35 protein-coding genes (1 of these 35 only partly in view) are annotated in these 52,659 nt (G+C 70.9%); 19 read left to right on the forward strand and 16 right to left on the reverse strand.

Annotated elements, in window-relative coordinates:
• On the forward strand, positions 1-48 hold the 3' end of the coding sequence (locus KJS59_RS16105; protein ID WP_213453709.1) for an SDR family oxidoreductase. It extends 816 nt beyond the left edge of the window; 48 of the gene's 864 nt are visible here — the last part of the coding sequence; its start codon lies off the left edge, out of view; its stop codon occupies positions 46-48.
• 19 nt (positions 49-67) lie between these two features.
• Entirely contained in the window at positions 68-736 is a 669-nt protein-coding gene (locus KJS59_RS16110) for an SDR family NAD(P)-dependent oxidoreductase (RefSeq protein WP_213453710.1), read from the forward strand.
• 135 nt (positions 737-871) lie between these two features.
• Here the strand turns inward: KJS59_RS16110 and KJS59_RS16115 are convergent, their stop codons facing one another.
• The 12 genes from KJS59_RS16115 to KJS59_RS16170 all read right to left on the reverse strand — a co-directional run bounded on the left by KJS59_RS16115 (position 872) and on the right by KJS59_RS16170 (position 21,309).
• Positions 872-1,270, reverse strand: a complete 399-nt coding sequence (locus tag KJS59_RS16115) for a carboxymuconolactone decarboxylase family protein (RefSeq protein ID WP_213453711.1) — start codon at positions 1,268-1,270, stop codon at positions 872-874.
• Positions 1,271-1,381: 111 nt separating this feature from the next.
• On the reverse strand, positions 1,382-1,924 hold the full coding sequence (locus KJS59_RS16120) for a nuclear transport factor 2 family protein (RefSeq protein ID WP_213453712.1): 543 nt from the start codon (positions 1,922-1,924) through the stop codon (positions 1,382-1,384).
• A 62-nt stretch (positions 1,925-1,986) separates the two neighbouring features.
• Positions 1,987-2,682 (reverse strand): ABC transporter ATP-binding protein, encoded by a 696-nt coding sequence (locus tag KJS59_RS16125; protein WP_213453713.1) that lies wholly within the window; start codon positions 2,680-2,682, stop codon positions 1,987-1,989.
• Positions 2,679-3,374 (reverse strand): ABC transporter ATP-binding protein, encoded by a 696-nt coding sequence (locus KJS59_RS16130; protein WP_213453714.1) that lies wholly within the window; start codon positions 3,372-3,374, stop codon positions 2,679-2,681. The genes KJS59_RS16125 and KJS59_RS16130 overlap by 4 nt, the downstream gene beginning before the upstream one ends.
• Positions 3,375-3,394: 20 nt before the next feature.
• Positions 3,395-4,366 (reverse strand): branched-chain amino acid ABC transporter permease, encoded by a 972-nt coding sequence (locus KJS59_RS16135; protein WP_213453715.1) that lies wholly within the window; start codon positions 4,364-4,366, stop codon positions 3,395-3,397.
• Positions 4,367-4,464: 98 nt separating this feature from the next.
• Positions 4,465-5,316, reverse strand: a complete 852-nt coding sequence (locus tag KJS59_RS16140) for a branched-chain amino acid ABC transporter permease (protein WP_213453716.1) — start codon at positions 5,314-5,316, stop codon at positions 4,465-4,467.
• Between the two features lie 27 nt (positions 5,317-5,343).
• A complete protein-coding gene (locus tag KJS59_RS16145) occupies positions 5,344-6,603 on the reverse strand; it encodes an ABC transporter substrate-binding protein (RefSeq protein ID WP_213453717.1) in 1,260 nt (419 codons plus the stop codon).
• Between the two features lie 157 nt (positions 6,604-6,760).
• Positions 6,761-8,245, reverse strand: a complete 1,485-nt coding sequence (locus tag KJS59_RS16150; RefSeq protein WP_213453718.1) for a flavin-containing monooxygenase — start codon at positions 8,243-8,245, stop codon at positions 6,761-6,763.
• 229 nt (positions 8,246-8,474) lie between these two features.
• Positions 8,475-9,377, reverse strand: a complete 903-nt coding sequence (locus tag KJS59_RS16155; RefSeq protein WP_213453719.1) for a GlcNAc-transferase family protein — start codon at positions 9,375-9,377, stop codon at positions 8,475-8,477.
• A 201-nt stretch (positions 9,378-9,578) separates the two neighbouring features.
• On the reverse strand, positions 9,579-19,982 hold the full coding sequence (locus KJS59_RS16160) for a DUF6531 domain-containing protein (RefSeq protein WP_213453720.1): 10,404 nt from the start codon (positions 19,980-19,982) through the stop codon (positions 9,579-9,581).
• Between the two features lie 14 nt (positions 19,983-19,996).
• Positions 19,997-20,896, reverse strand: coding sequence for a hypothetical protein (locus tag KJS59_RS16165; protein WP_213453721.1), 900 nt, complete (start codon positions 20,894-20,896; stop codon positions 19,997-19,999).
• Positions 20,893-21,309 (reverse strand): YbaB/EbfC family nucleoid-associated protein, encoded by a 417-nt coding sequence (locus KJS59_RS16170; RefSeq protein WP_213453722.1) that lies wholly within the window; start codon positions 21,307-21,309, stop codon positions 20,893-20,895. The genes KJS59_RS16165 and KJS59_RS16170 overlap by 4 nt, the downstream gene beginning before the upstream one ends.
• A gap of 294 nt (positions 21,310-21,603) precedes the next feature.
• Here KJS59_RS16170 and KJS59_RS16175 point away from each other — a divergent pair, with 294 nt between their 5' ends.
• The 11 genes from KJS59_RS16175 to KJS59_RS16225 all read left to right on the forward strand — a co-directional run bounded on the left by KJS59_RS16175 (position 21,604) and on the right by KJS59_RS16225 (position 38,609).
• Positions 21,604-21,924, forward strand: coding sequence for a WXG100 family type VII secretion target (locus tag KJS59_RS16175; protein ID WP_213453723.1), 321 nt, complete (start codon positions 21,604-21,606; stop codon positions 21,922-21,924).
• Positions 21,925-21,964: 40 nt separating this feature from the next.
• Entirely contained in the window at positions 21,965-22,267 is a 303-nt protein-coding gene (locus tag KJS59_RS16180) for a WXG100 family type VII secretion target (protein WP_213453724.1), read from the forward strand.
• 79 nt (positions 22,268-22,346) lie between these two features.
• Positions 22,347-22,931, forward strand: coding sequence for a hypothetical protein (locus tag KJS59_RS16185; RefSeq protein ID WP_213453725.1), 585 nt, complete (start codon positions 22,347-22,349; stop codon positions 22,929-22,931).
• Positions 22,932-22,988: 57 nt separating this feature from the next.
• Positions 22,989-25,244, forward strand: a complete 2,256-nt coding sequence (locus KJS59_RS16190; protein WP_213453726.1) for a hypothetical protein — start codon at positions 22,989-22,991, stop codon at positions 25,242-25,244.
• Positions 25,237-25,608, forward strand: a complete 372-nt coding sequence (locus tag KJS59_RS16195; RefSeq protein WP_213453746.1) for a hypothetical protein — start codon at positions 25,237-25,239, stop codon at positions 25,606-25,608. The genes KJS59_RS16190 and KJS59_RS16195 overlap by 8 nt, the downstream gene beginning before the upstream one ends.
• A complete protein-coding gene (eccCa, locus tag KJS59_RS16200; RefSeq protein ID WP_213453727.1) occupies positions 25,605-29,612 on the forward strand; it encodes a type VII secretion protein EccCa in 4,008 nt (1,335 codons plus the stop codon). Before KJS59_RS16195 ends, eccCa begins: the two co-directional genes overlap by 4 nt.
• Positions 29,609-31,018, forward strand: a complete 1,410-nt coding sequence (gene eccD, locus KJS59_RS16205; RefSeq protein WP_213453728.1) for a type VII secretion integral membrane protein EccD — start codon at positions 29,609-29,611, stop codon at positions 31,016-31,018. Before eccCa ends, eccD begins: the two co-directional genes overlap by 4 nt.
• 6 nt (positions 31,019-31,024) lie before the next feature.
• Positions 31,025-32,401, forward strand: coding sequence for a type VII secretion protein EccB (eccB, locus tag KJS59_RS16210; protein WP_213453729.1), 1,377 nt, complete (start codon positions 31,025-31,027; stop codon positions 32,399-32,401).
• 7 nt (positions 32,402-32,408) lie between these two features.
• Positions 32,409-34,901, forward strand: a complete 2,493-nt coding sequence (locus KJS59_RS16215) for a hypothetical protein (RefSeq protein ID WP_213453730.1) — start codon at positions 32,409-32,411, stop codon at positions 34,899-34,901.
• Between the two features lie 7 nt (positions 34,902-34,908).
• A complete protein-coding gene (locus KJS59_RS16220) occupies positions 34,909-38,265 on the forward strand; it encodes a right-handed parallel beta-helix repeat-containing protein (RefSeq protein WP_213453731.1) in 3,357 nt (1,118 codons plus the stop codon).
• 26 nt (positions 38,266-38,291) lie between these two features.
• The gene (locus tag KJS59_RS16225) at positions 38,292-38,609 is read left to right on the forward strand and encodes a YbaB/EbfC family nucleoid-associated protein (RefSeq protein ID WP_213453732.1); all 318 of its coding nucleotides are present in this window, start codon (positions 38,292-38,294) and stop codon (positions 38,607-38,609) included.
• Between the two features lie 20 nt (positions 38,610-38,629).
• On the opposite strand, the gene KJS59_RS16230 is transcribed toward KJS59_RS16225, so the two are convergent.
• Together KJS59_RS16230 and KJS59_RS16235 are read right to left on the reverse strand one after the other, a co-directional pair.
• The gene (locus KJS59_RS16230) at positions 38,630-42,106 is read right to left on the reverse strand and encodes a BTAD domain-containing putative transcriptional regulator (RefSeq protein WP_213453733.1); all 3,477 of its coding nucleotides are present in this window, start codon (positions 42,104-42,106) and stop codon (positions 38,630-38,632) included.
• A 26-nt stretch (positions 42,107-42,132) separates the two neighbouring features.
• A complete protein-coding gene (locus tag KJS59_RS16235) occupies positions 42,133-44,340 on the reverse strand; it encodes a BTAD domain-containing putative transcriptional regulator (protein WP_213453734.1) in 2,208 nt (735 codons plus the stop codon).
• A 125-nt stretch (positions 44,341-44,465) separates the two neighbouring features.
• Between KJS59_RS16235 and KJS59_RS16240 the strand changes: the two genes are divergently transcribed.
• Both KJS59_RS16240 and KJS59_RS16245 read left to right on the forward strand, forming a co-directional pair.
• Positions 44,466-46,904, forward strand: coding sequence for an ATP-binding protein (locus tag KJS59_RS16240; RefSeq protein ID WP_213453735.1), 2,439 nt, complete (start codon positions 44,466-44,468; stop codon positions 46,902-46,904).
• Positions 46,905-47,032: 128 nt separating this feature from the next.
• Positions 47,033-47,656 (forward strand): helix-turn-helix transcriptional regulator, encoded by a 624-nt coding sequence (locus KJS59_RS16245; protein ID WP_213453736.1) that lies wholly within the window; start codon positions 47,033-47,035, stop codon positions 47,654-47,656.
• Between the two features lie 128 nt (positions 47,657-47,784).
• Here KJS59_RS16245 and KJS59_RS16250 read toward each other — a convergent pair whose 3' ends face one another.
• Positions 47,785-48,264 carry a hypothetical protein gene (locus KJS59_RS16250; protein ID WP_213453737.1) on the reverse strand — a complete coding sequence of 160 codons (480 nt, stop codon included), beginning with the start codon at positions 48,262-48,264 and terminating at the stop codon, positions 47,785-47,787.
• A gap of 255 nt (positions 48,265-48,519) precedes the next feature.
• On the opposite strand from KJS59_RS16250, the gene KJS59_RS16255 reads away from it, so the two are divergent.
• Entirely contained in the window at positions 48,520-50,151 is a 1,632-nt protein-coding gene (locus tag KJS59_RS16255) for a sensor histidine kinase (RefSeq protein ID WP_213453738.1), read from the forward strand.
• Positions 50,148-50,819 (forward strand): response regulator, encoded by a 672-nt coding sequence (locus KJS59_RS16260; RefSeq protein ID WP_213453739.1) that lies wholly within the window; start codon positions 50,148-50,150, stop codon positions 50,817-50,819. The genes KJS59_RS16255 and KJS59_RS16260 overlap by 4 nt, the downstream gene beginning before the upstream one ends.
• A 121-nt stretch (positions 50,820-50,940) precedes the next feature.
• Here the strand turns inward: KJS59_RS16260 and KJS59_RS16265 are convergent, their stop codons facing one another.
• Positions 50,941-51,369: an organic hydroperoxide resistance protein gene (locus KJS59_RS16265; RefSeq protein ID WP_283775788.1), complete on the reverse strand. Its 429-nt coding sequence runs from the start codon at positions 51,367-51,369 to the stop codon at positions 50,941-50,943.
• A 133-nt stretch (positions 51,370-51,502) separates the two neighbouring features.
• On the opposite strand from KJS59_RS16265, the gene KJS59_RS16270 reads away from it, so the two are divergent.
• Together KJS59_RS16270 and KJS59_RS16275 are read left to right on the forward strand one after the other, a co-directional pair.
• Complete coding sequence (locus tag KJS59_RS16270; protein WP_213453741.1) at positions 51,503-51,796, forward strand: hypothetical protein; 294 nt, start codon at positions 51,503-51,505, stop codon at positions 51,794-51,796.
• Positions 51,797-51,805: 9 nt separating this feature from the next.
• Positions 51,806-52,477: a winged helix-turn-helix transcriptional regulator gene (locus KJS59_RS16275; protein WP_213453742.1), complete on the forward strand. Its 672-nt coding sequence runs from the start codon at positions 51,806-51,808 to the stop codon at positions 52,475-52,477.
• Positions 52,478-52,659 lie beyond the last annotated feature (182 nt).

A 52,659-nucleotide genomic window follows, 5' to 3' on the forward strand; every position in this document is an offset into this window, starting at 1 on the left:
TTCGCCGCCGACCACGCCGGGCTCTTCGCCGCCCGCGCCAACGCGTGACCGAGGAGAAGACGAGCACATGGAAATCAAGGATCAGACTGTCCTGGTGACCGGGGCGAACCGCGGGCTCGGCCGGCACTTTGTCACCGAGCTGCTGGACCGGGGAGCGGCGAAGGTGTACGCGACCGCCCGGAACCCTGAGCCGGTCGACGTGCCGGAGGCGGTGCCGCTGCGCCTGGACGTGACCGACGACGCGTCGGTACAGGCGGCCGCAGCGGCGGCGGGCGACGTGACCCTGCTGATCAACAACGCCGGGGTCGCGACGCTCAGCTCGTTCATCGGCAGCGACCTCGCGAACGCGCGGCACGAGATGGAGGTGAACTTCTGGGGCAGCCTGCGCACGGTGCGGGCCTTCGCGCCCATCCTCAACCGCAACCGTGGCGGAGCCATCCTCAATGTCCTCTCGCAGAGCGCGTTTCGGGCGTTCGGGTTCGCCGATACCTACGGGGCGGCGAAGGCGGCCGCGTGGCAGCTGACCAACGGCGTCCGGCTGGAGCTGGCCGGGCAGGGCACGCAGGTCACCGCCCTGGCCATGGCGCTGGTGGACACGGACATGTCCGCCTGGGCGAAGCGCGAGCAGGGGTGGTCGCTGGCCGATCCGGCCGACGTGGTCCGGGCTGCGCTTGACACCAGACCGTCCGCGTGCTGCTGGACGTCGCGTTGCTCGGCCGGGAGCCGACCGGCGTGACGGTGCTGGAGAACCTCCGGGTCTGCTTGACGCGGTCTTTGCCGCCGAACTCGCCGCCTTCGGTGGCCAGAGCCCTGAACTGGCATCGCGCTACCACCGGTCCTGATCCCCAGCGTTGTTCCTGACGGAACGGCGTCACTCGTCGAGGACCTCGATCTCCCTGAGGACGCGCTCGGCGATCCTGAAGGACTCAAGTGCGGCCGGCGCGCCGCAATACGCCGCGGTCTGCAACAGCGCGCCCTTGATCTCGTCGACCGTGCAGCCGTTCGCCACCGCACCGCGAACGTGGACCCCGAACTCATGCATCCTGTTGAGCGCGGTCAGCATGACCAGGTTCAGCAGACTGCGCGTCCGACGGTCGATGTCGCCGCGGGACCAGATGTCACCCCAGCAGGTCTCGGTCACGTACGTCTGCACGGGGCTGGAGAACTCGCTGACGTTCTTCAGAGATCGATCGACGTGATCCGTGCCCAGTACCTGTCGTCGGATCTGAAGACCTGCGGCGAACCTCTCGCTGGTGCTGTCAATAGCCATGCTGAGCTCCCTCGGTTGCTTCAGGCTGGTACTCCGCCGCGGTGACTGGCGCATCCCAGCGGCGCACGACGTCAACGGGCGACCGCCCCCGATTTTCATCCGGCACGGGCATCACGACTGAGTCATCGGGGACTCCTGGACGCGGCGGTCGACATAGCGCTCATCCTGGTACGGCCAGGGCCCGGACATGTCGGCGGCGGTGGGGTACCAGCCGTGGAAGACCTCCTTGGATTCGGCGAAGAAGGAGGTGATCCGGCGCTCGATGAGCCACCCGGCGCCGGCCCTGACGTAGGCCACGTCGTAGGCACCCGAACTGTTGCGGATCGAGACGCTCCCGTCCACGATCCCGATGGCCCGGTACTGGAAGTGGACGCGGCACGACGCCGTATCTCCGTCGATGTCAAACCGGGGCGTCATCATGTAGTGGATCCCGTGCCATGGCTGCTCGTTGCAGAACTTTGCGAGGTTGTCACGACCCGCGATGAAGTTGCCCGCCTGGCCGTCCATTACACGCGCTTGGTAGATGCCTTCCTCGGTGAAGAGGTTCGCCCACTCCTCCCCGTGCCGTCCGTCGTAGGTGGGCGCGTAAGAGCCTTCGATCCGCATTAATGCCAGCGTGTCGACCGTGAGATCAGATACCGCTTCTTGCGTCACCTCTGCGTTCCTTCCTGATAGACGATGTTGGTGATTGCGTGCGCGCGATTCGGCAACCGTGGTCAGACACCCACGGTGCTCCTGAGTTCTTCCATCGACTCGCCCGTCACCGCTCCCGCCCGCACGACCTCACCCTTGACCAAGGCCACGTAGCGGCTCGCCAGACGCGAAACGAGCCTCAGGTTCTGCTCGATCAGGAAGAGCGCCGTCCCTGTCTCACCGATCGAGGCCAGCGCGTCGATGACCTCGTCGATCGCCACCGGGGACAGGCCCTCCGTCGGCTCGTCCAGCACAAGCACCCGGGGGTTGGACATCAATGCCCGGCCGATGGCGAGCATCTGCTGCTGTCCGCCGCTGAGCGCATGACCGTTGTAGCGCGCCCGCTCGGCGAGGATGGGGAAGAGCGCGTAGACGGACCGCAGGTTCCACGAGCCCGGCCGCGCGTGTGCGGCGCCGAGGAGGAGGTTCTCCTCGACCGTCAGGTTGGAGAGAATGCGCCGACCCTGGGGACAGAGCGCGATGCCGGCACGGGACGCGTGGTAGGCACGCGTGAGCTTGAGCGGCTCACCGCCGACGAAAATCGACCCCTCGACGCGAGGGATCCCGTACAACGCCATCGCGAGCGTCGACTTGCCGGCCCCGTTCCGTCCCACGAGGGCAACCGCTTCGCCGCTCTCGATGGACAAGGAGACGTCTCGGAGGACCTGGGCCGGCCCGTAGAAGGCTGATACCGCGTCAAGGGTGAGGACCGCGCTCATCCTTCCCTCCCCAGATAGGCGTCTCGCACACCGTTGTCCTGCCGCACCTCTGCGGGGGACCCGGACATCAGGACCCGGCCCAGGTTGAGAACCGTGATGTCATCGCAGACTTCGAACACCGCGTCCACGTCGTGCTCGATGTAGAGCACCGCCATGTCACGCTCCCGGGCCAGCTGCCGGATGAAGCGTGCCAGCTCCAGGCTCTGCGAGCGGGACAGTCCCGCCCCCGGCTCGTCCGCCAGGAGCACCGCCGGCCCGCCTACGAGCGCCATGCCGATGTCGACCCGCCGTTGGTCGCCGTACGAGACCTGTCCGCACTTGCGGTCAAGCAGCGGCCCCAGCCCCAGGGCGTCGATGAGTTCGTCGACGCTCTCGTCGCGCAGCGTGCGGGCGACCAGCTCGAAGTGAGCGCGGACGGTGAGGTCGGGAAAGACGCTGGTGCGCTGGAAGGACCGCGCGATGCCGTGGCGGCGGCGCCAGGTGACCGAACGGCCGGCCACGTTTTCTCCGTCGAATACAATCGATGCCTTGCCGCCGCGCCGGCGGCCGGAGACCACGTCGACGAACGTCGACTTGCCGGCACCGTTCGGCCCGATCACCCCGTGGACGCGACCGCGTTGGAGGTCCAGCCCTACGTCTTCGAGCGCCGTCACACCCTTGAACCGGACCGTGACGTCGCGAACCGTGAGCACCAACTGCTTCCCCTCCGCCCTCAGCTCGTCCTGACTAGGTCCACCGGTGGTTGACGGCGTTCTCGGCGTCTAACCCACTGCGCCTGCAACGATCCGACCACTCCCGCCTTGGCGAAGACCATGACGACGATGACCGCGACGCCGACGTACAGCTGCCACTCGTTCCGGCCACCGGAAACCAGCATCGCGTTGCCGACGGTGTAGATGAGCGCACCCCACAGCGGCCCGGTCGCCGTCCAGCAGCCACCGATGAAGGACACAATCAAGGCATTGCCCGATGTGGTCCAGGCAAGGACATCGAGGGACAGGAAGGAGTTGTAGAGCGCGAAGAGCACACCCGCGATGCCGGCGACCAGCGCTGAGACGACGTACGCGACCAAGACGGGAAGGTAGGTGTTGGAGCCGTTGAACCGAACCCGCTCCTCGTTCTCGCGGATCGCCTCCAGGAGCTTCCCGAAGCGGGAGCGTCCGATGAGACCCAGGGCGAGCAGGACCACCGTCACCACCGCCCAACAGATGGTCCACATGGTGGTCGGGTTGGAGAAGTCCCGGACGGTGAGGCCGAGCAGCGTGCCGTTCATGCGCACCGGCAACCCGTCGTCGCCGCCGGTCACCGAGCGGGTCTGAGTGAGCCCGGCGAGCGTGAAGACGAACTGTCCAAAGGCGAGAGTGAGCATGGTGAAGGCGATGCCGCGGGACCGCACGAGGAGGCTCCCCACGGCGAGCGCGACGGCAACCACCCCGCCGAGGGCCAGCAACAGCGCGGGAACGATGTCGAGACCCCCATGCGTGCTGAACGCTCCGAAGGCGTACGCCGCGCCACCGAAATAGAGCGCGTGCCCCAGGCTGACCATGCCGAGACGCCGGATCAGGAATGCCACGCCCAAGCCGAAGATGCCCAGGATGGCGGCGTTCACGACAAGATGACGCTGGTATGGACCGGTCACGACCAGCGGAACGAGAAAGCCGATCGCGACCAGACCGACCTTCACCACCCACATCGGCCGAAGGCGCGGCCCACCCGGCCGGCGGTTACCGCTCCCCACGTCCGCCTTGATACGCCGCTCCATCGAGTCCTCCGACGTCAAGGTCATGTCTCGATCCTTCCTGCGATGCCACGCGGATGGACGATCAACACGACGATCATCACCACGTACGGGGTGAGCGCGGACCAGCCGGGGAGATTCACGTCGCCGGTCACCTGGATGAGGCCGAGCGCGATGGCCGCGATCGCCGCTCCGCCGATGCTGCCCAGGCCGCCGACGGTCGTGACGATCAGCGCGATGACCAGGATCCTCGCGCCCATGTCGATGCTCACCGTGGCATAGGGAGCGACCAGTACCCCGGCCACGCCCGCCAGGCCGAAGCTCACCGCCGCGACGACGGCGTTGAGCCGGTCGGTGTCGACTCCGGCGACCGCGGTCATCCGCAGGTCGCGGCTCGCCGCCCGGACATGGAGGCCCATCTTCGAATAGCGCAGCCAGGAGGCGATACCGATCGCCACGGCAAGACTGAAGACGATGACGAACAGCCGGTACGACGGGTAGGGGTCACCCAGCACGCTGACGGACCCGTTGAAGGGTGCCGGTGCGTCCAGCGCCCTGGGCTGCGTCCCCCACACCATGACGACGATGTTCTCGACAACCAGCGCACCGCCGTAGGTGATGATGGCCAACTCGATCGGATCTCGGCTCCGCAGGAACCTGAACGCGCCCCTGTCCACCAGGTAGCCGACCAGCGCCAGCACGGCCGGGACCGTCACCAACGCGAGCCAGAATGAGACCGCCGAGCTCAGCGAGTAGGCGGTGTAGGCGCTGAACATGTAGAGCGCACCGTGACCGAAGTTGAAAACGCCACCGAGCCCGAAGATCATCGCAAGGCCGAGTGCGAGGATAAGCAGCAGCGAGCCATAGGCGAGCGCGTTCAGGAGCTGAATTGCCATTGAGTGACCCTCGCTTGCTAGAAGCCGCTACATCTTGCACTCGGCTGACACGGGCGTGGCGACGTTGTCCTTGTTGACCGCGGTGGTGTTGCCCCACTTGATCCCGCCGGTGGCCTCGTCGCGAACGATCTGACCGAACCAGTTCTCGCGCTGGATCTGGTGGTCCTCCGCCCGCAGCTCGACGTTGCCCATGATCGTGTCGGTGCGGAAACCGGTCAGCTGCTTCGCCAGCGCCGCCGGTTTGGTGGAGTCCGTCTCGGCGACGGCGGCCAGCAGCATCTCCAGCGCGACGAACGTGTTCGCCTCGATGTAGAACGGCTCGCGCCCGAACTCCTTCGTGAACGCCTCGACGAACTTCTTGTTGCGCTCGTTGTCGAGGGCGGGATCGTAGCCCGGCACGCCGTAGAGCCCGAGGCCGGCGTCACCGATGGCGTCGAAGACCAGCACGTCGAAACTGTTGACGCCCACGATAGCGTCGAATCGGTCGAGGACCCCATACTGGCTCGCCTGCTTGAAGAAGGTGATGGCGTCGGCGCCGGCGACCCCGGTGAACAGTCCCTTGGTCCCCTCGCCGAGCAGCTTTGAAATGTAGGAGCCGTAGTCGGCATGGGTGAGCGGCGGGAAGTGTCCCGGCGCGACCGTGGTGCCGGGCTGGCCCTCGACGAGCCGTTTGAACGCGTCATACGCGTCGTGACCGAACGCGTAGTCCGAGCACAACGCGCTCCAGCTCGTGATGCCCAGGCCCCGCACGCCGTCGGCGAGCGTGTTCAGGTTCATGCTCACGCTGGGCACCGTGCGGAAGTAGAGCGGATTGCAGGTGGCACCGGTGAGACCGTCGGCCTGCGCGTCCGGATCGATGAACAGCAGCCCCAGGCGGTCGAGCGACTGCTGAATGGCCGCGGACTGGGCCGACGAGAAGTAGCCGGTCAGAATCTCGAACCCGTCCTGGCGCACCGCGCTCTCGACCGCGCGGATGGCGTCGGCCGTCTCCCCGTTGTTCGGATAGATCTTGAGCTCGATCTTGCGCCCGTTGGCGCCGCCGGCGTCGTTGAGGTACTTGGCGGCGAAGGGCGCCAGATCCAGGACCGCACGCCCGTAGATCGCCAGCGCACCGGACGTCGCCGAGGTGACCGCGATCCGGATCGGGTCTCCGTCGGAGCCTGACCCGCCGTCGTCGCTGCCGCACGCGGACAGCAGGCCGGGAAGAGCCATCATCCCGAGTACGCCCGCGGATCCCTTGATAATCTGCCGGCGCGAGAGCTGCGGACGGGGTAATTGAGGGTTCATTGCTACTCCTGGTTCCCCTCGACGCCGCCGTCGAGGGCACTACTGGGCATGATTGGTTTCTTCGGTTCCGCGGGTGCGACTCGTGGACCGCCGCCTTTTCCCCTTGGCGGCGCTGCCCGTCACTCGCGGTTCGCGACCCGAGGCCGCCAGCTCACGGCTACCGTCGGCCAGCCGGAAGCGAGAAGGTGATTCCTCGGCTGCGCCACAGCTTCGTCATGACGAAGTACCGCAGATGGGTGCCGGGCCACTGGGTCGCGTTCGCGCCCGATCCCGAGTGGTAGTAGTTGGTGCAACCGGCCTCCATCGCGCTGGCGTCGGTCGCGAGTTTCTGGTCGACCCACCGGATCCACCGGTCCAGCGCCTCGGCACTCGTGTCGACGCTCGTGGCGCCCCGCTGCACGAGCTTCTTCAGGGCCCAGACCATGACCTCGGCCTGCCGCTCCTGCTGCGCGAGGATCGATCCCCCGCCGTTCGTGTTCGGGCCGTAGATGAGGAACAGGTTGGGAAATCTCGGCACCGTCACGCCCAGGTAGGCGCGCGGGCGGTCTCCCCAGTAGTCGTGCAGTTTCACGCCGCCACGGCCGACCACCTCGACGGTGTCCAGGTAGTCGGTGGTGCGGAAGCCGGTGCTCATCACCAGCACGTCGACCTCGTGCTCGGCGCCGGTCGCATCGACAACGCCGTTGCTCGTCGCCCTGACGACGGGGGCAGCGACGAGCGTGACGTTGGCACGCATCAGCGCCGGATAGAAACTGTCGCTGAGGACCGGCCGCTTGCATCCCCACGGGTAGTTCGGAGTGACCTTCGCGGCGAGCTGCTCGTCCGGGATGGTTGCCCGGATGAAGTCCACGGACTTGGCCCGGGTCTTCGCCTGCGCGCGGGAGGCGGCGTTGAAGCTGCCAAAGCGTTTGTAGTAGTCGTAGAAGATCTTCAGCCGATGCGCCTTGGCCGCGATGGGCAGGTGGTAGAGCCGGCGCTCGAACGACGAGAAGTCCCGGTCGTTCTTGGCGTTGATCCACCCGGGTTCACGCTGGAAGACATAGACATGCTCGGCGATTTTGGCGACTTCGGGAACCACCTGGGCAGCGGTCGACCCCGTCCCGACCACCGCCACCCGCTTGCCACGGAGATCCACCGAGTGATCCCAGCGCGCCGTGTGGAACACCGGGCCTTGGAACGAGTCCAGCCCGGGCCAGTCGGGATACTTCGGGACGCTGAGGAAGCCCACGGCGGTGACCACGATGTCGTACTCGGCGCTCGCCCCGTCGCTGGTGTGCACCAGGTAGGTGGCGGTGTCGTCCCGCCACTCGACGAGGTCGACCGCGGTGCCGAACGTGAAGTGCGGGCGCAGGTCGAAGCGATCCAGGATCGCCTCCGTGTAGGCCACGAGCTCGGGCTGCCGGGCGTGGGTGCGGGTCCAGTCCCAGCCCATGAACGAGAACGAGTAGCTGTGGGACGGGATGTCCACCTCGCAGCCCGGGTACGTGTTGACACGCCACGTGCCGCCGGCGCCCTCTTCCTTCTCGTAGATCCGGATGTTGGTGAAACCAGCCATCTTCAGCTTCACCGCCGACCCGATGCCGCCGAAGCCCCCACCGACGATAGCGATGCGAACCTCGTCGCGGCGCCGGTCGCCGGTCATCGGACGCACCGCCCGGCGGGCCATGCCTTGCGATCGATGTCGTGCGGCTGGTTCTCGCAGCCTCCTACCGGCATTGAGCCCGTCCCTTCCAGCGTCGAAGGCCAGTCACTTACCCCCGGAACGAGTGCTGACGGTGGTTGGTGCACGCCGAACTCTCTCGGCATATCGTATGACAGTCGGACCGTCTGTCAATAGCACCAACCGACGTGGGAGGGCGAGGGCGGCCAGGTCACCGGTCGGCGGTCCACTCCGGCGTGGCGGTGCCCCTGCGAAAGTCCAGCCCCGCGTACCGCTCGTACGCCGCCGCCGGCCGGACCGGCCCCATGGCCAGCCGGCCGACCGACGGGTACCTGAGCATGGTCAACGCTCGGCGCCGGCTGGCCCGGTCCAGGCTGGGCCAGTTCTGGGCGCCCGAGCCACCGGAATGATCGGTCCAGTGCCGGGGCCGTTCCTGCCGGACATAGAAGTGCCACGAGAGCACCCTGACCGGGTGAAAGAGGTCGTAGCCCCAGGTGTACGCGCGAGCCGAGACGGTGATCTCCTCGCCGTGGAAGTAGAGGTTCGGGTCGTACGGGACCTCCCGCGCGAACGAGCCGGGCGCGAAGAGGAATCCGCCGGCCACGAACCGTGCCGGAACCGGTCGCGTGCGGGTGGCCCAGTCGGCGATGGCGCGCTGGCCGAACACCGGCAGCCCGTCGTCGGAATGCCGCTCCACGAGCAGTTCGGTCGGCTCGCCCTCGCCGGTGAACTCGGTGGCCGGGTCGTAGGCCGGTGGATAGCAGCTCAGGATCGGCTTCTCGACGCCCGTGCGGCCGGCCATGTCGATCAGCTGGGCGTCCCAGTCCGCGGCGAACCGGGTGTGGCTGTCGACCTGGAGGAACCAGTCCTCACCCGCGTACTCCCGCATGATCTCGGCCCGCGCCCAGCACGCGCCGCGGCTGCGCCGGGCATCGACGTCGAGCAGGCGTACCCGAGGGTCGGCGGCGATGGCCGACGTATCTTCGTCGCCCAGATGCTGCCAGCAGACCACGATCCGCAGTTCGCCCGGTCGCCGGGCCTTGGCGAGGCAGTCCAGCACGGTCGGGACCAGCTCGGAATCGCGGTACGCCGCGACCGACACGAAGACCGTCATGGGGTTCCTCCCTCCCGCGAGCGCGCGCCGTCGCCAGGGGCGGCGCGCGCTCGCCTCATCGGGGCCGGCTCAGGCGAACGGGTCCGGTGGCGGTGGCGGCTTCGACGCCCATGACGTCGTCCCTTCTGTCGATCTTCTCGGGTCATGGGGCGGTCCGCCCGACCATCGCGGCGGTCCGTCGATGGCCGGGCGGACGAGGGACTACCGCGTGGGCACCGGTGCTGCCTGCGGTTCCGGCAGGAAGCGGGCCGTGGCCGGGTCGTAGTAGCGGAACCGGTCGTACCGCAGACCCGTCTCGGCGTCGAGGTACCGGCCGCCGACGCGCAGCGGGATGGTGTCGGGATCGCCGGCGCGACCGCCGTCCAGGCTGACGACGTCCATCGGGCTGCCCGCCCCGTCGGTCACGATGGCCCGCACCTGGCCGTCGGCGATCTGGGCGACCGGGTGAGCCATCGCCGGGTGGTACTCCCACACGGTCGTCGTCACCCGGCCGCCGCGGGCGCGGTGGTGCTGCTCGACCAGCAGCTCACCGGACCAGACAAACTCGGTCTCCTCGAGCACCGCGCCCTTGACCCCGCGGCGCTGCTTGGCGATCCGTCGACCGAAGGCGTCGTACCGGTAGTGCCAACGGTCCCCGCCGGGTGTGGTGACCCCGACGAGCCGGTTCTCGGGGCCCCAGGTGAGCTGCCACTCGCCGGCCGCATCCGACCGGGTGACCGGGCGGCCCTGGACGTCGAGCGTGTACCGGATGTCGCCGCGCCCGCCGTCCGCGTCGATCTTCCGGTCGCCCTGCACGTCGTCGTGCACGGCGATCAGCCGGTCCGTCCGGTCATAGGTGTACCGGCGGTCGGTCACCCCGTCGATTCGCTGGGCGGTCAGGCGGCCCAGTTCGTCGAAGGTCTGCGCCACGGACAGGCCCGCGTCCGAGGTGCGGCTCACCTCGAACCCGCCGGCGTAACCGAACCGGACCTGTTGCCCGCCGGCCGCCAGCACCACCGGCCGGCCGGACTCGTCGTACGACCACTGCGTCACCGCACCGGACGGACGGGTCCGCAGGGTGACCGTGCCGAACCGCTCGCTGTACGAGGTAGACACCGTTCGCCCGTTCACCGTTTCGGAGACCACCCGGCCCTCGGTGTCGCGCTCCAGCCGGATTTCCGAGTCGCTGTCGCTGGCCCCGACGATCCGGCCAGCCGCGTCGTACACCAGCCGGGTCACGGCCGTGCCGGTCCGGCGTTCGACGACCCGGCCCAGCAGGTCGTAGGTGTAGGAGGTGGTTTCACCGGCCGGGTTGGTGTGCTCGGTGAGCTGCCCGGCGGTGTCGTAGGCGTACCGCTGGGTGCGGCCGGCGAAATCGGTCTCCTCGAGCATCCGGCCGGCCGCGTCGTACGTGTACCGCCAGGTCTCACCGGCCGGGTTGGTGATGGTGGTGAGACGCAGCTCGGTGTCGTACGTGTACTCGGTGCGGTTGCCCTCGTCGTCGACCTCCGCGGTCACCAGGTCGAACGCCCCGTACTCCCGGAGCGTCCGGCGGCCGGTGGCGTCGACCGACTCGACGAGGTTGCCCTCACCGTCGTACCCGAACTCCTCGACGCCGCCGTCCGGGTTCGCCCGCCAGGCCAGCTCGCCCTCGATCGTCCAGCCGAGCTCGGTGACGCCTCGGTCGTCCTCGATGACGACGGCACGGCCGAGGAGGTCGTACTCGTACCGGGTCTCGCCGTCGCCCGTCGTCACCGACGTGACCTGCCGTGCCGTGTTGCGGAGCACGACCGTCGGGCCGACCTGGATGGCCGTGCCGTTCTCGGTCGGCCGGTCGAACCGCACGACCTCGCCGGCCGCGTCGATCTCGGCGAGCACCCGGCCGTCGGCGTCGAATTCCCGGTTGCGGGTGCTGCCGTCGAAGTCCGTCCACGAGGTGGCCCGGCCGAGTTCGTCGTACGCGATCGTCGAACGGCTTCCGTCCGGCCGGGTAACCGTGGTCGGCCGCCCGTCGGCGTCGTACTCGTACGTCGTCGTGCGGCCCAGGGGGTCGGTCCGCGACCGCAGGCGGTACGCCTCGTCCCACTCGTTGCGCGTCGTCGCGCCGAGCGGGTCGGTCTCCGCGACCACCTGGAAGCGATCGTTGAGCTGGTAACCGCGCACCGCACCCAGCGAGTCGGTGACGACCGTCCGGCCCTCCTGGTAGTCGAACCGGTAGCGCAGGTAGCCGCCCTTGCCGTCCGTGCTGACGCAGCGGCCGGACTCGTCGTACGTGTAGGTGTACCACTCGCCGTTGCGGTCCTCCCACCGCACGATCCGCCCGTCGGCGTAGTCGAAGCGCTCGGGGTCGCCCGAGGAGTTGACCACCTCGACGAGGTTCAGGTCCCGGTCGTAGTCGAACTGGAACGCGGATTGCCGGTCGCCCGCCGGGTTCGGCAACCGCAACACCGTCACCAGACCGGCGGACGAGCCGAGTTCGACCGTCGCCCCGGTCGACGACCGGAGCACTGTCGGGGTGCCCTCGCCATCCCGGCGGATCGACCAGCGGACGCCGCCGTCCGTCACGTCGCTGAGCAACGATTCCGTCGGGCTCGCCGGATCGAAGAGCAGGCCGCGGCCCGACGCCGGGTCGGTGAGCAGCCAGCCACCGCCCACCAGGCGGCACAGCGGCAGTGCCCGGCCGACCTCGGGAAGCGCCACGTCGCCCTCGGCGGGCAGCGGGTAGGTGAGGATGGATCCGTCCGCGGCCAGGTAGCGAACCCGCTCGCCGTCGACGATGACGCGCTGGTCCAATGTCGAGGCCCAGGAGCGGCCGAAGGATCGGCCCCAGTGGTAGTCGGAACGGTGGGTCCGCTCCAGGGTGAGGCCCGGCAGCGTGAGGTCGGTCTCGGTGAGGATCATCCGGCCGGTGGTCACGTCGATCGGGTCACCGGCGCACGGCGTCTGATCCGTGGACTTCGCGACCGCCGCGGGCGACACGTCCCACAGCGACATGGTCGGAACTCGCGGCTCGGACAGCCAGATCAGTACCCGCCGCTTCTCCGCGTCGCTAACCAGTCGCGTGTTGGGGCGCTCGGACTGCCCGTCCCCCCGTGACGTGACGGAGACGTTCATGTCCTTGATGTTCAGTCCGTGCTTCCGCAACTCGTCCGCCAGCAGCGGCTGGAGCGCGGTCCACACTGCGTCGGCCCGCTCCTTGCCCATCGGCCCGGCGCCCGTTCCAATGCCCATGATGCGGGTTCCGCTGCCGCCGCCCTCGATCCGCAACCGGACGGCGGTCGACGCGGTTCGCGCCTGCGCGATGCGGTTGGCCAAACCTCGCAGCATCTGCTCCTGACCCGACTCCACCTGCACCCGGCCGGACCGCATCTGCACGTCACCCCGTACCGACTCGTGGCTCTGCCGCACCGCTGGCGCGACCGGGCCACCAGACGGCGGCGTAGCGGATGACCAGTTGGGCACCTTGAGCTGCGGTTCGGAGAGCCGGTCGGGGTCCTGCCCGCGCAGGCCCCGGACGTGGTTGTACGCGTCGCTGGCCGCCTGCACCAGCTCTTCGTAGCGCTGCTTGACCTGCGCTACCTCGGTCCCCAGCGAGTTGCCCGAGCCGTACGACCGCAACTCCACGATGAGCAGTGGCGGATCGAAGCTGTGGTTACCCGGCGTGCCGCCGTGATCCAACCGGAACTCCGTCCGGACGACCAACGCCCGGTCCTGGCTGATCCGCTGGGCGTTCGGGTCCAGGGCGCTGCTCAGGTAGTCGCCGATCGTGGCGTCCGCCGCGCCGGCGAGAGGATCGTCGAAGACCTCCGCGGTGATGCCCTTATCCGTCTCTCGGCGGTGATCGAGATACTTCTCCTTGATGGCCGTTTCGTTGCTCTGGAGGAAGTTCCGCACCGGTTCGGGCAACGACGCCCGGACGTCCGCGAGCGGGGTACGGGAAACCAGTGCGGCGTTGTTCTTGGCAAGATCCCCTATTCCCCTTCCTCTGGCCCGGGACACCTCGGCGTCCACCTGGGTGTACACGAGGGTCAGGTAGCCCACGAGGGAATCGCGATGCTCGCCGGCCGGCCAGCCCAGGCCATCGGCGAGATCCTCGGCGAACTTCCGCCCAGCCTGGATGCTCTGGCGCGCCTGGTCAACGAAGGTATTCGCCTCGACATGCGCCAGGAAGCGGGGCAGGCCGGCGATCGGGACGCCCACCGAGTAATGCATCATGAGGCGGCGCAGGTCGGGGGAAGCCTGGGGAATGACCCGCACGTCTTCGACGTCGTCATCGACCGTGTACTTGGGGCTGGGGAAGAGCTCTTTGAGGCTGCGCGACCGGCCCTCTGGGATGTGCTGAAGCCTGCGGAACACGTCGTAGAAGGCTTCGACGGTCTCCGCCGCCTGGCGCCGCGAAGAATCGGCGGCATCGCCGGGCAGGATCTTCATCGGCTTCGTGACGACCTCGGGTATCGTGTTCCCACCCGAGTGATCGATCACGATGTCGACGTAGTCGGACGTAACCAGCGGAAGATTCCGGAATATATCCTCGGTTTCCTTCGCGATCTGCAGTTTGTATTCGACTCCCTCGCCCTCCATGCCGAGGGCGCCGACCCGCTCGGGAGGGGTGCCGATCGTCGCCATCCGGTCCAGGCCGGTGATCTGGATGCCCTCGTGCATCGGCGAGAATCGCAGGTTCGACGGGTTTTCCGGCAGCCGGCCCACCGACCCGTCGTGCGCGTTGATGAACGCCGGCCCGCTATCCGACCGGACCACCAGGAACATGTGTCCGTCCCGCGAGTCCGGCGTCGTCACCCGCAGGAACCCCTGCGCCAGAACCGGCGCATCCGCCATCGCCCGCGCGACCGCGTCGTAGTCCGGCACATCCACGGTGCGGTGATCCGACAACCAGTCCAGCACCCGATCCAGCGACTCGGCGTTCACCGGCCCGCCCGGCAGGGCCGTCCGCTGGCCGTGCCCGGCGAAGACCTCGTACATCGCCAGCATCGAATCGACACAGTTCTGGAGGTAGTCCTCCTCACCCGCGTGCGGGTTCACCACCGGGAATTCCCTGCCCTTGGCGGTGAACTGCTCCTCGACCAACCGCTCCTTGGAGATGCCGATCCCGCCCGCAGCCGCGGCCATTGGCCGGCTGGCCGGGCCCCCGGTCCGCCCGAACTTGGCCCCACCCGGCACATTGCCGGTGCCCCTCCGGCGGGCGGCCCAGTCGCGCGCCCCGCGATCGCTCGTCCCATCCGTCCGCGGGCTCCGATCGGGGAGCGGCTGCATCTGTTGCTGGACGCTCGCCAGGGTTGGGCTCTGCGACGACGGGAGCTGCGCGAGCGGGGACTGCGATACCTGGCCGGCCTCGGAGTACCAGTTGGCGGCATGCTGCGCAGGGCTGGCGGGCGAGGTATTCGTCGGCTGGGGCGTGCCGTACAACGCCTCCGGCGACGGTGGGACCGCCCGGTTCGGGAGCTGGGTGGGCTGACCGTCCGGGGCGGAGGGTAGCGCCGGATTGCTGATGCCGCTGGGGTTCGACGACAGCGACGGCGCGGTCACCTTGCAACTGGTCAGGCCGAGCGGGTCCGCGACGGTGAGCGGGTCCCGCACGTACGCCGTGGGGTTCGGCCCACCGGAGAGGCCGAGCGGGTCAGGGCTGAGATAGCGAGCCGTGCTCGGGTCGTAGAAGCGGAACCGGTTGTAGTGCAGGCCGGTCTCGGCGTCGAAGTACTGCCCGGGGAAGCGCAGCGGGGTGGCGCCGGGGTCGGGGCTGTGCCCGCGCGGCTGGTGAGCCGCGGCCGCTTGATCGCTGGCACCGCGTCGCCGCGGCCGCTGGCCGCCCCACAGATCGCCGCGCGACCACCAGCTCAGCGCACCATCGGCCGCCACCAGGTGGGTCGGCGTGCCGATGAGGTCGGTGATCACGGCGTGCAGGGCGTCGCCGTCGGTCTGCGTCACCGGCGCCAAGTCGCCCGGCCGGTACTCCCACGAGGTCGTCGTGGTGGTGCCGGTGGTGTCGCGGTGGCTCTGCTCCACCATCAGGTCGCCGGCCCAGGCGAAGTGCACCTCCTCCAGCACCGTCCCGTCGTCGGTGAGGCGCTGCTTCGCGATCCGCCGGCCGAAGCCGTCGTAGCGGTACCGCCAGCGGTCCCCGCCCGGCGTGACGGCCTGGACCAGCCGGTCCCCGGCGTCCCAGGCGAAACGCCAGACGCCGGCCGGGTCGACCCGGGTGATCAGTCGACCCTTGTCGTCGTAGGAGAAGGTGGCCTCGTCCGACCGCACGAGCATGGTGCCGTCGAACTCCCAGCGCCCGCCGCCGGTCCCCACCAGGTTGCCAGCCGCGTCGTAGTCGTAGCGCTCGGTCTGCCCGTCACCGGTCGCCACCGCGCGGATCTGGCCCAACTCGTCGGCGTCGAAGGAGCGGTCGCCGGCCACCGGGTCGACGATCGCGGTGACCCGGTCGCTGGCGTCGTAGAAGAAGCCGTGCTCGGTGCTGCCGGCGATGTGTTGCGCGGCCAGTCGCCCGGCCGCGTCGAAGGTCTGGCGCAGCGCGACCACGCCGTCAACGGTCCGGCTGATCTCCCGTCCGGCCGCGTCGTGCTCGAAGCGCACCAGGTGGCGGCCGGTGGCCAGGCTCTCCGGCCGGCCGTGGGCGTCGAAGGTCCACCGGCTGAGCCGGCCCGACGGCGTCGTGTGCGCCTCGACCGTGCCCAGTTCGGCGTGGTACGACGTGCGGACCGTGCGGCCGTTGATCGTCTCGGCGACAACCCGGCCCCGCTCGTCACGCTCGAACCGCACCACCGCGTCGGGGGTCAGCGCCGCGACGATCCGGCCCTGCGCGTCGTACTCCAGCCGGGTGACGGTGTCGCCGACGCGGCGTTCGGTCACCCGCCCGAGCACGTCGTAGCCGTAGTGCGTGGTCTCGCCGGCCGGGTTCGTGTACGCGGTCAGCTGCCCCGCCGCGTCGTGGGTGTAGCGCTGGCCGCGGCCGTCGAAGTCGGTCTCCTCCGCCAGCCGGCCGCCCGCGTCGTAGCGGTAGCGCCACACCTGCCCGGCCGGGTTCGTCACCGTGGTCAGCCGCAATTCGGTGTCGTAGCCGAACTCGGTGCGGTTGCCCGCCTCGTCGATCCGCGCGAGCGGCAGATCGAAGGGCCCATATTCGAACCGCGCCGCCCGGCCCACTGCGTCGATGCTCTCCACCAGGTTCCCTTCTCCGTCGTAGTGCCATTGCCGCGTGGCGCCGTCTGGACCGACGCGCCAGGCGAGGTCGCCCTCGGCGGTCCAGCCGAACCGCGCGGTGGTTCCGTCCGGGTGCCGCACCGACCTGGCGCGCCCCAGACCATCAAGGTCAAATACCCGGTCGGGTACGCCTTCGGTCCGCTCTCCACTGACCGGCGTGACGCCGTTCTCGTCGTAGGCCACCGAGGTACGGCTGCCGTCGGGGCGCGTCAGGCCGACCGGCCGGCCCCGCTCGTCGTACGCGATCCGGGTGACCCGGCCGAGCGGGTCGGTCCGCGACAGCAGGCGGTTGGCCACGTCCCATTCCGTGCGCGTGATGCCGCCGAGCGGATCGACGACCGCGGCGACCTGACGGCGATCGTTGAGCTCGAACCGGTGGACGCCGCCCAGCGAGTCGGTCACGACCGTGACGCCCTCGCCGTACTCGAACGCGTACCGCAGGTGGCCGCCGTTCCCGCCGGCGAGCACACAGCGCCCCCATTCGTCGTAGGCGTACGTGTACCACTCGCCGTTTCGGTCCTCCCACCGGACGATCCGGCCCGCGTCGTCGTAGCGCAGCCGCACCGAATCACCGGAGGAGTTGCGCACCTCGACGAGGTTGCGCCGCTCGTCGTAGGCGAGGCCGGGCAGCTCGACCACGTCGTCCCCCGGATCGGCCGGCAGGAACCGGGCGCCGGTCACCAGGCCCTCGGCGCTCGTCAGTTCCACCACATCCCCGGAGGACGACACCAGCCGCGCGGGCATGCCGTCATCGGCCCGATCGACATGCCACCGGACGCCGGCGGACGCGACGTCGGCCAGCAGCGCCTCGCCCGCGTCCGGGCCCGGGGCGAACAGCAGCACGGCGTCGCGGTCGGTGAGCAGCCACCCGCCGCCGACCAGCCGCCGCAGCGGGACCGGGCGGCCGAGCAGCGGCCACGCCTCGTCACCCTCGGCGGGCATCGGGTACGTGAGAATGGAACCGTCGGCGGCCAGGAAGCGCGCGTGCCGGTCGTCGGCAACGATGCGCTGGTCCAGAGTGGACGCCCAGGTACGGCCGAACGAGCGGCCCCAGCGGTAGTCGGAGCGATGGGTCCGCTCCAGGGTGAGTCCCGGCAGGGTGGCGTCGGTCTCGGCGTAGATCATCCGGCCGGTGGTCACGTCGATCGGGTCAGCGACGCACGGCGTCTCCCGCGTCGATTTCGCGACCATGGCGGGGGGTACGTCCGACAGCGACAGGATTGGATCGGGCGGGCCGGTGAGAGCCGGCGAGTCGTCCCCGGGTTCCGGTCGTTGGTCGGGTGCCGGCTCAACGGCCGGTTCCGGCACCTGCGGTACCGGGAGCGACTGCGCCTCACTCCGGTCGATCTGCGCCGGTGTCGCGTGAATCAGGCGGTCCATCCAGTCCGGCGGCTCGGCCGCCTCCACCGGTTCGGGCCGCCGGTGTGGCTCTGGCTGGACCGTGTCGGCCGGTGCCGTCGTTGGCCGCCGCGACCGGGGTGCGGTGGCGGGCTCAGGCGCGTTCTGGGTGGCCGGGCTTGGTGCCGTTGCGGGCACGCCGCCCCCGAACCCTTCCGGCGCCGGGTCGGCCACGGCGGACACCTCGGTGCCCGGTGCGTGTACTGCGGGGCCGGGAATGACCGCCGCTTCCGGACCGACCGGAGGCGGCACGGCTAGCGTTGGCTGAACCGGAGGCGGCGAGCCCGCGGCTACCTGGCTTTCGACGGCCGCCCGTTCGACGACGGTGGACTGGGTCGTGGGCACCGTTGCCGGCGGGCCGGCTTCCGCCGGCCGCTCCCCCATTGGCGCTTGGGCGCCTGGTGAGTCGACCGCCCCGGCCGGCTGAGTTCCAGGCGCCGCCGGCTGGCTTATGGACGCCTGAGCCACGGGTGCCTGGCTGGTCGGACCCAGCGTGGTTGGGTCCGGAGTGGTCGGGTCCGGGGTGGCCGGATCCAGCGTGGCGGGGTCCAGGGTGGTCGGATCCAGCGTGGTCGGACCGAGCGTGGTCAGGCCCGGGGTGGTCGGACCCAGAGTGGTCGGACCGCTCGGGGCGGTGGGCTGGCCGGTCGACGGATTGATGGCCGGTTGACCCAGTGCGGGCGGGATCGCCGAAGGGAGGGACGACGTACCGGGTGCGCCACTGGGCGACCGGTCGACTGCCGAATGAACCGGGCCCGACGTCGAAGAGTCGAAGCCCGGCAGTCCGCCGGTCACCGGGGCCGGGGATGCCACGACGTTCATGCCGGTGGTGGCGCCGCCGGCCCGGCTGATTCCGCCCCCCGGCGTCGGCGCGAAAGCCTGCCCCGGCTGCTCACCACCAGCGCCCGGGACAGGCGCCGGCATGGTCCCCACAGCGCTGACCGGGGCCGGAGACGTGCTGGGGCCGGTGATGGGATCCGCTGCCGGATCGCGGCGGAGGTGGGTCGACCCGGCGCCCGAGCCTTGCGCGGTCGGGACGGGCGGACCCTCCGGCGAGCGCGGCGACGTGGGGCTGACGCCCGCCGTGCCGCCCGGGTCCGTGGCCGGCGGCGGGGGCAGCGCCTTCGTCTGGGGGTTCGTGAACTGGTGACCGAACTGGTCGGCATGGTGCTGGGCCATCCCGCCCAGGATGGCGGACGTGAAGGTGGCGAAGGGGTTGAAGCCGCCCCCGCCGGCCATCATGGTGAACATGCCCTCGAAGAAGGTCTCGCCGAGGCCGGACAGGCCCTCCCGGGAGAAGACGTTCTTGTTGAGGTTCGGGAAGAACTTGCCGCCGATCAGATGCAGGCCGGTGACGCCACCACCGATGAAGACGCCGCCGCCGAAGGACAGGGCGAGGTCGTTGTAGTCCAGGCCCTTGCGGTTTCCCTCCAGGATCTGGGTTACCTGGGCCGCGGCACCCTGCCACAGCTCCTCCAGGCCCTCGAAGAGCGCTCCCCCGGAGAGCCGCGCCAGGATGTCGTTCAGGCTGAGTTTCAGCAGGTCGATCAGGGTCTTGACGATCTCCTGCCCCATCGTGATCAGCCCGGGTACGGCCGCCGCGCCGAAGCCGGAGGCCAGGGCGATCGCTATCTCGACCACCTGCGTGAAGGCGGCGATGATCACGTTGTACTGAGCGGACTCCGCCTGGAGCGCGAATTCGTTCGCCGCACCGCCCAGCGCCGTGGAGATGTCGCCGCCGGCCGGCAGATTCTTGGTGATGTCGCCGCTGAACCGGTTGAACGCGTCCGCCGCGGGTCCGTTGAGGTGGTTGCTCACCGTACCGGCGAGGCTCGCCGTCAGGGCCATGCCGTTCAGGAGCGTGCTGGTGAACCCGTACAGTTCGTCGCCCATGGCGCGCAGGACCGCCGGATCGGCCTTCGGGAACTCCTCGCCGACCCCGTAGAGGATGAGGTCGTACGCCCACTGCCACTCGGGGTCGTTGGGAATGTGAAAGTCGGGCATGGCCAGCTCGCGACTCAGCGCCGGCCCAGGCCCAGGGCGGTGGGCGTGCCGTCGGGGGTGAAGCTGACGTACAGCGGCTGGTATCCCGGTGCGGTGGGATCGACATCCGTGTTCTCCTTGACCACGAACAGCAGGCCGTCGGCTTCGGGGGTGATCGGGTGGCCGTCGACCGTGGTCACCGTCAGCTGGCTGGCGGGCACGACGGAGTCGTACAGGTTGAGGTCGAGACGGGCCGTGCCGTCCGGAAACGTGCGGTACGACGCCAGGTGATAACCCTCGGCGAGCGGGACGCTGTTGACGCGCGCGGTGCGGTATTCGCGCTTCATCATGGCCGCCGAGGTGGCCGAGACGACCGGCCTGAGCCGCTGCGTCTGAAGGACCCGGGCCACCCTGAGGACGGTCGGTGCGCCCGGCGAGGACTCGGCTTCGGTCCTGATCCCCTGATCCATCGGCAGCAGCTTCTTGAACAGCCGCTTCTTGCCGTGCCGTTCGACCCGCAGCGTTTGGCCGTCCTCGTGCCGGCTCACCAGGTCGCCTTCCTCGATCCGGTGGCGGTGGAGGCTGCCCTGCCGCAGGTGTTCGTCAAGGTTGCCGGCCATCTTGTGGGCGACCTCCGTCGCCTCGTCGTCGGCCTTCCGGTACAGCCGGCCGCTTGAGCCCAGCCCTTCGGCGACGTAGTCGAGGGTGCCCTTGACCCCCTTGATCAGACCTTCCAGGTTGGCCAGTCCGGCCAGGAACTTTGCCGAGAACTGGGTCCCCATCTCGTCGTCTCCCCAGCTCTGGCCGTACCGCTCGCGGAGCACGGCCAACTGCCGGAGGTGGCTGTCATACAGCGCGGCGTGCTCGGCGTACGCGTCGCCGGCGGTCACCACGCCTTCGGGATCGACCCAGAGCCGGCCGCCGGGGTTGGTCATCGGACCGGCCGACCAATCCCGAGGATTTCGTGGACGCTGGCCGCCATGCGCGGCTCGGCGGGCAGGAAGGCATCCGTGCCGGCGGTGCCCCGCACCAGAGCCGCCGCGTCCACGCCCTCCGGCACGATCGGCGCCAGGATGGCCGTGGCCTGCTCCATGGCCTGTTCCTTCGCCTCGGCGTAGGTTTCCATGATCACGCCGGTGAGGTCGGCCGGGGTCAGGCGCTTGTACGCGCCGGTGGGAAACCGGATGTCGGTGATGACCCCGTTCTGCCCGACGGTCACGGTGACCTCGCGGCGGGGCGAGGTGGCCGAGGCCGAGATCTCGCGCATTTTCTGCTGTAGCTCGGTCAGGCGGTTGCGCTGCCGCTGGTACTCCCCGAACAGCGACTCGATGCGTTCGTTGAAGTTCACGGCGGGCACCCTCCACTTCGGATCGGGCGAAGCCGCGCTGGGCGACCAGCGAAGCCGGTTTGGGATTGGGCAGTGACGCTGGCCCGAGTGAAGCCGGGGCGGCGGGGTGGACTGAAGCTCCAGGACCGGTTTCGGGTAAGAACGGGCAGCCGGTCTTCCCTTGTGTCCGGCGGTGCGGCGCACCCCCGGGGAAGATCGGGCAATCAGCCCGGGCGTTTGGACATCACCGTTTCCGGATCCTCCACGCGGGTCGGAGACTCACTTCGAGACCGACATCAGGAGAGGAGCATCGCGGTGACCATGCCAAGGGTGCAGACCGCCGACGAGGGTATGCAGCGTGCCGCCCAGGAGTTCTCCAGCCGGGCGACGGAGTTCACCAGCCACCTGCAGAGCGTGAACGCGCACATGGCCATGCTGCAGGCCAGTTGGACCGGTACCGCCGCACAGAGTTTCAACCAGGCGATGGACAGCTGGGAGGCGGCCTTCCAGAAGGTCATCAACGAGCTCGTCACCATGCTCGACATCATGGGCGTGACCACGAAGGGCTATACCCAGGCCGAGGACGAGGCGGCGGGGACGGCGCAGTCGTTCGTCAGCGCGCTCCCCGGCGTCTGACGCGTCCGCACCCTATCGAACCGCGCAGAGAGGCCGCGACATGTCCAACTACACGTTCGATTTCCAGCAGGCCGACGCCACGTTGTACGACATGAACCAGATCAATACCCGGATCCAGACCGCGCTCGCCGACATGGAGCGCGGCGTCGAGACCAGCCTCGCGGACTGGACCGGCGCCGCCCAGCAGCAGTACTGGGTCTCGAAGGCCGCCTGGAACGAGTCGGCGCAGCAGATGTCCGCGTACCTCGAGCAGGCCCGGTTGACCCTGTTGCAGATCTCGGACAACTACGGCACCACCGAGCAACGGCACGCCCAGATCTGGAACGACGTTCGCGGCGGCTGAGCCGGCGTCAGGGCCGGCCACGACCGGCCCGCACAACCCTCGGGTACGAGACGGGCGCGAGGAATGGAGGTAGGTGGGCATGGGCATTCCCGAAGAGTACGTAAAAGACAGGTTGAACCAGATCGAGCAGCAGAAGAAAGACACTCTCGGGAAGGTCAAGTGGGAGGATTTTGACAGAAACACCGAGTATATCGAGCGGCCGGGGTCGCACTTCGAGCCGCCGTCGGGAATGCAGGAGTACGGCGGGGTTAACAACAAGAATCACGAGCTCGCCGTGAGTGTTGAGGCGCTGGAGTACTTCGCTCGCCAGATCGAGCAGATCCTCGACAAGGACATGCTGCAAGCAGCCAGGCGGAGCCTGGCCACCTTCGTCATGCGTCCGGGCAAGTTCGCGAAGGCCGAGGTGCTCCGCCAGAAGATCGCCGGGGTCAAGGCGGATGATACGGGGCTGCGGGGCGACAGTATGAAGCTGTTGCAGGCGGTGCACGACGCGCTGTACCAGATCAAGAAGAACCTCCGCGAGCTGATCACGAATTACGACAGCACCGAGGAGTTCAACAAACTGACCACCGCGCAGTTGGACGAGGTGATGGGCGCCGCCTGGGGCAAGATCGGCAGCCTCGGTCATTACGGCCAGACCGAGGGCTCGATCTCCGGTGGCTGACTATTTCGCGAGCACTCGTCGGCAGATCCCAGTCGTACCGGGTAAAGAGGTTCGCACATGAGCCAGCCTGATGAGGATGCCTGGAAGGATCCGGTAGAGAAGAATGCCACCTTCCCACCCATCACTGTGGATACGAGTGACCTCTACGACTACGTGCGGTGGGCCGGCGAGGATCGGGGCTGGCGCAAGCTGCTCGCCGCCGTCACCGGCGGTGCGGCGGTCGGCACGATCGAAGGCATGGAACTGGCGCAGGGTCGCGTCAGCCCCGCCTCGGTGATGGAGGCCGGCGCGGCTTTCCAGCGCGCGTACGAGACGTTGAGCTGGCTGGAGATATTCGTCCGGGATTACTCCAAGGCGATCGCCGGTCCGGACCGGGCGTGGCAGGGTGACGCCGCCGACGCGTTCATCCGCAAAATGGAGACCTTCTCCGACTGGCTCGGTAAGCAGGCCGAACGGATCGCCGGCGGGGAGGGTTCGGACGGGGCGAATTCCCTACCGAACCAGCTGTACCACAGCGGTAACGTCCTGGCCTGGGCGCAGCAGACGATGCACAGCATCGATACCCAGTTCGCGGCGCTGTCGTACGCGGAGGACCCGGCCCGCAAGGGCATCGACGGCAACATCGCCATCTCCGGCACGTGGCTGGAGAAGCCCATGGCGATGCGAATGCAGCTCGTCGTCGGGGCCGTCGCGGACCAGTACACGATGACCTACGACAAGGTGGAGGCGCCGCCGGAGCACACCCCGCCGATCACCACGCCCTCACCGCCGTCGCTGACCACACCCCCCAAGCCGTCAGTCACGACGCCGCCGTTGACCACGCCACCCGGCATCACCCCGCCGCAGCTGTCCGTCACGGCGCCGCCCCCCATGCCGACCCCGAGAATCACACCCCTCGCCACCCCGGCCCTGCCGGGTCCCCCGAACGTGACACCGCCGGCCTTCTCCCCCGGTCCCGCAGGTAACGCCCCGGGCTTCAGTCCGCCGCCGGCCTTCAGTGGTGCGCCGATCGGCGGCGGTCCGGGTGGCGGCGTACCGAATATCTCGCTGCCCCCATTCCCCGAGGCCGGTGGCCTGCCCGGCGGTGGCCTGCCCGGGTTCGAGTCCCAAGGTCCGGGCGGCGGCGCCGGTGGCGGGGCGTTCATCCCGCCGCGGCTTCCGCCGCCTCCCAGCGGTGGCAACGCGGCTGGCGGCGGCCAGAACCGGTCGACCGCCGGCCACATTGAGCCAGTCGCCCTGCCGGCGCCCGGCGCCGGTGGTGGCTTTGGCGCCGGCGCGACCACACCCGGTCTGCCTGGGTCGGGTCTGGGTCTTCCGGCCGGGGGAATTCCCGGCCTGGGCGGCGGCGGTATGCCGTTTGCGCCGGGCGGGGCCGGCGGTGGTGCACCCGGTGGTTCGGGTGCTGGTGTTCCGGAGCCGCCGGATGCCAACGGGTTGCTGGGTGGCGAGCAGGACGAGTGGGCGCCGGCCGGGTCCGATGGTGTGGATCCGCCGCAGGGTGGGGCGTTGCCGGGCGGCACCGGACTCGGCATGCCGGGTGGTTCGCCGGTTGGCGGCATGCCGTTTGCGCCGGGCGGGGCCGGCGGCGGTGCGCCCGGTGGACCCGGTGCGAGCGCCCCTGACCCGCCCGACGCCAATGGTCTGGTCATCGGCGGTGCCGAGGACTGGCAGTCCGGTGGGGCGGACGGCAGCGGCGACCCGGATGCGCCGTACGGCGTCCCCGCCGGCGGCATCGGCTTGGACGAGCCGCTGCCCGAGTCGACCGATGGCCGCCAGCCCGATGGCGGCGAGCCGGACGGCATCCGGCTGGCCGACGACCCGTCGCCCCCGGTGGCACCCCTCGCCGGCTCGGCCTACGGGGTCTCCGTACCCGGGATTGATCCGGACGCGCCGCAGCCGCTCACGGCGCCGCCCGCAGACGCGCCGCCCGCAGACGCGCCGCCCGCAGACGCGCCGCAGCCGCTCACGGTAGCCGCAGGCGCACCGCCGCTCGCGGTGGCGGCGGTCGTGCCGGGTCGGCCGGCGAACGACGCCGGGGAGGGTGCGGACGCGCGGCGTTCGGAGTCCGCCGAGCTGCTGGCGGAGGAGGTCGAGACCTGGTCCGCAGGCGCCGCCGGGGGCGAGTCGGCGGCGGGCGACGACCGCGTGCCGGTGGTCCGGCCCAGCGACGGCGATGACGACATGGCCGGCTGGGACGACATCGCCGGTTCCTGGTGGCTCAGCGATGAGCACGAACCGCACGACCAGCCGAACGGCGACCAACAGGGCGGCGACCAACAGGGCGACCGGCAAGGGAGGCTGACCGATGCCTGAGAACGCGGAGCGGCCGATCCCGGGCCGGCCGGTATGGCGGCGCCCGCCGAACGCCGGCCGGACCGCGGACAGCGACATCGTCCCGGTCTGTAGCGGCGTCGTGGTCAGCGCCGAGCAGGAGGACGAGCGGACGCGGGAGCCGCACCGCCGGGCGGGGCAGGACCCGGAGGCCGAGCGCGAAGCCGCTGAGGCGCGGGAGGCCGCCCGGCATCCGTCGCACCACCGCCAGCCGTCGCCGGACGAGAAGGAGGATGCGGACGCGGCCGCCGAGCGGTGGCGCAACGACCGGTACGCGGTGAAGCTGCTTCGCCAGGACGACTCCGTCTGGGCGGGCGGGGACGCGGCCCCGGGGACGCTCGGATGAGCACGGTCACCATCAAGCGACCGCCCCGCGCCGCCGGGCCGGAGGCCCCCGGCGGTGCGGGGGAGCTTCAGGAACCACCGCTGATGGCGGAGGAGGCGCCGCTCGATTTCCGGTCGTTCGCGATGATCGCACCGATGGGCCTCGGCATGGGCGCGATGCTGGCCATGTTCGGGCTCTACAGCCGGGCACCGATCATGTATGTGATGGGTGGCGCGATGGGTGGCGGCATGCTGCTCATGGGGGCCATGCAGATCGGCCGGGCCGCCTCGGAGCGCAAGCGCAAGATGCGCGGTGAGCGCCGCGACTTTCTCCGGTACATCGCGCAGCTACGCAGGCAGGCCCGGCGGGCCGCGGACGAGCAGCGGCAGTTCGTGCTCTGGAACAATCCGCAGCCGGAGTGGCTGTGGTCGGTCGCGATGAGCAGCCGGTTGTGGGAACGCCGGCCCAGCCACGAGGACTTCGGCCGGGTCCGGATCGGGCTCGGCCGGCAGAACGCGATGCTGCGTTTCACGCCCCCGACGACCAAGCCGATCGAGGATCTGGAGCCGCTGGCGTCGATCTCGCTGCGCCGCTTCTCCGAGGCGTACCGGACCGTCTCCGGCATCCCGACGGCGGTGGGGCTGCGCAGCTTCACCAGCATCGAGTTCGAGGGCGCGGCCGATTCCGCCATCGACCTGGCCCGGGCGATGGTCGCGCAGTTGGTGACCTTCCACGGCCCCGACGAGCTGCGGGTCGCCGTGGTCGCGGCCGAGGTGCACCGCGACCCGTGGGAGTGGATCAAATGGCTGCCGCACAACGCGCACCCGACGGCGCTCGACGCGGCCGGCCCGGTACGCCTGTTCGCCGACAGCCACGACGAGCTGATGGAGCTGCTCGGCCTCACCGTCTCCGACCGGGGCGACCACGACCGGGCCGCCGTACCGTCCACCACCGAGCCGCTGATCGTCATCATCGCCCACCTGGTCGATCTGCCGGAGAGTTCGCGGCTGCTCGGCGCGGGACTGCGCAATGTCGTGCTGCTGGACCTCACCGGTGCGATGCCGGGTGGCCCGAAGGTACTGCGCCTGACCGTCGAGGGCGACGAGGTGCGGTACCCGGCCGGCGACACGGTCGGGTCGGCGGTACCCGACCGGCTCACCGGCATCCAGGCGACGGCGCTGGCCCGGATCATCGCGCCGAAGCGGACCAGCGGCGTCCTCGATGTCGTCGACGAACCCCTGGAAAACAGCTTCGAGCTCACCACACTGCTGGGCATCCGCGACGCGTACACGTTCGACGTGGCGGCGCTGCACCGGACCAGGACCGCGCAACGGAACCGGCTCACCGTCCCGATCGGGGTCACCGAGGACGGTGAGGTCATCGAGCTGGATCTCAAGGAGTCGGCGCAGGGCGGCATGGGACCGCACGGCCTGGTCATCGGCGCCACCGGCTCCGGCAAGAGTGAGTTGCTCCGTACGCTGGTGATGGCGCTGGCCGCCACGCACTCCTCGGAGATCCTGAACCTGGTGCTGGTCGACTTCAAGGGCGGCGCCACGTTCCTGGGCATGGAGAAGCTGCCCCACACCTCGGCGGTCATCACGAACCTCGCGGACGAGTTGCCGCTGGTCGACCGGATGCAGGACGCGCTCAACGGCGAGCTGACCCGGCGCCAGGAGTTGCTGCGCGCCAGCGGGTACCCGTCGCTGTTCGACTACGAAAAGGCGCGGGCGGCCGGCGCGCAGCTCGTGCCGTTCCCGGTGCTGCTCATCGTGGTGGACGAGTTCAGCGAGCTGCTCTCCAGCAAGAGCGAGTTCATGGACCTGTTCGTGTCGATCGGGCGGCTGGGGCGCAGCCTCGGCGTACACCTGCTGCTCGCGTCCCAGCGTTTGGACGAGGGCCGGATCAACCGCGTCGAGGGGCACCTGTCGTACCGGGTCGCGCTGCGCACGTTCTCCTCGATGGAGTCGCGGTCGGTCATCGGCGTGGGTAAGGCGTACGAGCTGCCGCCGGAGCCCGGTAACGGCTACCTGAGGGTCGATACGACCAACCTGCTGCGGTTCAAGGCCGCGTACGTCTCGGGGCCGTACACCGGCTCCAGGCCGACCGGCGGCGGCGAAGATGACGACGCGATGGACGCCAGTGAGGTCGTTCCATTCACCACCCGGCAGGTCGCGCTCCGCCGCGACCCGGCCCGGAGCCGCCCGGTCGAGCTGCCGCCGGATTCCGGGCCGGAGCCGGCGAACGCGGCTGGGCCGAGCCTGGTCGAGGTGCTGTTCGATCGGCTGGCGGGCTCCGGCCCGCCGGCCCGTCAGGTTTGGCTGCCACCGCTGTCCACCCCGCCGACGCTCGACTCGCTGCTGCCCAGCGTGATCCCGGACCCGGTACGCGGCATGACCGTCGAGGATCCGGGCGGCCAGGGCCGGCTGCGGGTACCGATCGGCGTCGTCGACCGGCCCGCCGAACAGCTGCGTGAGCTGCTCGTCGTGGACCTCGCGGGGGCGGAGGGGCACGTGGGGATCGCGGGGGCGCCGCAGAGTGGCAAGTCCACGCTGCTGCGGTCGCTGATTCTCGGCCTGGCCCTGACCAACACGCCGGCTGAGGCGCAGTTCTACGGCCTCGACTTCGGTGGTGGTGGCCTCGCGTCGCTCGGCGGTCTGCCGCACGTCGGCTCGATCGCCACGCGCCTGGAGCGCGACCGGGTGGTGCGGACCATCGAGGAGATCCGGCAGGTGATGGAGCGCCGGGAGACCGAGTTCGCCAACCGTGGCCTGGACTCGATGAGCGCCTACCTGGCCGCCCGGGCACGCGGGGAGATCGAGGACCCGTTCGGCCATGTCTTCCTGGTCGTCGACGGCTGGTACACGATGAAGCAGGACTTCCAGGACCTGGACGCGAAGTTCCAGGAGATCGCCGCGCGGGGCCTGTCCTTCGGCGTGCACGTCATCGTCTCGGCGACCCGGTGGTCGGAGCTGCGGACCTGGCTGCGGGATCTGCTGGGTACCCGGCTGGAGCTGCGGCTGGGCGACTCGATGGAGTCCGACGTCGGCTCCCGCAGGGCCGCGACCGTACCGAACCAGCCCGGCCGCGGTCTGACCAGCGAGGGCCTGCACTTCCTGGGCGCACTGCCGCGGATGGACGGTGACGCGCGGACCGACGACCTGGCGGAGGCGACCAAGTCCGTCACCGAGGAGCTCAACACGTTCTGGCCGGGCCCGGCCGCCCCGGCGGTCCGGATGCTCCCCGCGTACCTGCTGGCCGACCAGCTTCCGGAGCCGGAACCGGAGTGCAGGGTCTGCCTGGGCCAGGACGAGCAGCGCCTCGCCCCGGTCTGGCACGACTTCATGGCCACCCCACACCTGCTGGTCTTCGGGGACAACGAGACCGGCAAGTCCAACGCGCTGCGGCTGGTGCTGCGGGCCATCGCCGGCCGGTACGGCCCGGAACAGGCGAAGGTCGTCCTCGGTGACAGCCGGCGTGACCTGGACACCGCCATCCCGGCCGAGTACCAGGTGGGCTTCGCCTTTACCGGGGACCAGATGTTCGAGCTCGCCGGACAGACCTCGGTCTCGATGAGTCGGCGGCTGCCCGGCGCGGAGATCTCCTCCGAGCGGATGCGCCGGCGCGACTGGTGGGCGGGCCCGGAGCTGTTCGTCATCGTGGACGACTACGACCTGATGACGAAGGGCATCGGCGGCGGTTCGACGCTGGAGCCGCTGCTGCCGCTGCTCGCCCAGGCTATCTACATCGGACTGCACGTGGTCGTCGCGCGCAGCACCTCGGGCGCGATGCGGGCGATGATGGACCCGGTCATCCGCCGGATGTGGGAGCTCGGTACCCCGGCGACGCTGCTGTCGTACCCGAAGGAAGAGGGCCGGTTTCTCGGCGAGGCGGCACCGCGCCGGTTGCCGCCCGGTCGGGCCCAGCTCGTCACCCGCCGTGGGGTGCGGCTGATGCAGACCGGCTACGTCGCGAACGGGCCCGCGAACGCCATGACCGCCGGCTCGGGAAGGAGGGCCGACTCGTGACTGCCGCGGGCAACGGCGTGCTGTGCCGCATCACCGTGATCGGGCCGGACCGGAAGGTGGATCTGGCGGTCCCGTCGGCGACCCCGGTGGCGAACCTGCTGCCGGTGCTGCTGCACCACACCACCGCGGGTGGGCGGCGCCCCGACGGCGACCTGCCGGAGGGCGCCTGGGTGCTACAGCGGCTCGGGCAGGCGCCGTTCGAGCTGACCGGTACGCCGGAGAGCCTCGACTGGCTCGAGGGCGAGGAACTGTACCTTCGGGTGGCCGAGGACCCGCTGCCCGAACTGGACTTCGACGACATCGCCGAGGGCGTCGCCACGGTGGTCAACCGCCGGGACGACCGCTGGCGGCCCGAGTACCGCCGGATCCTGTTCCTGATCCTGTCGGTCGTCGGCATGGGGGCGATCGCCACCGTCCTGGTCGGTCACGGCCCGGCGCCGGAGCGAGTGATCATCGCGGCCACGCTGGCCACCGCCTTTTTGACCGCGGCTCTGCTGGCGGCGCGGCGGCTGACCGACGACGCGCTCGTGGTGGTCTTCGGGGTCGGATCGGCGGCGTTCGCGGCGCTGGCCTGGTCCAGCGCGGTGGGTGGTGACCCGGCGCGGATCGCGCTCACCGGGTCCGCCGTGCTGCTCGGCTCGGTCGCCGTGCTCTGCGTGGTGGCGGTACTGCTGCTGGCCCGGCGCACGGTGGCTCCCCGGATCCCGTTCGCGCCGTTCCTGGTGCTCGGCGTGACCGCCCTCCTGGCGATCGGCGTCCTGCTGCTGCGGATCGGCTCGGGCTGGACGCCCGAGCAGACCTGCGCCGTGGCCGCCGGCCTGGTGTTCGCGCTGATCGTGGCCGCGCCCCGGGGCGCGGTCAAACTCTCCGGGCTGCGGGGTCCGCAACTGCCCAAGACGGGCGAGGACATGTCGTACGACATCGAACCCGCCCCGTCGGACGAACTGAAGGCGCGTACCGATGACGCGGAGACGTACCTCAGCGCCGTCATGCTCGCCTCGGGGATCGTGCTGCCGGTGCTCTTCCGGTTCGTCATGGCGGTGCCGGGCTGGGCGGGGTGGACCCTCGTGTTCGTGCTCGCGAGCGCGATCCTGTTGCGGGCCCGTGCCCTCTTCGGCGTCTGGTCGCGGACCAGCCTCACGGTCGCCGGCACGGCCGGCTACCTCCTGGTGGTCGGGCGGCTCTCCGACACGCTGCCGCCGGCCTGGCGGTACGCGCTGCTCGGCGGCCTGCTGGCGCTGCTGCCCCCGCTGATGCTCGCCGCGTTGCGCCCGTGGCCCCGGCGGCTGCTGCCGTTCTGGGAGTACGCGGCGAGATTTTTCGATGTGGTGACCGGGTTGGCCATGCTGCCGGTGCTGGCCTGGATTGTCGGGCTCTACGCCTGGGCCCGCGGGTTGTTCGGGTAGGCCGCGGTGCAGACTCAACGCGACCATGTCCAGGCTCATCAATTCATGATGGGCCGGCTCAGCTCCGCCCTGGTGGCGGGCGATTCCACTCGGGCGGAGATCCCGGGCCAGCGGGCGCAGACCGGCCTGATCATCGGGATCGTCCTGGTCGTGCTGCTCGCGGGCGGCTTCGCGGCGTACGGTTGGCTCGTTCCCGGCGGCAGCAAGGCGTTCACCCAGGCCGGGGTCATCCTGGTGGAGAAGGAGACCGGGACCAGGTACGTCTACCTGGACGGGGTCCTGCACCCGGTCCCCGATCTGACCTCGGCCCTGCTGATCCAGGGCGCGGCGGCCAAGGTCAAGCTGATCTCCCGCAACTCGTTGAAGGACGTGCCCCGCGGCCCCGCCCTCGGCATTCCCGGCGCGCCCCAGCTGGTGCCGACCGACTCGCTGGTGCGCGGGCCGTGGCTGGTCTGCCTGCCCGATTCGGTGACCGGCACGCCCGATGCCGCCGTCGACGGTCCACGTCCCGCGCTCGGCGTCAACCTCGACCCCGGGGCCACCGCCGTACCGCTGCCGGCCGACCGGTTCAGCGTGGTGGCGGATGGTACGGGAACGTCGTACCTGCTGGCCAACGGCAGGAAGTACCGGATCGCCGACGACGCGGTTCTGGTGGCGCTGGGCGCGGCCACTGTCCGACCGGTACGAGCGCCACGGATGTGGCTCGACTGGCTGCCGGACGGCACGGCCCTCGCGCCCGCGCGGATCGCGGGTGCGGGTCGCCCCGGCCCGAGCCTGGACGGTGCGCGGTACCCGGTCGGTACGCTCTTCCGTCAGCGCCTGGACGGCGGCGACGAGCAACTGTTCGTGCTGCGCGCGGACGGGCTCGCGCCGCTGGATCGGACGGAATTTCTGCTCGCCGGTGCCAAGGCCCGGGGCGCACCGGTCGAGGTGACGGCGGCGTCCGTGGTCGCGGCCCCGAAGTCCGCCGACCGGTCGCTGCTCTCCCGGCTGCCGGACCTGACCGGCCTACGCCACCTCGACGGCGGTGACGCCGTGCTGTGCCTGCGCCAACGGCCGGTCTCGGCCACCGCGCTCGCCAGCGACGTGGCGTTCGTGCCGAGGTCGCGGGCCGGCGTGGACGGCGAGGGCCGGGCATCGGTGCTCGCGAAACCGGGTTCCGGGATGGCCGTCGTGGCGCTGCCGCCGGAGTCGCGCGGTGCCCCCGAGGTCTCCTTCGTCTCCGACCAGGGCATCTCGTTCCGGCTGGCGGACGCGCCGGCGGTCGCCGCCCTCAAGCTCGACAAGGTCGGTCTCACGCCGTTCCCGCGGAGCCTGCTGTCGGCGCTACCGCAGGGGCCCGCGCTGAGCAGAGCGGCCGTCACCGACCACATAGGAGGGTAGGGAGCTCATGGCATCCGGCATCAGGAGCATGCTGCGCGGCGGCGGCAGCGGCGGATCGGGCGGGGTCGTCCGGCACACGGTGGGCAACGCGCTCGTGCTGCACGTCGAGGACGGGATCAGTGCCGAGGCGCAGTCGCTTGCGCTGTCGATGATCGAGGACACCGAGAACGACGTGGTCGTGCTCGACCTCGGTTCGGGCCCGCCGATCGGTTCCTGGGAGGCGATGGCGGCGGTGCTGCCCCGCCACCGTCGCGGGATCCGGCTGGTCGCCTGCGGGCAGCAGCGCAACGCGACGGCGATGGCCGGGCAGTGGTTGTCGGAACGGCTCAGGCGGACCGTCATCGCGCCCGACGGGGAACTCGTCCGCGGCTCCGCGGGGGCCCTGTTCGTGCATTCGACGGCGGGCAGCGGCTGGGTACGGTTCCGGCCCGGCAGGCCGCCGACCTGGGACGCCAAGCGTTATCCCGCACCGGTGTGGGACACGGCCGCCACCGAACGGCAGACGTCCAGTTCGACCGGGGAGATCGAGCCGCTACCCGGTGGCGTCTGGATTCACGACGTCCGTGATCCGGAGACGGTCGGCGCGCACCGCAGGCGGCTCGTCGCGGACGTGCCCTGCCAGCCGGAGCGGATGACCGTCCTGCTCGGCTGCCCGGGGACCGCGCCGCTGTCGCTGGACGACGTGGTCCGGTTCTGGCGGGACCTGGACGAGGAGAGCCGGGCCCGTACCCGCTTCGTGCGGTACGGCGACGTGCGGATGCCGGCGGGCGAGGCATTCGGTCAGGCCCTGGCCGACCTGCTCGGCACCACCATCGTCTGCTATACCGGTGTGCCGCTGGGCAGCCCGCACAAGTACGAGATCCGCACCGCCCGGCAGGACGGCACGTTGGGCTGGGCTCCGTTCGCGCTGGAACTGAGCTACGCGCCGCGGGCACACCCGAACTCGAAGGCGCGCCGCCCAACCGTGCTGAGTCATCGGGCCCCGCTGGCCTGGGCGGAGGAAATCGCCCCACGGGTGTACTGGTACGCGCCGGACGCGGTCGTCGAGGTGGTCCACGCGGGACTCTGGGTTCGCCCGACCGAGGAACCGGCGAACGCCGAACGGGTCCGGGCCGCCGCGCTCTATCCCGAGGGCAACACGCTCGTCTTCGACGACACGGTCGACACGCGGGCCGACCGGATGCGGGAACTGGCCCAGGACCTGAACGCGCGGCTCGACCAGACCGCCGGTGTCGGAGGGGCGCTGTTCCCGGCCTCCGTCTTCCGTCCCGGAACCGCCCGTCCGGGGCCGGCGCAGGCATGGGTGGAGGTGGCGCCGGTGGCGGTGGAGACGCATCCGGCGGACGCCCCGCCGGAGGAGTCGGCTCGGTCCTCCGTGGACGCTTCGCTGCCGCCGCCACCGCCGGCCGCACCGATGGTGGCGTCGATGCTGGTCGGCCAGATCACCGTCGGGGACCCGGTCGGGGAGGTTCAGCCCGAGGTACGGGCGCTGAGCGAAGCCGCGGACGCTCCCCCACTCCCGGAGCCGGCGCAGGTCCAGGTGGTGCTCCCGGAACCGGTCCAGATCCCGGTAGCCGAGCCGTTGCCCGTGCCGCCCGTGGCCAACGGCGCGGCCGCGCCGGCAGCCGAAGAGGTGGCCGCGCCGGTGGTTGACGGTGCCCGGGGTGCGGGACGGGTGCGGCATCAGCCCGTGCCCGCGTCCGGGGCGAGCGCCCTGCTGCCGAGCCGGCCGCCCGAGGAGGAGCGGCGTTGGCTGCGCCGGACCCTGAGTCGCGAGTTCGACGCCATGGCCAGCTCGGTGTCGCGGATCATGTCCGAGCACCCGGGCATGCAGGGTCATTCGGTGGCCGCCGAGGACGTACTCGCCGATTCGGTCGCCGTCCGGCTCTATCTATCCCGCCGTGGCGAGGGCATCGACGCGGGGCTTCGGTCGGGCCGGAACGGTCCGCACGTGCCGTTCGCCCGGTGCGTGGTCTCCGGTCTGTCCCGGCTGCCGTCGTTCCGGGGCACGACGATCTACCGGTTGTCGCCCGACGAGCCGGACTGGGAGCTTTACACGAATCGCCGGTTGCTGACCGACTGGAGTTTCGTCAACGCGTTGAGCGGCCCGTGTTCCAGTCAGGAGGGTGACACCGACGTCCTGATCTGGTCGATGACCGCCCGGCGCACGGCGTTGCTGGAGCCGGCGGGCGACGAGGCAGTCGTCGACCGGGTGGTCTTCCTGCCCGGTACCAGCTTCAAGATTCTCCAGACCCGCCGTGCGTCCGGTGCGCGACGCGGGGCGATTCTCCTGCGGGAGATCGGCGCCAACGAGATCGACGACGACGGCCGGGTCGATCCGGACCGGGTATCGCTGGACGAGTTGGCGGTGACGTCGCTGCGGCGCAGCGTGGAGCGGTGGGACCGGGCCGAGGGCCGACGCCGGATCGGACCGGCCTCGGGCACCCGCTTCGCCATCCTGCCCGGCCTGGAACGGCCCGGCCCGGAGCGAGTGGGGTGACCCGGCGATGAGTCAGGTTCTCGTGGTGGGCGGCAGCCAGCCCGGCGCCTTCTCGACCATCGGCGCCGCCCTGGCCCAGGCTCAGGCCGGCGCCACCATCGCCGTCCGGCCCGGCCGGTACGCCGAGAAGCTGTCCATCAGCAACCGCGTCACGATCTGCGCGGCGGGCGGCGGAGCCGTCGAGGTGCGCGTCGAGGAGGGCAGCGTCCTCGTCGTGCACGGCGAGGGTGCCCAGTTGCGTGGCATCACGCTGTCCAGCGCGGATCCCAAGCTCGCCGCGGTCGACGTGTACGCCGGTGAGGTGGCCTTCGATGACTGCCGGATCAGCAGCGGGTCGTGGGTCAGCGTCCTGGCCCGGCTGAAGGGCTCGATGGCCCTGCGCGGCTGCGAGGTGACCAGTCCGGCCGGCGCGGGCCTGGTGGTCGTCTCGGACGGCTCGAGCACGGTCGAGGAGACGGTCATCCGGCAGGCCGGCACGTCCGGCATCGTGGTGGGCGACGGGAGTTCGCTGGTCCTGCGCCGATGCACCGTACGCGACACCGCGGCCAACGGCGTCTGCGTCAGTGGCGACGCCCGGCTGACCATGGAGGACTGTGCGGTCAGCGGCGCGGGCAAGCCGGCATTGGTGCTGGAGCAGCGCGCCTGGGCACGCATCAGCCGGGTAACCGTGCGGGACAGCGCGAACGTGGATGTCTTCGTTCGCGGCGAGGTCGATGTCGTGGTCACCGACTCCGAGTTCTCCGGCGCGGCCGTGCAGGCGGTGCACGTCGCCGACGGCGCCCGGCCCGAGTTCAGGGGCTGCGCGTTCACCTCGGTCGGGCACGTCGCCGCGCAGGTCACGGCCAAGGCCCGGCCGACGTTCACCGACTGCACGTTCGCCGATTCGCCGGTGGGAATCGCTATCGACGGCGAGTCGGTGCCGCGGTTGGTCGGCGCGACCGTGCGCGGCACGCGGGACAGCGCCGCGGTGTTCGGCGGGTCCGCCACCGCGATCGTGCGACGGCTGCGTGCCACGATCGAGCGCGGCGCCGGTCTACTGGTCAGGGAGGGTGCGACGCTCGATGCGTCCGACCTGGTCGTGGACGCCGGCGGTGCCGTCGCGCTGGCGCTGACCGGGGGCGCCCGCGGCCGGGTCCGCGACGCCCAGCTCAGCGGCACGGCGACCCCGGTGCTCACCGTGGACACCGGCGCGGCCCTGGAACTGCGCTCGGTCGCGCTGCGCGGGGCCGGGCTACGGGTCGGCAGCTCCGGTGACCTGAAGATCCGTGACGGCGAGATCGTCGAAGCGTCCGGCGACGGCCTCACGGTCACCGCCGGTGGCGTGCTCACCGCCGCGCAGACCCGGATCCGGGCCACGCGCGGCAACGGCGTGCGACTCGACCCGGGCAGCCGCGCCGAGCTCACCGATTGCGAGGTGCTGGAGAGCGGTGCCGCCGGCGTCAATGTCGCGACGACCGAGCCGGTCTCGCTGTCGCGGTGCGTGGTGCGGGACAGCGGCGGCGAGGATCTGCGTCGAGGAGCCGGCGCGCAGGTCACGGTCGAGGCGTTGACCACCGGGCGTCGCCAGCCCGCCCCGCCGGCCGTGCCGTCGTACGCCGGGGACCAGCGGGCCGATCCGGGCGAACCGGCCACGGTCGGGGCGGCGGCTGACCTCAGCGGTCCGCTGCGCGAGCTGAACAGCCTGATCGGTCTGCGCGGCGTGAAGCACGAGGTGACGACCCTCGTCAATTTGATCAAGATGGCGCAGGTGCGCCAGCAGATGGGTCTGCCGATGCCACCGATGAGCCGGCACCTGGTCTTCGCCGGGCCGCCGGGTACCGGTAAGACGACGGTGGCGCGGCTCTACGGCGCCGTCCTCGCCGAGCTGGGCATCCTCAGCAAAGGACACATGATCGAGGCGGCCCGGGCGGACCTCGTCGGCCAGTACGTCGGCTCGACGGCGATCAAGACGACCGAGCTGGTGCAGAAGGCGATCGGCGGCGTGCTGTTCATCGACGAGGCGTACACCCTGTCGGCGGGATCGGGCGGCTCCGGCCCGGACTTCGGCCGGGAGGCCATCGACGCCCTCATGAAGATCATGGAGGACCAGCGCGACGAACTGGTCGTCATCGTCGCCGGGTATTCGGAGCTGATGGAGAAGTTCCTCGAGTCGAACCCGGGCCTGGCGTCCCGCTTCACCCGCACCATCGAGTTCCCGAACTACTCGGTGACCGAACTGGTCACCATCACCTCGAACCTGTGCCGCAAGCACTACTACGAGCTGACCGACGATGCGCTGGACGCGCTGACGACGTACTACGAGCGGATCCCGAAGAACGCGACGTTCGGTAACGGCCGCGTCGCCCGCAAGCTGTTCGAGGCGATGATCAATAATCAGGCGTCGCGCCTGGCGATGGCGCCGCCCAGCAAGGACGCCGAGCTCAATCGGCTGACCGCGGCGGACCTCGCGCCGGAGCTCGCCCTGCTTGAGGAGCTGCCGGTCGAGCGGACCGCGCAGCCCGACGCGGCCACCGACCCGGCCGCAGCGATCGGCGCGAGCCGCAGCTGGCGACGCGTCGGCCAGTTGGTGGGGGCCGAACCGGTACGCGAGGCGGTTGGCGCGACCCTGTTGCAGGTGTGCGAGCTGCGCAATCGGCAGCGGGCGTACGGCAAACACGGCAACGTCCTGCTCGCGGGCCCGCCCGGCAGCGGACGCAGCGAGTTCGCCCGGTTGTACGTCGCCGGGCTGTCCGAGTTGGACCTGGTGCGGGTCGGGCAGGTCGTCCGGGCCGACACCGACCAGGATCTGGCGCCGCAATGGCCGGGTCAGGCACCCAGCCTGGTCCGCGGCGCGCTGGAGGACGCGGCCGGTGGCGCGCTTGTCATCGGCTACGCCGGCGACGACACCGGCCGCGGACCCGAGGTCATCGAGTCGCTGATCGCGCAGGCCAGGGCCGGCCTGGGCGATCCCGTCCTGGTGCTGATCGGCGAGGAGCACGAGCTGGCGCAGCTACGCCGGGCGGTACCGGCCGTCACCGAGGTCTTCGGCCAGCGGTGGACGGTCCCCGAGTACAGCGTCGAGGAACTGGTCGAGATCGCCGTGCGGCGCCTGCTGCGGCGTGGCCACGAGGTTCCCCCCGAGGTCCGTTCGGCGCTCGTCGGCCCGATGGGAACGCTGCCGGAACGCACCGTCCGGGCCGCGCACCAGCTCTCCGAGGCCCTGGCGCGCGCCGCGGCCTCGCCGACCCTGGCCCTCGCGGACCTGCACGGCTTCGCCGGCCGTACCGCCGCCGGCCAAGCGGGACTGCTTGACCGTGGACCCCGTCCCGCTCCGCCCGCCGGCGGCCCCACCCGGCACCTCGGTGGACTCGCCGCGGTCGGCTGACACCCACCCCACCCCAGGAGGACGATATGCAACCAGCGGCTCCGGTACCGCCCGACGTTCAGGAGTTCCTGCGCAACGCCCAGGCATTCGAAGAGCGGATGCGCGGCGCCCAGGCGGAGTTGGAACGCTGCCTCGTGACCGGCCGCTCCGGCGACGGGACCGTGAGCGTCCTCGCCAGCGGCCTCGGCAAGCTCACGGCCGTCCAGGTCGATCCGCGGGTTTTCCAGGAGCGGGACGTCCAACGGCTGCAGACCGCGATCGCGGAGGCGGTACGGGCCGCGGGTGCCAGCGCGGCGAGAATGGCGGAACGCCAGATGGGCCCGGTCGAGATCAACCTCTACTGAGGTCAGGGTTGATCGTGGACTCAGCGTGCTCCGCTGAGCACGCCGGAATGGCCGGCACCAACGGTGGGCAACGGCGCGTCGGCCGAATCGACCCCGAACTCGGCGAGCCGGCGCCTGGTGCGGCGCAGGTCCCAGCGTGCACCCAGGACCGTGTAGATCGCGGCCGCCTCGCCGCCGTACCGGGCGGCGTCGTGGGGACGGCGGCCCGCCGCCAGCAGCACGGCCGCGTCCTCAAGCGCGGCGGCCAACTCGGGCACCCGGCCGACCCGGCGGTAGTGCGCCGCCGCATCGAGCGCCGGCCCGGGGTCGGTGGCGGCCAGCGCCCGGCAGCGGGCCGCCGCGGCCCAGGCTCGCGCCGGTCGCGCCTCCTTCGCCGCCTCGTCCAGGGCGATCCGCAAGGCACGCCGGGCGATGTCGTCGCGGCCCGCCTCCCGCGCGAGCCGCAGCACCTGGGGAAGCCACTGGTGGCGCGGCGTCAGCGGCGCGTACTCGGGGGTGAGCAGTGGGGCGAGCTGCTCGACCGCGTCGCCACCGCGTCCGTGCCGCTCGCTGGCGAGGGCGCGGGCGATGAGCAGGAAGTCGCAACCCTCGCGTTCCGCGTCGGTCGCCGGCAGCGTGTCGGCCCGGTCCAGGTACGCGGCGGCGAGATCCGGGTCGTCGCGGTGACCAGCGATCAGCGCGACCACGCCGTGCAGCAGTATCGTCACGGCGAATGGTTCGCGGATGCCGAGGTGGGTGGGGTCGGGCACGTCGCCGGTGACCGAGTTGACCTCGATCATCGCGTCGTCCCACCGGCCCAGCCAGTAGCGCTGCACGGCGGAGGCGACCCGCAGGTTGGCCGGCAGCCGGTGCCGGATGGCGAGCAGGGCTCCCGTGCGCCGGGTACGTTCCGCCTCGTCCAGCCGGTCGAGGTTCTGCAGCGTGAACATGCGGTTGTCGAGCAGGTCGAAGCGCATGTCGATGAACGACGGGTGATCCCGCACGGCGTCGAGCGCGCGGTCGACGTAGTCGAGTGCCCGCTCATGGTCACGCCGGATGGAGTTGGTCAACCAGCGGGTCTGCAGGGCGAACGCGGCCTCGCGCGGTTGGCCCGCCGCGACCGCCTCGTCGTACACCTTCTGCGCCGCGTGGTCGGCCCGGTCCAGGTCGTCGAGGTCGCCGCGCCGGAACTTGGCCAGCAGCACCCAGTGCCGGGTACGCCACCGCTGCGGCACCGCCGGGTCGTCGACCGCGTCCGTCAGCAGCTCGATCGCGCCGGCCGGGTCGCCACGCCGGTATCGCATGGTGGCGAGCAGGTGGCGCATCTTGGCCCGGACCGCGGGCTCGGCGGCGAGTTCCAGCGCCTCCCGGGCCTCTTCCATCGGGTAGCGCTCGTGCCGGTAGTCGAGCTTGACCAGGGCAACCAGCAGGGCCGCGCGCTGCGACCGGGACGGCAGATCGGTGGCGAGCACGTGCCGCAGCAGCTCACCGGCGCTGCTCGGAGCCCGCTCGACGACCTCGGCGTGATGGGTGACCAGCCAGTCGACCACCCAGGCATCGATCACCGGTCGCGCCGCGGCGAGCTGCTCGGCGACCCTTGTCACCGGGCTGCCGCCATGGTCCAGCACCTCGGCGGTGTGCCGGTGCAGGGCGGCCCGGACCGCCGCGGGGATGCTCTCATACAGGGCCTGGCGCAGGAACGGATGGCGGAAGGCCAGGTTCGTGCCCGCGTCGACGACGACGTTCGCGCTCAGCGCCTCCTCGAGGTTCGCCATCAGGTCGAACGGCGAGCGCCCGGTGACGGCGGCGACGTCGTCGGCCGCGAACTCGGTGCCGAGCAGGGCCGCGAGACGCAGCACCTCCTGGGCGCCGTCTGTCAGAAAGTCCAGTGTGGACCGGATGGTCGCGAGCAGGGTCTTCGGCGCCCCGACGGAGACGGACGCATCGATGTCGGCCCGCCCGCCGGACACCCGCACGGCGCCACGGCGCAGCAGTTCCGTGGTCAGCTCCCGGGCGTAGAGCGGGTTGCCGCCGGCCAGCGGCACGACCCGGGCCAGGTTCGGCCCAATGGGCGGCCCGACCAGCCCGGTGACGAGTTCCTCGATCGCCGCCGGGCTGAGGCCCCGCAGCGTCAGGACGTGCCCCTGCCGGGCGTGCAGTCCGCGCCGGAGCCGGGCCAGCTCCCGGCCGTTGTGCTCGGGCCGGGCCGTGGCGACGAGCAGAAGCGGCAGCCGCCTGGTCGCGATGACCAGACGCTCCCAGAGCAGCACACTCGCGTCATCGGCCCACTGCAGGTTGTCAACCACGAGCACGAGCGGGGTGACGGCGCAGACGCTTCGGACGTATGCGAGCAGCCGGTCGGCCGCGACCTCCCTCTCGGCCGCGTGACCGGGCGGCTCCGCCGCGACGTCGACGCGGTTACCGGGCGACGGCCCGGCGCCGAGGCGGCGCACGACCTGCGGCAGCACCCGCGCGTTCAACCGGTCGGCGACGCCCCAGGCGAGCTGGCAGCCCAGCGTCGTGGCGGCGGCGAACGCCGCGGTGAGCAACTCGGTCTTTCCGATGCCGGGTTCGCCCTCGATCCAGACCGCGGCGCCCGTCCCGCCGGCGACGGCACGCAGGAGTCCGCGCAGCCGGGCCAGCTCGGCGGAGCGGCCGACCAGCGGGCGGGTCGCCAGCCCGTCCCGGATCGCCTCGGCCACGGGTGCCGGCACGATCGGTGCGGTCAGCGGCACCGTGGGCGCGGGCTCGGCCGGGCCGCCGAGCAGCCGGCGGTGCAGCTCCCGCAGGCCCGGACCGGGTTCGACGCCGAGCTCGGTGGCGAGGACCCGCCGCGCGGCCCGGAACGCCTCCACCGCTTCCGTCTGGCGTCCGGCGCGGTGCAGGGCCACCATCAGCAACTCGTGCAGGGGCTCGTGCAGCGGATGGTCACCGATCAGGCTGGCGAGCTCGGCCACGAGGCCGTCGTCGCCGAGCTCCATCATGATCCGAGCGCGCTGCTCGACGGCGGCGAGGCGACGCTGCCCCAGCTGGGTGCGCCGCAGCTCGAAGTGGTGGCCGGGCAGTCCCGCGTACGCGTCACCGCGCCACAGGCGCAGCGCCTCGTCCAGGGTGGCCGCCGCGCCGGTCAGGTCGCCGGCACCCCGCAGATCCGTGGCGCGGGCGCAGAGCTGCCGGAAGCGGTCGCTGTCCAGTTCGCCGTCGGTCAGGCGCAGCCGGTAGCCGGACGGGCCGGAGGTGAGGATCCCGTCCGTATCCCCGCTGCGATCCGCGTCGAGGCCGCGCCGCAGCCCGGAGATGTACGTGTAGACGCTGCCCACGGCGGTGGCCGGCGGCGTGGCCCCCCACACCTCGTCGATCAGGTCGGTGCTGCTCACCGGACGGTTGGCGGCCACGGCCAGCGCCGCGAACACGGCGCGTTGCCGGGCCGGTCCCAGGTTGATCTCGCGCTCGCCCAGCCAGGCGCGCACCGGGCCCAGCACCGACACCCGCAGCCGTGGTAGGCCAGAGGTTGCCATGTGTCCTCCGTTCTCCGCTCCTGGCCTTAGCCGCCAGCCGGCGGCTTCGGCCGGAACTGCTCGCGGCGGCCGTGGGCGGCGGCGACGATCCAGCGCATCTCGGCGGCCAACGCGGCGTCCTCGGTCCGGACGGCGACCCAGTCGGCCTCCGCCACCGCGTTGCGGTTGCTGCGGAACAGCAGCCGGGCGAGCCAGGCGGTCAGGGCGACGCGCGTGTCGTGCTCGATGGTGTACTGCGCCCGGGCTCGTCGCAGCACTGCGACGGCCAGGCCCGGCGCCCGTGCGCCCAGGTCCTCGACGTGCTCGTCGAGCCAGCGGCTCGGCCATCCGTCCAGGGGCACCGGGCCGGCCAGCAGCTGGGTCACCACACGCTCCGGCGGGCCGCCGGCCGCGGCGATCTTCTCGGCGAACGAACGATGCAGCATGACCCGCAGGGAGGCCGGCGTCACCTGGTGGAGGACCCGTCCGACGATCCGGTGCCGAAGGGCCAGCCGCGGGCCGGTCTCCGGCAGGACGCCCGCCCGCCGGGCCGGTGCCAGCGCCCGCAGCAGTTCCTCGGCCGGCCGGCCGGTGACCGCCGCGACCTCGTCGATCGTGCAGCCGGCGGGTGCGCCGGCGGTGGTGTGGCTGGCGTCGAGGAACGCGACGGCACGCAGGACCTGGCGGGTCTCCTCGGTGAACGGTTCGAGACGCGCCGCCACCGCGGCCGTGGTCTCCGCCGGCAGCCCACCCGGCGCTGTCGAGCCGCGCGAGGACGACGCGGCGAGCTGGCGGAGATAGTACGGGCTGCCCCCGGCGTCGGCGAGCAGTTCGCGCAGTACCTGCGGCTCCGGGGGCTCGAGGGCCACCGTCCGGATCAGCGTCACCGCCTCGGCCGGGCCCAACTCGCGCAGCCGGATCTCGTGGGGGTGTCCCGCGCGCAGCGCCGCCAGCCGGGAATCGGCGGTGACCGGCTGGCCGGCTCCGATGAGCAACAGCGGCACGTCGCCGGTGAGTCGGTGCAGCGCCGCCCAGACCCGCAGCGTGGCGTCGTCGACCCGCTCCAGGTCATCGAGGACGAGGATCAGCGGTCCCGCGGCGGCGGCCCGGCCGATGGCGGCGACGGCCCGTTGCTCGGCGTCGATGTTCGCGCCGGTCCGCGCCGAACCGGCCGCGGTGCGGAACTCCTCGGCCAGGCTTTGGTCCTGGTCCTGGTCCTGGTCCGCGAACGCGGACTCCAGACACTCGCGCAGCGCCCCGAGTGGGATGTGCCGGGCCAGCTCGTCGCCGGCGCCCCAGCCGATCCGGCAGCCGGCCGATGCGTCGCCGGCCAGGGCGGCGCTGAGCAACGCGGACTTGCCCATGCCCGGCGTGCCCTGAAGCCAGATGCCCCCGCCGCGCCCGGCCCGTACCTGCGCGACGGCCTTGCGGAGCAGGCGCAGTTCGGCACCGCGCCCGACGAAGACCGGCGCGGTGGGACGGGGGCCGGACCGCACCGGCGCGGGCCTGCCGTCCGAGGCGATGCGGCTGTGTAGCGCGCGGATGGCGGATCCGGGCTTCCCGCCGGTCCGCTGACGCGTGAGGGAGCTGAGCCGGCCGTACGCGGTGAGCGCCTCGACCCGGCGGCCGGTGCCGTGCAACGCGCTCATCAGCAAGGAGTTGAGGTTCTCGTGCAACGGGTACAGCTCCACCAGCCGGCGAAGCTCAGCGATGGCTTCGTCGTGGCGCCCCAGCTCGATGAGCAATCCGGCATGCCGCTGGGCGGTGGTGACGTGCAGCTCGGTGAGGCGCCGGCGCTGGGCCTCCGCGTACGGGCCCGGCACCCCGTGCAGTGCCTCGCCCCGCCACAGCCGCAGTGCCTGGACGAGCGTGGACAGCTCCGCCGGGCGATCATTGTCGGCGCGGTGGCGCCGGCTTTCCTCGCGCAGTTCCTCGAACCGGTGCGCATCAATGGCCTCGCGGGGCAGTCGCAGGCGGTAGCTGCCTCCACCGGAGGTCAGGAATTGCCCGGTGGCCCATTGTCGGCGGCCGGGTTCGAGCGTCTTTCGCAGCGCGGAGACGTACGTGTAGACATTGCCCGTCGCGCTGTCGGGCGGCTCGCCACCCCAGACAGCGGCGATGAGTTGTTCCCGGGAGACGGCGCGGTTCGCCGCCAGAGCCAGGACGCTGAAGACGGCGGTGCGGCGGCCGGATCCCATTGCCAGCTCGACTCCCTCCCGCCAGGCGCGGACGGGGCCGAGGAGCTGGATTCTCACCTCGGACACCCCCACAGTTAACGGGCGCGAGGGCGCGGCGCCCACGAAGAACGGCCGGCACTTCCCGGCAGTTTCGGTGCCGGTCACCCGAAGCCCGCTCCACACGTACTTGCATCATTAGATGTATGCGGACCTCACGGGCGAATCACTCGCCGGCATTCGCCGGGCTGCTGGCGGCCACCCGGATCGCGGCCGGGCTGTCGCAGGAAGCGTTGGCCGGGCGTTCCGGGATGAGCGTGCGAGCGATCAGTGACCTGGAGCACGGCCGGGTCGCCCGGCCCCGCCGCAGCTCGGTGGAGCTGCTGGCCACCGCTCTGGGACTGGCCGACGGGCAGCGGCGGGACTTCCTGCACACCGCCGGACTGGCCACAGAGGAGAGCCCGCGGCGCGCGGTCGCGGGCAGCCTGTGCACGCTGCCCCCCGTCTCCGGGGTGCTTGTGGGCAGGGAGGGAAACCTCGCCGCGATCCGGCAGTTCGTGGACCCGACGGAGTCCGGTGATCCACCGGAAGCCAGCCCGCCCCGGCCGGGCGGCACCACCGGCTCGGCGGTCATTGTGATCAGCGGGCAGCCGGGTGTGGGCAAGACCACCCTGGCCGTGGCCGCCGGCCATCACCTTGCCGATCGATTCCCCGACGGACAGCTGTTCGTCGCGCTGCGCGGCGCCGACGCCAGTCCCGTACCGCCCGCGGAGGCCCTGGCCCGACTGCTCACCGCACTGGACTGCGGTGTCACGGTGCCGCACGGACTGGATGAGCGGATCGCCCGCTACCGTTCTGCGCTGCACGGGCGGCGGGTACTGCTGATTTTGGACAATGCGGTGGACGAGGCGCAGGTTCGCCCGCTCCTGCCCGGTGATGGGTGCGTGACCCTGGTAACCAGCCGGCGTCGCCTGGCCGGGCTGCCCGCCACCGAACGGCTGTTCCTGGACGTGCTGGCCGAGAGCGACGCCGCCGGCATGCTGGAGCGGATCGTCGGACCGGTCCGTTGCGCGGCGGAGCCGGCGGCCACCCGGGAACTCGCCATGATCTGCGGACGCCTGCCACTGGCCCTGCACATCGCGGCGAACCGGCTGGCCAGCCGTCCACACTGGTCACTGCGGCGGCTGGTCGATCGGCTCGGTGACCAGCATCGCCGGCTGGACGAGTTGGCCGCCGGCGACCTGACCGTCCAGGGCCCGTTCGAGATCTCACACGAACGGTTGCAGCCGTTGGCCGCCGCGTTGTTCCGGAGGCTGTCGTTGCTGGCCGGACCGGACTTCGACGCCGCCCTGGCCGGACCGCTGATCGACGTGGACGCCGCGACGGCGGAGAACATCCTCGACGAGCTGTTGGAGGCCAGCCTGGTCGAGCCGGCCGGTGCGGACCGGTACCGCCTGCACGACCTGCTGAAACTCTTCGCCGCCCGCAAACTCGAACAACTCGATCCGCCCGCCGAACGCGAGCGGGCGACCGACCGGCTGATCAAGTTCATCCTCGCCACCGCGATCCGGGCGGGTGCGTTCTTCGAGGTGGACGACGCCGTGACGGCCCGGCTGCGCCGCTGGCGCGGTGGCCGGCCGCTGCGTACCAGGACCGAGGCGGCGCACTGGCTCGCGATGGCGGCCCCGCACTGGCTTGACGCGCTGAAGCGCGCCGCCGCCCGCGGCTGGCACCGGATGGTCGTCGATGTCGGCGAGGCCATGCACTGGTACTCGGACATCCACTTCCAGCCCGACATCTGGCCGCAGGTGTTCGCACTGAGCACCGCCGCGGCTCGCGCCGGCGGGCTGCGTGCCGAGGAGGCCACACAGCGCAACTACCTCGGGTGGGCGCTCAAGGACTGCCAGGGCCGACCGGCGGAGGCCATGGCCGAGCACGAGGCTGCGCTGAGCCTCGCCCGAGACCTCGGCGATCTGCGGGAGCAGGCCTGGTCACTGCTGTACATCGGCAGCCTGCACCACGTAGGTGGTGCCACCGGTGGGGTCGACGAGTGCCGCGCCGCGCTGGAGCTGATGACCAAGGTCGGGGACCGGATGGGTACCGCCACCGCGCGGCACTACCTCGGTGCCGCCCTGCATTCCATGGGGCAGTACACCGAGGCGGCGGAGCAGCTGCGCCAGGCGGGAGAGTACTGGCGGTCGCAGCTTCGGCACGACGGACCCGATGGGACGATGGCCAGCGCGCTGACGTACTGCCTCCTCTGGCGCGCCCGCACCCTGACCGCATTGGGCGTCACCCGGGAGGCGGTGCGGCTCGCGGACGAGGTGGTGGCGCGCTTTCGAGCGCAACAGAACTCCCGAGGCATCGCACGGGCACTGCTGTGTGCGGCCAAGGCGGAGAGCCAGGCCGGTGACCTTGCCGCCACGCTGACGCGGCTCGACGCGGTCGCCGAGGTATCCGCGCAGGTCGGGGGTCTGTTCGAGGCCGAGTCGCTGCTCGCCGCCGCGGACCTGTACGAGCGGGTGGGTGAGCAGCAACGCGCCGCCGCCAATCGCGCGAAGGCGCTGAGCCTTTCCCACTCCCCCGAGGCCCGACGTCTTCACGGCGCCGCGGCCCGGAATGAAGACGCCGTGGAGGTTTTGTGAAGCCTTCTTTCGGAGACTGAGCCCGCTGCTCGTTGGCTGACGGGCGGCGGCCCGCTCCCCGGCATCGGCCATATCGCGACAGGCTCGGGACCGGGGTGGTCACCGCCCATAGAACTGGAGGATGCGCCGTGGAACAGGTTCGCGTGGCCCTGTGGGCGACGGACTCGCTCAGCCAGGCAGGTCTTGCCAACTACCTTCAGTCGCGTCCCGAGATCGCGCTGTTGCGCCCCGCTGACCGCGCCCAGGCCCAGGTGCTCGTCATCTCCGTCGAACGCCTCTCCGCCGACGTGGTCACGATGCTGCGCCGCTCGGCGGTCGACATCGGCGCGCCGGTCGTGCTGGTCACCAGCGAGATCGACGAGAGTAAGTTACTCACCACGATCGGGTGCCAGGTCGTCGCCGTCCTGCCCCGCCCGACCGTGACCGCCGAGCAGCTCGTGCGCAGCGTGCTCACGGCCGCCGCCGGCGGCGGGGTCATGCCGCCCAATCTCATTGGCGAACTGCTCAAGCAGATCGAGCGGCTCCAGCGCACCGTGCTGAACCCGAACGGTCGTGACGCCTCGGGGCTGACCACGCGCGAGATCGACGTGCTGCGCCTGCTGGCGGACGGCCTCGGTACCCACGAGATCGCGGACGAACTGTGCTACTCCGAGCGCACCGTGAAGAACGTGATCTACGGAATCACCCACCGGCTGAAGTTGCGCAACCGATCGCATGCCGTGGCGTACGCCCTGCGCGCCGGCATGATCTGAGGCGACGGCGTTGCCCGACTCGGCAACCGCAAGCGACAGGGTGCGGAGCGGGGCTGCCGTCCGCGGCGTACCCTCCCAGATTCGTAGGGCCAGTGGTGATACTGGCCCTACGGGGTGCTCCGGGCGGTTCAGCTGAAGGCAGCGGTGGTGGATCCGACGAACGTTGCGACCACCACGAGGACCGCGACGACGAACCCGATGATGCCGAACCCGCGCGCCACGCCGGTCTGGGGCTGACCGCCTTTGGTCAGACCGGCGAGCCATGCCGCCGACGCGCCGAACGCGGCAGGCGCACCGGACCAGAAGAACGGCACCGTTACGAGCGCCAACGCACCGAGCACGATCGCACCGACCTTGGCCCGGCCCGGGTTCTTCACCAGCGGCACCGCCACAGCGAGGGCGACGATCAGGCCGATGACCCCGACGACGGCGATGCTGATGATGCTCTCGACGGGACCTTGCGGACGGTGTGGATCGTTGTCGGTGAAGAGAATATCGGCGAGCTGGAAGCAGATGTTCGCGACGGTGGACAGGAGGAACGCCGCACCGACCAGCAATGGCGCGGACACGCCACGAGTGGTGCGACTGTTGATCGTAGCTTCGGACATGGCGGGTGCCTCCGTTGCAACGACCCCGGCGGGTCCCGGGGTGGTTCGTCCACGATGCTGTCGTCGCTGTCCCCGCCGCTAGGCGTTCGGTGTCCCGCGGCGTCCCGCGCATGTCCCGACCCGTCCCGCGGATCTGCCCGGGCCGGGTTGAGGTAGCAGTATGGACCTGTGACCGGCTCCGTCGCAGACACGTCCGCGGTCGCCCGCGGCCTATCGCGCGGCGTCGTTGCCGCCGCGCTGGCTACGGCGGCGGGTATGACGCCGGGTCTCCTCGGATTCAGCGAGAGTGCGCTCCCGACCGGCGCCGTGCGTGGCCTGGGGTGGCCGGCGTTCGGGATCGTCGCGGCGCTGCTGTTGGACCGTGACCCGCGTTCTCGGCTCGGCAGATCCTTCGCCGCGTTGGCGGCTGTGCCGGCCGTGGTTGCGGTTGCGGCACTGCTGGCCCCCGATGAGCGGGTCGGGTGGTCACGCCTCGAACATTGGTGGGACCGGCTGGGAGTCACGCCTGTCGTCGCGACGCTCGCGGTGATCGCCTGGGGCGTGGACCGGGCCGCCGACCGCATGGCCCGGCGTCGCCTGTTCTGGCTGGTCGTGTGCTCGGCCGCGCTGGTCGGGACGATCCTGGTGGCGTCTGTCAGCGCCGGTCCGCGGGGGGAGGCGGTGGTGACGACCCTGGGCCTGTGGGCCGTGGCCGGCGTGGTCTACCGGCTGGTGACGATCCGAGAGTTACGCCCCATCGATGAACCGCTGGTGGATGTCGTGATCGCGGCCGCGACGGTGGGGTGCGCGGCGGGTGTCGGGACCCTGGTTCGGATCGCCGGAACGCGCGCGGGCATTCCCGGGCCCGACGTGTCCGGTGCGTTTACCGCCGTCGTCACGGCGGGGCTGGTCATTCCGGCCGGGCTGTGGCTGCGACGGCTGTTCCTCCAGCGGCGCTACGGTCGCGGCACGTTGACCGCGGCCGACGTCGCCCAGATCACGTCCGATCTGCACACCCTCACCGACGCCCGGGACCTGTTGGGCAAGGCCGCGGCGATGGTGGCCGCGGCGAGCGGACATCGGCAGATCGGCCTCGTCCTGGGCCCGGACGCGCCAGACGTGCCGCGGCACTGGGTGCTCTACCCGCTCGTCGTTGGCGGGGACCGGGTCGGCACCGCGTTCCTCGAACCGGCCCACCGGGAGGGGCCCGAGCCGCGGCAGCAGCGCATCGTCGCCCAACTGCTGCCCACGGTGTCGCTCGTGGCCAAGGCGGTCAGCCTCGCGGTCGAAGCCGATCACGCCCGCCGCGACGTGGCCCGCCAACGCGAGGCCGAGCGGGCCCGCATTCTCGGCGACCTGCACGACGGCCTCGGCCCGGTCCTCGTCGGGATGAGCATGCGGGTGCGTGCCGAACTGCGCCAACAGCCGACGCCGTTACTGGAGGCGTTCGCGAGCGACCTGGCCGACTGCCGCAGCGACCTGCGCCGCATCGTCTCGGGACTCACCCCGTCGGTGCTGGACGACGGCGACCTCACCACCGCGCTGCGACGCCTCATCGGCTCGTTCGCCGGCCATGGCCCAACGGTTGCGCTGGATATCCGGGTGAATGACAACCTCGCTCCGGAGATCGCGGTAGCCGTATACCGGTCGGTCGCCGAAGGCGTCACCAATGCCTTACGCCATGCCCGCGCCGGGCAGGTGTCCGTGAAGGTCCACACCGTAGCCGACGGCCGGGTCACCGTCGACGTTCACGACGACGGGATCGGCGGCCCGATCGTCTGGGGCGTCGGCCTGTCGTCGCTGCGGCGGCGCGCGCACGACCTCGGCGGCACCGTGCGGGTTGCCGCCGACCACCGGGCAGGAACCCGGCTGCACCTGGAACTGCCGACAAGGAAGCTGACCACGTGATCAAAGTGATGGTGGCCGACGATCACCCGATCGTGCTCGCCGGGCTGTCGGCGCTGGTTCAATCCGACAGCGACCTGGAACTCGTCGCGGCGGCCCGTTCGGCCGCCGAGGCACTCGGCGTGTCCACCGAGCCCGACATCGCCGTGCTCGATCTCCACCTCCCCGACAGCGACGGCATCAGCCTCGGCGCCGCGCTCAAGCGACGCTGGCCGCGGCTACGCGTGGTCGTGTTCACCATGCACGCCGATGACCGGTCGGTCATTCGCAGCCTCGGCTCGGGTCTGGACGGCTACCTGCTCAAAGACTCCGATCCGGAGGACGTACTCGCCGCGATCCACTCCGCCGCACGCGGCACCCTGGTGCTCGGCCGCGGCGCGCAAGCCGCAGTCGTCGCGGCCGCCACAGCCGCACCCCCACCCACCTCGCTATCCATGTTGGACTCACGCGACCTGGAGATCCTCGGACTGCTCGCTCAGGGCCTACCCACCTCGCAGGTCGCCGCGCGCCTGTTCCTCGCACCGAAGACCATCCGCAACCGCGTCTCGGACATGCTCGACAAGCTCGGCGTCTCCACCCGCGACGAGGCAATCATGCTTGCCCGGTCATGCGGACTGGGCAACCGGCCGAACCGAACCGGGCAAGAAGCCCGCGAGCAGCCAGAACCATGACGATCCGGGAGGCGCTGACAGTCACGCGGGCGCCATGATCGCCTTTGCGCCGGTCGAGTCGGCCCGGCGCGAGGAGCGGTAGGGCCCGCTCCCCCGCCGGGAGAGGAGCGGGGCCCGTGTGTCACAGCTGCGTGCCGTTGACCACCAATGCCACGTCGATGTTGCCGCGGGTGGCATTGGAGTATGGGCAGACCTGATGTGCCGCCGCGACCAGCTCGACCGCCTGCTCGTCGGTGACCGACGGCAGTGAGATCTGCAGTTCGACCTCGAGCTTGAAGCGGCCGCCGTCGCTCGGGAGCAGGGAGACCGACGAGTCGATCTTCGCGTCGTCGGCCTTGCGCCCGCCACGCTGCCCGACCAGGGCGAGCGTCGTGCCGAAGCAGGCGGCGTAGCCGATCGCGAAGAGCTGCTCGGGGTTGGCGCCCGCACCGTCTCCGCCCAACTCCTTGGGCTGCCGCAAGTTCAGGTCCAGCCGTCCGTCCGATGTGCGCCCGCGGCCGTTCCTGCCCCCGGCGACGTGCGCCTGCGCCGTGTACAGCGCCTTGGTCATCCCCAACTCCCCTCGTTGCTACCTGAATTTGAACTTGTCACTTTAAAACCAAGAAGTCAAGGGTTAGAGTCATCGCCACGACGACCGGGGAGCCGAACTGGTGCTACCCCCTGCTTCGCAAGGAGGATCCCCGATGACCACGTTCGTCCTCGTCCACGGCGCCTGGCACGGCCCATGGACGTGGGACCGGGTCGTCCCGCTGCTGCACGCCGCCGGGATGCGCACTCTCACCCCGGGGGACCGGATCGCCGGGACAGCCGTCTACTGCCGGCCGCAGACGTACCCGTTCGACCGGTTCGGCGAGGCCGTGGGATACCAGACACTCGCGCTGGACGGCCCGCACGACGTGTTGCTGACCCACCCAAAGTCGCTCGCCCGACTGCTCCTGGAAGCTCGCCCGTTCAAGAACGGGAAGCACGAAGCCTAGAGTAATGAAGTGGAACAGCGAACGTACAACCAGTACTGCGCGACCGCGCGCACCCTCGACATCATTGGTGAACGCTGGACGCTGCTGCTGATCCGCGAACTGCTGACCGGGCCCAAGCGCTTCGGCGACCTACAGACCAGCCTGCGCGGCCTCGGCACCGGCCTGCTCGCCGCCCGGCTGAAACACCTGGAACGCGAGGGACTCGCGCACAAGATCACGCTCCCACCGCCGGCCCGCACCCCGGCATACGCGCTCACCGAGGCCGGCGAGGAACTCGGCCCAGCCGTCCTGGCGTTGGCCCGGTGGGGCTTGAAGTGGGCGATGGGCGAACGGCGTGCGACCGAGACGTTCCACCCCGGCTGGGCGGTCCTCGGCCTACGGGCCTGCTTCGACGCCGAGGCCGCCGCCGGACTCCACGCGGTGTACGAGTTCCGCATCGATGACGAACCCTTCCACGCCCGCATCGACAACGGCACGATCGAGGCTGTGCACGGACCCGCCCAAAACCCGGACGCCACCATCACGATCAGCAAGAACGCGTTCCTCCGCATGACCGGCCAAGGCCATACCCTCACCGACGCCATCGACAGCGGCGCCGCCTCGGCGTCCGGCGACGGCGAGGCCCTGCGCAGACTGAGGGGCCTGTTCCGGCTGCCGCCTCCGCACACCCGGGACCGTTGACCACAACGTAACCCAGCTCAACCAGCCACCCACCGAACATGCCAGGCCCTGCTCTCTCTGGTCATCATGGACGAGCCATCGTCCGCGCTCGACCCACGAGCCGAGGACGCCCTGTTCCAAGCCATCCGCGACCGCCAAGGCACCGCCACGACGATCCTGATCACTCACCGGCTAGCGGCTTG

The organism is Rhizomonospora bruguierae, from assembly GCF_018397995.1.
GTDB classification, from domain to species: Bacteria; Actinomycetota; Actinomycetes; order Mycobacteriales; family Micromonosporaceae; genus Rhizomonospora; species Rhizomonospora bruguierae.

What these genes read in the sequence shown, in the direction of transcription:
- KJS59_RS16110 (WP_213453710.1), top strand. Translation starts at nt 68, where the DNA reads ATGGAAATCAAGGATCAGACTGTCCTGGTGACCGGGGCGAACCGCGGG.
- KJS59_RS16115 (WP_213453711.1), bottom strand. Translation starts at nt 1,270, where the DNA reads ATGGCTATTGACAGCACCAGCGAGAGGTTCGCCGCAGGTCTTCAGATC.
- KJS59_RS16125 (WP_213453713.1), bottom strand. Translation starts at nt 2,682, where the DNA reads ATGAGCGCGGTCCTCACCCTTGACGCGGTATCAGCCTTCTACGGGCCG.
- KJS59_RS16140 (WP_213453716.1), bottom strand. Translation starts at nt 5,316, where the DNA reads ATGGCAATTCAGCTCCTGAACGCGCTCGCCTATGGCTCGCTGCTGCTT.
- KJS59_RS16145 (WP_213453717.1), bottom strand. Translation starts at nt 6,603, where the DNA reads ATGAACCCTCAATTACCCCGTCCGCAGCTCTCGCGCCGGCAGATTATC.
- KJS59_RS16150 (WP_213453718.1), bottom strand. Translation starts at nt 8,245, where the DNA reads ATGACCGGCGACCGGCGCCGCGACGAGGTTCGCATCGCTATCGTCGGT.
- KJS59_RS16155 (WP_213453719.1), bottom strand. Translation starts at nt 9,377, where the DNA reads ATGACGGTCTTCGTGTCGGTCGCGGCGTACCGCGATTCCGAGCTGGTC.
- KJS59_RS16160 (WP_213453720.1), bottom strand. Translation starts at nt 19,982, where the DNA reads ATGCCCGACTTTCACATTCCCAACGACCCCGAGTGGCAGTGGGCGTAC.
- KJS59_RS16165 (WP_213453721.1), bottom strand. Translation starts at nt 20,896, where the DNA reads ATGACCAACCCCGGCGGCCGGCTCTGGGTCGATCCCGAAGGCGTGGTG.
- KJS59_RS16180 (WP_213453724.1), top strand. Translation starts at nt 21,965, where the DNA reads ATGTCCAACTACACGTTCGATTTCCAGCAGGCCGACGCCACGTTGTAC.
- KJS59_RS16185 (WP_213453725.1), top strand. Translation starts at nt 22,347, where the DNA reads ATGGGCATTCCCGAAGAGTACGTAAAAGACAGGTTGAACCAGATCGAG.
- KJS59_RS16190 (WP_213453726.1), top strand. Translation starts at nt 22,989, where the DNA reads ATGAGCCAGCCTGATGAGGATGCCTGGAAGGATCCGGTAGAGAAGAAT.
- KJS59_RS16195 (WP_213453746.1), top strand. Translation starts at nt 25,237, where the DNA reads ATGCCTGAGAACGCGGAGCGGCCGATCCCGGGCCGGCCGGTATGGCGG.
- eccCa (WP_213453727.1), top strand. Translation starts at nt 25,605, where the DNA reads ATGAGCACGGTCACCATCAAGCGACCGCCCCGCGCCGCCGGGCCGGAG.
- KJS59_RS16215 (WP_213453730.1), top strand. Translation starts at nt 32,409, where the DNA reads ATGGCATCCGGCATCAGGAGCATGCTGCGCGGCGGCGGCAGCGGCGGA.
- KJS59_RS16220 (WP_213453731.1), top strand. Translation starts at nt 34,909, where the DNA reads ATGAGTCAGGTTCTCGTGGTGGGCGGCAGCCAGCCCGGCGCCTTCTCG.
- KJS59_RS16225 (WP_213453732.1), top strand. Translation starts at nt 38,292, where the DNA reads ATGCAACCAGCGGCTCCGGTACCGCCCGACGTTCAGGAGTTCCTGCGC.
- KJS59_RS16230 (WP_213453733.1), bottom strand. Translation starts at nt 42,106, where the DNA reads ATGGCAACCTCTGGCCTACCACGGCTGCGGGTGTCGGTGCTGGGCCCG.
- KJS59_RS16240 (WP_213453735.1), top strand. Translation starts at nt 44,466, where the DNA reads ATGCGGACCTCACGGGCGAATCACTCGCCGGCATTCGCCGGGCTGCTG.
- KJS59_RS16250 (WP_213453737.1), bottom strand. Translation starts at nt 48,264, where the DNA reads ATGTCCGAAGCTACGATCAACAGTCGCACCACTCGTGGCGTGTCCGCG.
- KJS59_RS16255 (WP_213453738.1), top strand. Translation starts at nt 48,520, where the DNA reads ATGACGCCGGGTCTCCTCGGATTCAGCGAGAGTGCGCTCCCGACCGGC.
- KJS59_RS16265 (WP_283775788.1), bottom strand. Translation starts at nt 51,369, where the DNA reads ATGACCAAGGCGCTGTACACGGCGCAGGCGCACGTCGCCGGGGGCAGG.
- KJS59_RS16270 (WP_213453741.1), top strand. Translation starts at nt 51,503, where the DNA reads ATGACCACGTTCGTCCTCGTCCACGGCGCCTGGCACGGCCCATGGACG.